Origin of the sequence: Streptomyces sp. NPDC053076 (assembly GCF_044546845.1) — a bacterium.
GTDB lineage: Bacteria > Actinomycetota > Actinomycetes > Streptomycetales > Streptomycetaceae > Streptomyces.
In genome coordinates, this window is sequence record NZ_JBITZL010000004.1 from 570,191 (window position 1) to 611,972 (window position 41,782).

The following is a 41,782-nucleotide window of genomic DNA, read 5'->3' on the forward strand; positions in this document are numbered from 1 at the left end:
GGCTGAACTCCTCGGCGTTCTCCTGGGTGGACTGCTGCTCGGTCTTGCCGTCCGGGTAGAGCGTGTCGTGCGGAACGATCTTGCTGTCGTGCGCCAGCCAGCCGTAGACCGCCTCGACGAGGTTCATCCGGTAGTCGGCGCTGGTGACCCGGACGGTGGTCATGTTCAGATGGCCGTCCGCCGGATAGGTCTTGCGCCCGGCGATCTGCAGCACCGGCTCGCCGTCGTGCTGCCCGAGCGTGTTCACGGTCGGGCCGGGGGACATCTCCGCGTACGGCACGGGGATGAGCACTCCCGCGCACAGGAGCGCGATCAGCATCAGGGTCGAGGCGAGCATCGTCGCGGTGCGGCGTGGCATGGCACGACAGTACGGGACGCGTCTGTCAGCGCACCGTCAGGGCACCCCCGTCACGCGCCGCGCGCACTCGAGCGCGGCTTCTCCATGGCCTCGCGGAAACGGGCGTACCCGTCCAGCTCAGGACCGTCGCTGCGCACCTTGCGGGTCCGATTGGCCCAACTGCCCCACAGCCCGCCGCCGACCGCGGCCACGAGCGGGATCAGCAGCCAGACAAGCACCCCCATGCCGGCCTCCCATACGCCAAGAGTGTCCGCAACTGACTGATCAGCAGATTAACCATCTGCACGGACAACGCTCACGCGAGGGTGCCGGTTACGCAACCGGAGGGGAGTGTGCGCCGGACGTGGCGGCAAGCGGGGAATCAGCAGGCGCCGACCCACTCCTCGGTGCCGTCCGAGAACCTCTGGTGCTTCCAGATGGGCACCTCGTGCTTGAGGTCGTCGATCAGCTTGCGGCAGGCGTCGAACGCCTCCGCGCGATGCGGACAGGCCACGGCGACGACGACGGCGAGGTCCCCGATCCGGAGGTCGCCCACCCGGTGGACGGCGGCCAGCGCCCGCACGGGGTGGTCCGCGACGACCTTCTCGGCGATCCGCCGCATCTCGGCCTCGGCGCTGGGGTGGCACGAATATCCCAGCTCGTCCACGTCGGCGCCCCCGTCGTGGTTGCGCACGGTCCCCACGAACAGCGCGATGCCCCCGGCCGCGTCGTCCCCGACGGCCCGGAACACCTCGTCGACGGAGAGCGGGGTCTCCCGGACGCCGATCAGCTTGATGGGATCCTCAGCAGCCCGCTCACCGGGGTGCTCGTTCGTGTGCGCCATACGCCCATCGTGCCGCACGCCCGGGACAGCGGGGAATACGAGTTTCACCAGTCACGCTCGCGCCGCGCCTTGGAGGCTCCTACAGCGGCCTTCGAGCCGACCGGGCGGAGCCCCTTGCCTCAGACGCGCCGCCGCGCCTTCCGGGCCCGGCGCACGACAGCCGCCGCGCCCAGCAGGGCCACCGTCGCCCCCGCCGCCCCGGCCGCCGTCGCATCCTTGCGCCCGAGCCGCCGTCCGGCCACCGTGTGCCGCCCGGACACCTCCTCCAGCAGCTTCGCGAGCACCTCCTCGTTGGTCCACCTCGGGCGCCACCCGGCGTCGTGCAGCCGGCTCCCGCTGACCACCCAGGGGTACATCGTGTACGCCAGATCCCCCGCCGGGGACGGAGTGAGCCCGATCCGGTGCAACCGGGCCGCCGCGCCGAGCGCGACCGCCGACGGCAGCTCCATCCGCCGGATCCCGCTCAGCTCCTCGACCTCCTCCTGCTCCAGCCACCCGTCGCAGCCGACGACCAGCTCCCCGTCGACCCGTTCCAGGACGGCGTACTCCAGGGCGCTGCACAGGTCCTCGACGTGGCAGAACTGCCACGCGGGCCGCGAGCCGGCCACGACGAGCAGCCGCGGTGACTCGAAATACCTGGTCAACGCGGTGTCCGTGCCTCCGACCAGGACCGCCGGCCGCACCACGGTGACGTTCAGCCCCGGATGCGCGCGCGGGGCCCGGCGCGCGAGCCGCTCGATCTCCAGCAGATCCCCCACGCCCGTGGCCTCGGCGGTGGCACGCAGCTCGGCGTCCTCCGACAGGGGCAGCTCATTGTCCGGCAGCGCGCCGTAGACCATCGCCGAGGTGCACAGCACGACCCGGTGCACCCCGGCCGCCGCCGCGGCCGTCAGGACGGTCTGGGTCCCCCGGACGTTGTAAGCGGTGCGCGCCGCGGGATCGGTCTCCAGATCGAGGTCGAGCGCGAGGTGGACCACCACGTCGGCGCCCCGCAGTTTGTCCGCGATCGCCGGGTCCCGCACGTCGAGGATGTGCCACTGCGCGTCGGCGCACTCGCCCCGCCGCTCGTCGATGGCGACGACCTGTTTGATCTCCGCGGACGCGGCGAGCCGCTCGGTGAGCAGGGCACCGACCCCGCCGGCGGCGCCGGTCACCGCGACGACGGGCCCGCGCCCGGCGGTCGTCTCGCCGACGCGCAACGCCGTCGTCGAGGGGCCGCGGTCGGGCGACGAGCGGGTTGAGGGGTTTCGCGCTGCGCGAACCTGCGGATCTGGGGAACTCACCGGGCGTCTCCAGCGGTTGTCTTCAGTACGCGCGCGAGTGACGCGTACGTACCAGGTGCATCCATCCTGCCGCAGGGCTTCCGCAGGCGAAGCACCGAGGCCCGATCGGGCCCGGGTGTCTACGCTGGTGGTGTTGTCGGGCAGCCGCGCCGCCGGAGTGAGACCGGTGGCCTTACCAGCCGAGGATTCCCGTGAGTGACACCCCATTCGGTTTCGGCCTTCCGCCGGAGGAGCCGGAAGACGGCGACGAGGGCAAGAAGAAGGACCAGCAGAGCGGTGGTGGGCAGGGACCGGCCAATCCGTTCGGTTTCGGCGACCTGCCCGGAGCCGGCGGCTTTGGCGGCCCCGGCGCCGACAACCCGCTCGCAGCCATGTTCGGTTCGCTGAACCCCACCGACCTGGGTGCCGCGTTCCAGCAGCTGGGACAGATGCTCTCGTACGAGGGCGGCCCGGTGAACTGGGACATGGCCAAGCAGATCGCCCGCCAGACGGTCGCCCAGGGCACCCCGGACGGCACGAAGGACGCCAGCGTCGGCCCGGCCGAGCGCAAGGCGGTGGAGGAGGCCGTCCGCCTGGCCGACCTGTGGCTGGACGACGCGACGTCCCTGCCGTCGGGCTCCGCCTCGACGGTGGCCTGGTCGCGCGCGGAGTGGGTCGAGGCGACCCTGCCCGCCTGGCAGGAGCTGGTCGACCCGGTCGCCGAGCGGGTCGGCGCGGCCATGGGTGACGTCCTGCCGGAGGAGATGCAGGCCATGGCGGGCCCGCTGATCGGCATGATGCGCTCGATGGGCGGGGCCATGTTCGGCACGCAGATCGGCCAGGCCGTGGGCGTGCTGGCGGGCGAGGTCGTCGGCTCGACCGACATCGGCCTGCCGCTGGGCCCGGCCCGCAAGGCCGCGCTGCTCCCGGCCAACGTGGAGGCGTTCGGCAAGGACCTGAGCGTGCCGCAGGAGGAGGTGCGGCTGTACCTGGCCCTGCGCGAGGCGGCCCACCAGCGTCTGTTCGCGCACGTGCCGTGGCTGCGCTCGCACCTGTTCGGCGCGGTCGACGGCTACGCGCGCGGGATCAAGGTCGACACGGCCAAGCTGGAGGACGTGGTCGGCCAGTTCGATCCGCAGAACCCCGAGCAGTTGCAGGACGCGCTCCAGCAGGGCATGTTCCAGCCGGAGGACACGCCGGAGCAGAAGGCCGCCCTGGCCCGTCTGGAGACCGCGCTGGCGCTCGTGGAGGGCTGGGTGGACGCGGTGGTCCACGCCGCCGCGAAGCCGCGTCTGTCGTCCGCCGACGCCCTGCGCGAGACGCTGCGCCGCCGCCGCGCGACCGGCGGCCCGGCGGAGCAGACGTTCGCCACGCTGATCGGCCTGCAACTGCGCCCGCGCCGGCTGCGCGACGCCTCCCGCCTGTGGGCCTCGCTCACGGACGCGCGCGGGGTCGACGGCCGGGACGGCCTGTGGGCCCATCCGGACATGCTGCCGACCGCGACCGACCTGGACGATCCGGACGGCTTCGTCCACCGCGAGCAGATGGACTTCTCCGAGCTGGACAAGATGCTCGGCGAGGCGGCGGACGGTCGGGACAGCAAGCCTGACCTGCGCAAGAAGGACGACGAAGCCGAGGGCGACGACACCGAGTGAGCCTGTACGACGACGCGGTCCTCGTCCTGAAGGGGTACGAGGGCCAGGAGGAGCTGCGCCAGTCCTACCTGGACCATCTGGCGGCCCATCCGGACGGGATGTGGAAGGCGTGCCAGGCGGGCCATCTCACGGCCAGCGCCCTGGTGATCGATCCCGGGCACGGCCGGGTGCTGCTGACGCTGCACAGGAAGCTGCGGATGTGGCTCCAGATGGGCGGCCACTGCGAGCCGGGCGACCCCACGCTTCGGGCGGCGGCCCTGCGCGAGGCGACCGAGGAGTCCGGCATCGCCGGGCTGACGCCGCTGCCCGGCGGCCCCGTGCGGCTGGACCGGCACCCCATCCCGGCGCCCTGCCACTGGCACTTCGACGTCCAGTACGCGGTCCTGGCCCCGCCCGGCGCGGTGCAGGAGATCAGTGACGAGTCGCTCGACCTGCGCTGGTACGCCTACGACGAGGTGGCGGGCGTGGCGGACGAGTCGGTCGTACGCCTTCTGGAGGCCACGCGCGCCAGGCTCTGACCGGGTGACCGGCTCCGACCGGGTCCGGGCAAGGGGTGGCCGCACGCGCGGTCACCCCTTGTGGGTCGCCCGTCGTGGCTCAGCTCCAGACGTTGCCCTGGTTCTGGCCGCGCGCTCCCTGCTGCCCCATGCCGAACTGGGCGGCGACGCCCTGTCCGATCACCGCGTTCTGCGGCGGCAGCAGCTCGCTGGGCTGCACGAGCGCGAACCCGGAGCCCATGAAGCTCAGCTCCCAGCCCTCACCGGTGCTGCCGCGCCGCCGCCACACGCCGGAGGAGTGCGTCTGGGCCTGCATCTGCACGCGCAGCCCGGTGGACCAGGCGACGATGGCGTCGGCGTCGCAGTTGACGTACCTGTCGGGCGTAACCTGCATCAGCAGCGGAGCGCCCGAGGTCATCAGGGCGACCTTGCCGCGCCCGGTGATGTTGAGCTGGTACTTCCCGGAGCCGGAGATGCCGTAGAGGCTGTCGACGGCGATGACCTCGTGGTGCAGCGAGGAGTCCATGGCGAGGACGTAGGAGCTGTCGACGGTCAGGCCGTCCTGCTCGACGTCCATGACGTGCACGTGCTGGGCGAGGTTGGCGAGGTAGACGGTGCCCTGGCCGTGACAGCGCATCAGGTCCAGGCCCTCGCCGGTACGGGCACGCGCGCGTGCCTGGCCGTTGCTGCGGTACTCGGCGTCGAACTCGACCAGGCCCTGGTAGGCGACCATGGTGCCCTTGCGGGCGAGGATGTCGTCGTGGCCCTCCAGGGTGATCCGGAGCATCTGCTTGTTCTGCAGGCTCCAGCGCTCCTGGGTCTGGAGGTCGTTGTGGGCGAAAAGCGGGCTCTGCATGATGTTCTGGCTCCCCCTCAGCCCCGGAACCGCAGGCGGTCGGTGCTGTCCTCGCTGGGCTGGACGACGACGATGCCCTGTCCGGAGAAGGCCATCTGGTAGGCCTCGCCGCTGCCCCGGCCGATCAGCGACTGCGCCTTGAAGCTGCGCTTGCCCTTCACCTTCAGGTTCGGCGACCAGGCGACGAGCGCGTCCGGGTCGACGTAGGTCTCGTCCTCACCGCCCCCGCAGTCCACGACGATCGGCTTGCCCCGGGAGGTCAGCGCGACCCAGCCCTGGCCGGAGATCTTGGTGTTCCACAGGCCCTGCCCGGCGAACTTCGCGAGCCCCTTCACACGCTCCACGCCCCAGCTGAGGTGGGCGTCGAAGGCGAGCAGATTGGTGGCGTTGACGGAGATGCCGTCGCCGTTGAGGTTGATCACGACGACGTCGGCGCCGTAGTCGGCGAGGTAGAGCAGGCCGTCGCCGGAGCACTTCATCAGCGGGGCGCCCTCGCCGGTGACCCAGTCCCGGGCGATCTGACGGACGGCCGGCGGGTTGGGTTCGTACTGGATGAAGCCTTCGTAGGCGACCATCGACCCCACGCGCGCGAGAAGGTCGTTCCCGGTCTGCAGGGCGACCTTCAGCATGTGGCTGCCGTGGTTCTCCATGCGGGCGGTGACGGGTGCGGGGGCATAGCCCGCGAGCGGCTGGTTCATGACGGGCTCCCTCAGACCTCGTACGGCTGGACGACGATGAAGTTGCCGGGCGCGCCCCGGAACTGGAGGTTGACGCTCTCACCGGTGTCGCCCGGGTAGGCGTTGCGGCGCATGCGGACCTGGCTGGAGACGATCACCTGGGAGGCGGCCGACCAGGCGACGACGGCGTTGCAGTCGGCGAAGGTGGTCGGTGTGACCGGCAGCACGACGGGCGTGCCGTGCGTCTTGACGACGATCGTGCCGGTGCCCTGGAACTGCATGGTGAACAGCGCGCCGCCGGGGATCCCGTGGCCCTCGATGCGGCGGACCTCGTACTGGAGGCTCTCGTCGAAGGCGAGGACGTTCTCCGCGGACACGCAGAGCGCGTCGCCCTGGAGCTCGACGGGGTGCAGGTGGGTGGAGTTCTCGGCGAGGAACACCTGGCCCTGGCCGGTGCAGCGCATCAGCTGCATCTCCTGGCCGGTGGCGTTGCCGACGATCCGGCCCGCGAACCCGGCGCCCTTGTAGCCGAAGTCGACCTTGCCCTGGTAGAGCACCATGCTGCCCTGCCGGGCCAGCACCGGCTGGCCGCCGACGCCGAGGTCGACGCGGATCAGCTTCTTGTTCTGCTGCGTCCAGCGCTGGCCGGTCGGCGTCTCCTTGAACGCGTGGAGCGCGGCCGTCACCCCGGCACCGCCCTGGGCAGCGCCCTGCGGCACCCCGTAGGCGGCGGGGGCCTGGCCGTAGCCCGGGGGCATGGGCGGGGTCGGCCGGCCGCCGTAGGACGGCGGCTGCTGGCCGTACCCGGGAGGCATCGACGCGCCGGGCTGGCCGCCGTGCGACGGCTGCTGGGGCGGCTGGCCGTAGGGCGCGGGTGCCGGGGCCGGCGGCGCGGCCGGCGGCGGGACGGTGCCGCCGGCGGGCGGGGCCATGGGCGCGATGACCGTCGGCGCGCCGTGCACGTTGGGCGCGGGTGCCGGGGCCGGGGGCGGAGTGTGGCCGGGCGGCGGGGCGAAGCCCTGCGGTGCGGGAGCGGGCTGAGGTGCCGGGGCGGGCGCGGGGGCGGGCGGGGCACCGAACGCGGGCTGCGGCGCGGCCTGGGCGGGCGGGGCGAAGCCGGGGGCGGCGCCGGGCTGCGGCTGCTGCGGGGCGGCAGGCGCCTCCTCGTCCAGCACCTCACCGCCGAAGTTCTTCAGCAGCGCCTCCAGACCGCCGTCGAAGCCCTGTCCGACCGCGGCGAACCGCCACCCGTCCTTGAAGTAGAAGTCGCCGAGCATCACGGCCCGCTCGGTGGAGAACTCCGAGCCGTCGAAGGAGTACCGCGCGACCTCCTCGCCGCCCGCCACGATGCGCAGGTAGCCCGGGGCGACCTGCGACATCTGCCCGGCGCCGTCGATGGTCGCCGTGAAGGCCAGCTTCCGGATCTGCGACGGGATCCGGTCGAGCGTGACCCGGAAGGACTCCGTGTCGCCCGCCTGGGTCCCCAGCAGCTGGATGGACTCCTCCGGACTCTTCGGCTGGTTGAAGAAGATGAAGTACCGGTCGTCCGACAGGCGCTCGTCGGCGTCCAGACCGAAGCAGCTGATGTCGAAGGTCAGTCCCGGGGCGGAGATCTGCACGCCTACGTACAGATCGGTGCCCGTCGTCAGGTCACTGATCCTGGCCTTGTGGCCGCGTTGGAATTCCCTGGCCATGCGTTACGACCGTCCCCCATCCCGAATGCGAGTGCGTCGCGCCAGGCTAACGGCAAAGACCGGCAACGAACCCCGAGGGTCGTGGTCGGTACAGAGCCGGTACACAACCGCGCCCGGCCGCTCACACAGGAGGTGCGGGGACGCTCAGGCGTCACGCTCGCCGCGCGCGCCCGATATGTGCGGCAGCCGTTCGGCGGCGACCACGCCTTCGAGGTAGCCGCGGGCCCGCTCGGTGCGCGGATACGCGTCCAGCAGTCGCCAGAAGTCGGGGCCGTGGCCGGGGACCAGCAGGTGCGCCAGCTCGTGACAGAGCACGTAGTCGATGACGTACTCCGGCATCCCTTGCAGGCGGTGCGAGAGCCGGATGCTGCCCTCGGCCGGGGTGCACGAACCCCATCGGGTGTTCTGATTGGTGACCCAGCGCACGGAGGCGGGCCGGGCCCGGCCGTCGAAGTACTGGGCCGACAGCCGCTCGGCACGCCCGGTCAGCTCGGCGTCGCCCAGCACTCGCCTGCTCTCCTGGGCGGCGAGTTTGTCGAGCATGACGGTCACCCAGCGCTGCTCCTCCGCCTTCGACATCCGGGCGGGGATCAGCACGACGGTGCGATCGCCCTCGCGGTACGCGGAGACCGTGCGGCGGCGCCGGGCACTCCTGCGGACCTCGATCGCGCTCGCCCCCGAGCCGCCGGGCGGCTGGCTCGTCGTGCTGCGCTGTGGTTTACCGGCGCTGTGCAGTGGGTCGGCGGGCACGCCCCGACGTTACCCGGTGAGCAGGGACAAAGTCCCGGCTCCGGGACGGTTCACCGGTGATCCCCCACCATGTGTCTGATTCGTACGACCGATCCGTTGGTCCGACTTGTACCGTTTCTCAATCCGGTTCGGGTGGGGCATGTTCCCGATTTGTACGACGAATCCCTCAGCCTGTGGACAACTTTCGACGCCCGGCGCCCGGGCCGGGCATGCTGGCAGTCACCGGCGGAACGCGACCGGGTTCCATCGACGGACACCTGGGATGTACCGGGCTTACCGGACGTCTCGATCCGGTGTGCCGGACGTCTCAACGGATACGGGGGTGGGTCATGCATCCGATGGTGAAGCCCGCACTGCGGCGCGGCTGGCGCGATCCCGGCACGGTGCAGTTCGGGATGACCCCGGCGCACGCGCTGACGCTGGGCCCGGTCGACGCGGCCACGGACAGCCTCCTGAGCCTGCTCGACGGCACCCGCGGGCTGCCGCTGCTGCGCGAGGAGGGGCGCCGCGCGAAGGTGCCGGACGGTCGTGTCGACGCGCTGGTGGAGCGGCTGGCCGGTGCCGGCCTCGTCGACGACGCCCGCGGCGGCGGACCGGCCGCGGACGCGCTGCGGGAGAGGACGCAGGTCCTGGAGCGGCTGCGCCCCGACCTCGCCTCGCTGTCCCTGATCACACCCGAGCCGGGCGGTGCGCCGGCCCGGCTGGCGGCCCGGCGCGCGCTGCGGGTGCGGGTGCGGGGAGCGGGCCGGGTCGGCGCCCTGCTGGCGTCGGTGCTGTCGGGCGCCGGCGTCGGCGAGGTCGACGTGCACGACGTGGGCCGTGTGGAGCCGTGGGACGTGGCGCCGGGCGGGCTGACCACCGAGTCGCTCGGTGACCGCCGGGATGCGGCGGCGCGGGCCGCCGTCCGCCGCGCGGCCCCCGACCGTCCGCCCCGCCACGCCCATTCCCCGGGGTCCGGCACCGCGGATCCCGGCCTCTCCCTGGTGATCTTCGCGCCCCGGGACGACGTAGCGGTGCACGCACCTGATCCGCTCATCGCCGAACCGCTCCTGGCCGCCGGCACGCCTCACCTGTACGCCGGTGTCGTGGAGGGCACGGGCGTCGTCGGTCCGCTCGTGCTGCCCGGCGAGACGGGCTGCGCCGGCTGCCTGGACCGGGACCGCACCGACCGGGATCCGGTCTGGCCCCGGCTGGTCACCCAGTGGCGCTCCGGCCGGACGCGCCGGGTCGGGGCCTGTGATCTGACACTGGCCACGGCGGTCGCCGGTCTCGCGGCGGCACATGCCCTGGCCTTCCTCGACGGGGAGTCACCGTCCGGCGCGGGAGCTCGCTGGGAGGTGTCCCTACCCGGTCTGAACTGGCACGCCCGCCCGATCCGGCCGCATCCCGGCTGCGGCTGCGGGGCGGCGGAGAGAGATAAAGGGGAGCACTCCCCTACGAGCGGGGAACCGCGCGAGACAATGGCGGTGCAACGGCCGCCGACGGAGCGACGACGCGAAGCAGGCGCGGCACGGCCGGCTGGGACTTGGAGGGCGCATGTCTGATCTTCCCCGGAAGGCGGTCACCCGTACCGCGAAGCTCGCAGCGCTCCCGCTCGGCATCGCCGGCCGGGCGACCTGGGGGCTGGGCAAGCGGATCGTGGGCGAGTCCGCGGAGATCGTCGGCCGCGAGCTGCAACAGCGTACGGCGGAGCAGCTGTTCAAGGTGCTCGGCGAGCTGAAGGGCGGCGCGATGAAGTTCGGGCAGGCCCTGTCCGTCTTCGAGTCGGCGCTGCCGGAGGAGATCGCCGGCCCCTACCGCGCGGCCCTGACCAAGCTCCAGGAGGCGGCCCCGCCGATGCCGACCCGCACCGTGCACGGGGTGCTCCAGGAGCGGCTGGGACCGGACTGGCGCGATCTTTTCGAGGAGTTCGAGGACAAGCCGGCCGCCGCGGCCTCGATCGGCCAGGTGCACCGGGCGGTGTGGCACGACGGCCGTGAGGTCGCGGTCAAGGTGCAGTATCCGGGCGCCGGCGAGGCCCTGCTCTCCGACCTCGGCCAGCTGAGCCGATTCGCCCGGCTGTTGGGGCCGCTCATCCCGGGCATGGACATCAAGCCGCTGATCACGGAGCTGAGGGACCGCGTCTCCGAGGAGCTGGACTACGGTCTGGAGGCCCAGGCCCAGACCGCGCACGCGGAGGAGTTCGCGGACGATCCGGACGTGGTCGTGCCGGCGGTGGTGCACCAGTGCGATCAGGTCCTGGTGACCGAGTGGATAGACGGCATCCCGCTGTCCGAGATCATCGCGGGCGGCACCCAGGAACAGCGTGACCGGGCCGGTCAGCTCCTGACCCGCTTCCTCTTCTCGGGCCCGGCCCGCACGGGCCTGCTGCACGCCGACCCGCACCCGGGCAACTTCCGTCTGCTGCCCGGTGGCCCCGACGGTGAGGACGACTGGCGCCTCGGCGTCCTGGACTTCGGCACGGTCGACCGGCTCCCCGGCGGGCTGCCGACCCCGATCGGCGACTCCCTGCGGATGACCCTGGACGGCGAAGCGGAGTTGGTCTACGAGCTGCTCTGCGCCGAGGGGTTCGTGAAGGAGACCATCGAGCTGGACCCGGACGCGGTCCTCGACTACCTGCTGCCGATCATCGAGCCGGCCCGGGTGGAGGCGTTCACCTTCACCCGCTCCTGGATGCGCAGCCAGGCAGCCCGCGTCGCCGACCCCCGCTCCCCCGCCTACCAGCTGGGCAAGCGGCTCAACCTGCCGCCGGCCTATCTGCTGATACACCGGGTGACCCTGAGCACGATCGGGGTCCTGTGCCAGCTGGGCGCGACGGTACGGATGCGGGAGGAACTGGAGGAATGGCTGCCGGGCTTCGTCACCGACGTGGCCGAGGAGGACACCGGCGAGGAGCAACCGGCGGCGGGTGCCTGACCCGGCGCTCACCGCCAGGGGCCGGACGGCCCCCCGGCCTCCCGCCCCGCCCCGGTCAGGCGGTTCCGGAACCGCGGCTCCCCGGCCTCCCGCCCCCGCCCCCGCCCCCGGGTCAGGCGGTTCCGGAACCGGTCGGCCGACGGTGTCCGCAGTCGATCTCGTTTCCGTGGACATCGGTGACATATCCGATGCTGCTGTTGATGTGGACCGTCACCGAACCCGGCCGGTGGTCGACCTCGAAGGGCTCGTGGCCCAGAGCCGTCCCGGACCACAGATGCTCTTCCCCCGGCGAGCCGACCGTCCAGACGATGAAGGTCTCGCCGGGCAGCAGCCAGTGATCGCTACCGTACGGCTCAAGAGTCAGCTCCAGCAGGTCCTCGCCCTCGTTGCTGACCCGAAGACGCCCCACCGGCGGATCCTGTGCTGCCCCCACCACTGCCCCTCTCCCCCCGAGCCCGGCCCGGCCCTGTCACCACCAGGCCGAGTCGAGCCGCCCCTCGATCGCCCGGAGGTTCTCCCGGGAGCAGGCGTCACAGAAGTACTCCCGGACGCCATTCTCCACGGAGCACGTCCAGGTGGCAGGCGGGGGACCGTCGGCGGGGATGCCGCAGCGGGCGCACACGACGCGGCGGCGCTCCGCGGTGGAGCCGCCCTGATCAGTTCCTCCGGGAAGACTCGTCACTCGGCGACGATAACCCCGCCGGCGGCGGATCGCCGTGCGCAACGCACCGCGGGGGCCGGTCCGTTCGGCCGGACCGGCCCCCGCGGAGAGGCTTCGCCTCCCTGGTCCGGGGGGCCACAGCCGCTCAGGTGTGTTCGTTACTGCATGACGGCCATGGCGAGCGCGCGACGGGCACGCAGCGAGGCACGCTCGGCCCGGCGCTGCATCCGCTGGGCTACCGCCAGGCGCATGGCCCGGCGTTCGTGCACGGCCTCATGGAGCCGCTCGTGCATATGCGCACGAGCCAGGGCTTCTTGCATGAGTTGCATCTCTCGGTTCCTGTTCTGACGCGCTTCGGTCGCGCCGGTGGTGGTGAAGTCTGGGATCGCGGAGCCGGCGGGCTCGCTGGTGGACGGCTTCATCGGGGCCTGCTTCTTGGGGTCGTGCGTGAGGGGGCGATCGATCGTTCCTGCGGTGTTCATGCCATGACCGGGTTCTTGCGCGGGCGACCACGGGGCCGCTTCCGGGCGACGACGACACCCTGGACGAACAGCTCGCCACCCCAGACACCCCAGGGCTCACGCCGCTCCTTGGCGCCGGCGAGGCATGCCTCCATCAACGGGCAGGTGCGGCAGAGGGACTTGGCGTACTCCACGTCCGCGGGCGACTCGGCGAAGAAGACCTCCGGGTCGTAGGAACGGCAGGGGACGGGTACGCCGAGGTTCTCGATGGCTGCGTCGAGAGCGGTGAGCGCGGTGAGGGGGGTCAAGGCGGAGTCCTCCGTGAGGCCGGGCGGCGGGATCGTTTGTGAAGGCGGTACGGACGGGGCGTGCGCTTCGAGTTGCACGATTGGTCTTCCTCGTCTGGTCGTTCCGGCCGGTTGACCGGGTGGCGGCTTGGTACCGGGTTCTATTCCTGTCCCGAGGCCCCTTCGCTCCGTCGGCCCCGTTCGGGGCAAACAGAAGGGCCGCGGATCCCGGGTGGGGTTCCGCGGCCCTGAAGGCGCCGGCCTGATCGGCGATCAGGCTGGATCACTCCAGGGTTCTGGCCCACGGAAGGCCCACATCAGGTGGTGCTGCGTCGTCTGCTTCCGGAATCCGGCACCGGCCGCCGCAAAGGCATAGGCATGTGCCTGTGCCGCTACCGCTTCCCGTGCCGTGGTCGGTCGCTCATTGCGCTCACGGATGGGAAGACCCGCGAGGGCAACGGAGGACGCCGGACGCACGGCACGGATGCCGGACAGACCGGTGCCCTGGTTCGAGGCGCCGAGCATGCACAGGGAGACGGTCGAGCGATCGGTCAGTTTGGCCGTGCTGGTGGTGTTGATGTTGATGCTGATCACTGAACTCGCCTCCTCTCGGCGTCTTGAGGACTGGGGTGAACCAGTCCGTTCGGATACGCAAGTACAACACGGAACCGGGGCCTTGGAGAAGGCCGCTGCTTCCGTGCCTAGAACCTATGGGGATTGCCGGGGCATGCGCAAACTATTTTTTCGACGAGTTCGCATCAGTCGTTCCCGTCAACCCCTCCAGGCTCCTGGCCTGCACAGATGGCCAGAACGTCGGCTCCGTAGCTGCGCAGCTTGCGGCTGAGGACGCCGGGGACGCGGGCCAGCTCGGCGGAGCTGTCCGGGCACGTCTCGGCGATGGCCATCAGGGTCCGGTCGGTGAAGACGCAGAAGTCCGGCTGACCACTGCGCTCGGCCTGGGCCGCCCGCCACTCCCGGAGCCGCTCGTAGAGCCCCTCGTCCATGTCCGAGGGGCAGTCCGCACAGCGCATCAGCTTCATCTCGCCCGCGTCGGTGAGCGTGCGACCGCAGACCCGGCAGCGGGCCGGAGTGCGCTGGGCGCGCCGGGGAACCGCGGTGGGGCTCGCGGTGAACCCGCGCTCGACGCCTCCGCCCGCGGCGGACCCGGTGCGACCGACGGTGGGGGTGGTGCCGGGGCGCAGGCCGTCCAGGAAGCGGCTCGGCCTGCGGCTGGGGCGCCCGCCGGGTGAGCGGGACAGGGCCCAGGAGACATGGAGGCGTTCGCGGCCCCGGGTCACGCCGACGTAGAGCAGGCGGCGCTCCTCCTCGATCTGCTCGTCGGTCCGGGCGTAGGTGATGGGCAGCATGCCCTCGGCCACGCCGACCAGGAAGACGACGTCCCACTCCAGGCCCTTGGCTGCGTGCAGGGAAGCGAGGGTGACGCCCTGGACGGTCGGGGCGTGCTGGGCGTTCGCCCGCTCGTCCAGTTCCGCGACGAAGTCGGCGAGGGTGACTCCTGGTCTGGCGGCGGCGAGGTCGTGGGCGAGGCCGACCAGTGCGGCCAGGGACTCCCAGCGTTCCCGGACGGCGCCGGAGCCGGCCGGGGGCGCGCTGGTCCAGCCCTCGCCGGAGAGGACGGCACGCACCTGCGAGGGCAGGTCCACCACGTCGTCCAGGAGGGAGTCGTTGCCGCCGAACCGGGCCGCGCCGCGCAGGGCGATGCCGGCCTTGCGGATCTCGGGCCGGTCGAAGAAGCGCTCGGCTCCGCGCAGCTGGTAGGGCACCCCGACGTCGGCGAGTGCCTGCTCGTACGTCTCGGACTGGGAGTTCGTGCGGAACAGCACGGCGATCTCGGCGGCCGGGACGCCCGCGTCGATCAGCTCACGGATACGCCGGGCGGCACCCTCGGCCTCGGCGGGCTCGTCGGTGTACTCGATGTACACGGGCTCGGGCCCCGGGGGGCGCTGGGAGACGAGTTCCAGCCGGTGGTCGGCGGCGCGGCCCCGGGCCTGGGCGAGCAGTCCATTGGCGAGGCGGACCACCTGAGGGGTCGAGCGGTAGTCCCGGATGAGCTTGACGACCGTGGCGCCGGGGTGCCGGGCACGGAAGTCGAGCAGATGGTCGGGCGTTGCGCCCGTGAATGAATAGATGGTCTGGCTGGCGTCACCGACGACACACAGGTTGTCCCGGTCGCCGAGCCACAGGTCCAGCAGCCGCTGCTGCAGGGGGCTGACGTCCTGGTACTCGTCCACGACGAAGTGCTGGTACTGCGCGCGGACCTGTTCGGCGATGTCGTGCCGGTCCTGGAGGACGGCGACCGTCAGCAGCAGGACGTCCTCGAAGTCGATGACCGCGCGGTCGCGCTTGAGGTCCTCGTAAGCCGCGTAGAGGTGGGCGATCTCCGCCGGGTCACGGGGGGTTTCACGACCGGCCTTCGCAGCCGCGTACGGATAGTCGGCGGGGACGGTCTGGGTGACCTTGGACCATTCGATCTCGGCGGTCACATCCCGCAACTCGTTCCGGTCGAGGCGGGTGCCGAGGGCGGCGGCCGCGTCGGCGACGAGCTGGATCTTGCGATCGACGAGCCTGGGAATGGAGCCACCGATCGCTTTCGGCCAGAAGTACTGGAGCTGGCGCAGGGCGGCGGAGTGGAAGGTGCGGGCCTGGACGCCCTGGGCGCCGAGCTGGCGCAGCCGGCCGCGCATCTCTCCCGCGGCGCGGTTGGTGAAGGTGACGGCGAGCACGCTGGACGGCTGCAGGATGCCGGCTCGGACGCCGTAGGCGATGCGGTGGGTGATCGCACGGGTCTTGCCCGTGCCCGCTCCGGCCAGCACGCACACCGGGCCGTGCAGGGCGGTGGCCACCTCACGCTGCTCGGGGTCAAGCCCTTCGAGCACCGCGTCGGCCGTCTCCGGTACCTGCGGGAAAAGGGTGGAGTGCGTTGCTGCTGTCACACAGCCATGCTGCCAGGTCGCCCGGGACGGCTGTGCCGGTTGTCCACAGGCAGGGGCTCGCAGTCGTATGAATGCGGCAGGCGTCACAGCGTGGGGAGGCCAGGAGGGTGACACCCGGACCGGGAACGGCGGGCCGGCAGCAGGCAAGGTGGGTGACGTCCGGACCAGGAATGGCGGCCCGGCAGCAGGCAAGGTGGGTGATGTCCGGACCGGGAATGGCGGGTCGACCGCTTACGTTCTCCCCCCGGACGAACTTTTCCGAGCAGCATGAGGAGAGCGAGAGACATGTCGGGCACTGTGACGATGTACAGCACCACGTGGTGCGGCTACTGCCGGCGGCTGAAGAGCCAGCTCGACCGGGAGGGCATCGCGTACAGCGAGATCAACATCGAGCAGGACCCCGAGTCCGCCGCCTTCGTGGAGAAGGCGAACGGCGGGAACCAGACGGTCCCGACGGTTCGGGTCGTTCCCACCGACGGTGGTACGGAGATCGTCATGACGAACCCGAGCCTCGCCCAGGTGAAGCAGGCTCTCGCGGTCTGAGACTCCCCGGCGCCGCCCCCTCCGGTCGAGGTCACCGGAGGGGGCGGCGCCGCGTGTACGGGAGCCGACGGCCAGGCTGCCCCGGTCCGGGCGGCGCTGCATGTACGGGAGCCGACGGCCGGGCTGCCCCGGTCCGGGCTGCTCGTACGCGGCGGCCTCGGACACGGGGAGGGCGAAACCGGCCGGATTCGAACCGGCGTCCTCGCGATTGTGGAGACCGCGCGCGACGACCTCTGCGCTACGGCTCCGCCCGGCCGACATCGTAGCCAGGTGGATGAGGAGTTCCCCCGGCAAAGCCCGCTTTCCCCGGTGCCTGCCCGGTCCGCAGGGCGGCCCCTCGCTCTCGCGGGGAACCGCCCGGTCGTGTCTCAGACGAAGCTGCGGGTCGGCAGGGGCTCGCCGTACCACATCTCGATCAGGCGGGCCGCGATGGAGATGCCGTAGGGCGGCAGCACCTCGCCGGACTCGAAGGCCGCGTGCAGCTCCTCGCGGGAGAACCAGCGGGCCTCGTGGATCTCGTCCCCGTCGACGTCGATCTCGGTGGACGTGGCACGGGCCATGAACCCGAGCATCAGGCTGGACGGGAAGGGCCAGGGCTGGCTGGCGACGTACTCGACCGGGCCGACGGAGACGCCGACCTCCTCGCACACCTCGCGGCGCACCGCCTGCTCGATGGACTCGCCGGGCTCGACGAAGCCGGCGAGCGTGGAGAAGCGGCCTTCGGGCCAGTGGACCTGGCGGCCGAGCAGGATGCGGTCCCGCTCGTCCGTGACCGCCATGATCACGGCCGGGTCCGTGCGCGGGTAGTGCTCGGCGCCGCAGGCCGGGCAGCGGCGGATGTGACCGGCCGCGGCGATGACCGTGCGCTCGCCGCAGCGGGAGCAGAAACGGTGGGTGCGCTGCCAGTTCTCCAGGCCGACGGCGTGCACCATGAGCCCGGCGTCGCGCGGCGACAGCAGCAGGCCGGCCTCCCGCAGCCCCGCCGGGCGGGCGGACTGGTCGATACGGCCGGGCAGCGAGTCCTTCTGGAGGGCGAAGTAGCTGACGCCGTCCTCGTCGATGCCGAGGAAATAGCGGTGCGCCTCGGTGAGGGGAGCCTCGAAGGACGGCGTCATGACGAGTTCGGTCCGGCCGTCCGGGGTCTCGTCGATGAGCACCTGACCGCCGGAGACCACGAAGCAGCGGGTCGTGGGGTGGCTCCACGCCGCCGCGAGCCATGCCTCGTCCAGCCGGTGGTGGGCGGCGCGGTCGATGTCGCTCGGAGCGGTCAGCGAGATGGGTCGGTCGGCTGTGTGGTCGGTCCAGGTGGTCACGGGTGCTTCCAACTCCCCCAGTACAGCGGTTCTTTCGGCGGGCGGTTCAGCGGGACGTAGGGCGGGAGGGCACCGGGTCGGGCGTGGGCGGGGCGGGCGGTCCTTCCAGTGTGCCCCGCGCGCGGTGCCCTTCCGTCCGGCGCCGGCCGGTCAGGATGCGGGTCGCCAGTTCCGGGCCAGGTCACCCCACAGGTAGGCGCTGGTCTCGACGCCCTTGAGGAGGAGGTCCAGCTCGACCTTCTCGTCGGGGGCGTGCCAGCCGTCCGACGGCACGGAGATGCCCAGGAAGAGCACGGGGGCGCCGAGGACCTCCTGCAGGTCGGCGGCGGGGCCGGAGCCGCCCTCGCGGGTGAACCGGACCGGCTCCTGGAAGGCGCGGCCCATGGCGCGGACCACGGACCGCAGCGCGGGGTGGTCGAGCGGCGTCAGGCACGGGCGCGTGGCCGGCCCGAAATCGATCTCGTACCGGATCCCGGCGGGCACCTGCTCGGCGGCCCAGGCGTGCACGGCCTTCTCGATGTGGTCGGGTTCCTGGCCGGCCACCAGCCGGAAGGAGAGCTTCACCATGGCCGCGGACGGGATGATCGTCTTGCTGCCGGGGCCCTGGTAGCCACCGCCGATGCCGTTGACCTCGGCGGTCGGGCGGGCCCAGACGCGCTCCAGGGTCGAGTACCCGGCTTCGCCGTGAAGGGCTTGGGACTTGGCGGTGCGCAGCCAGCGCTCCTCGTCGAAGGGCAGCTCGGCGAAGAGCTCGCGTTCACGGTCGGTCAGCTCGACGATGCCGTCGTAGAAGCCGGGGATCGCCACGCGCGCGTGCTCGTCGTGCAGGGCCGCGACGAGGCGGGCGGCGGCGGTGGCCGGATTGGGTACGGCGCCGCCGAAGGAGCCGGAGTGGATGTCCTGGTCGGGGCCGTACAGCCGGATCTCGCATTCGGCCAGGCCCCGCATGCCGGTGCACACGGTCGGGGTGTCCTCGGACCACATGCCGGTGTCGGAGACGATCACGGCGTCGGCGGCGAGCCGCCCGGCCCGTTCCTCGACCAGGGCCCGGAAGTGCGGGGAGCCGGACTCCTCCTCGCCCTCGATCAGCAGCTTGAGGTTGACGGCCGGCGCGGTGCGGCCGGTGGCGGCGAGGTGGGCACGGACGCCGAGTGTGTGGAAGAACACCTGGCCCTTGTCGTCGGCCGCCCCGCGCGCGTAGAGGCGGTTCTCGCGGACGACCGGCTCGAAGGGGTCGCTGTTCCAGCCGTCCTCGCGGGCGGCGGGCTGCACGTCGTGGTGGCCGTAGACCAGGACCGTGGGCGCCTCCGGGTCGCCCGAGGGCCACTCGGCGAAGACTGCGGGAGCTCCGGGGGTCTGCCAGACCTCGGCCGTCGGGAAGCCGGTCTCCTGGAGCTTGGCGGCGAGCCAGTCGGCGCTGCGTCGTACGTCGGGCGCGTGATCGGGCTGGGCCGACACGGAGGGGATGCGCAGCCATGCGGCGAGGTCGTCGAGGAAAGCGGCGCGGTGCTGCTCGATGTACGTGCGGACGGCGCTGTCCGGGGTCTGGCTCATGCATCCGAGCCTATCCGCCCGCACCGGCATCCTCGGAGGGCGGTTCGTCACACTCAGGTCGTCTCCGGTGACCGCCCCGGCTCCCCCGTGAGCAGTCGCTCCAGCGCGGCCCGGTCCGGCAGGCCGGTGGGCCGTACGACCTCACCGCTGCGCACGTACACGAAGGCGGCCGTGACCGACTCGGGCGGCACGCCCTGCTGCTCGGCCCAGGCCAGCCGGTAGACGGCGAGCTGAAGTGGGTCGGCGGTGCGGGTGCGGTTGGTCTTCCAGTCGACGATCTCGTACGTCGCCCCGTCGCCGTCGCCGTGCCGGTAGACGGCGTCGATGCGGCCCCGGACGACGCGGCCGGCGAGGGTGAGCTGGAAGGGCGCCTCGACCCGGTACGGGGTGCGCCGGGCGTACTCGGTGCGTTCGAACGCCTCCTTCAGGGCTTCCAGGTCGCGTTCGTCGGCGATCTCGGCGTCGCTGCCGGGCAGCTCGTCCGGTTCCAGCAGGGGCAGTGTCAGCTCCTCGAAGCGGGCTTCGACCCAGGCGTGGAAGCGGGTGCCCCGGCGCGCGGCAGGTTGCGGGGGGCGCGGCATAGGGCGCGCGAGTTCCTGTGCGAGCCCGTCCGGGTCCTCGGCCAGGCGCAGCAGCTGGGTCGCGGTGAGGGTGGCGGGCAGGGGCACGTCGGTGACGGTCCGCCGGGCGCGCAGCAGCTCTCCGGTGAGCGCGTCCAGGTCGCGGTCCCAGGAGGCGATGGCCCGGGCCTCCTCCGGAGTGAGCGAGGCGGGCGCCGACGGCTCGACGGGCCGGGGACGGGGCTGCGGGGCGGGCGCCTGGTGCGGGACGGTGGGCCGCTCCTGGTGCGGGACGGTGGGCCGCTCGCCGCTCCAGGCGTCCCAGCCGTCGGGGTCGTCGGGGCCGTCGGGGCCGGGGGCAAGTTCGGGATCGGGGGCGGCTGGGGCATCCGGGGAAGCCTCGGTCTGCGGGGATGCGTCCCTGTCCAGCGGCACCCCGGCGACCGGGAGCGCGTCGCCGTTCGGGACCGCCTCGCCAGCCGCGGGCACCTCTCCGAAGGCGTCCTCGCCGTACGGGACGTGGTCCGCGTAGGGGAAATCCTCCTCATAGGGGAAGCCCTCGTGGGGCTCCTCGTCGTACGACTCCTCGACGTACGACTCCTCGTACGACTCCTCGTACGGCTCCTCGCCGAACGGGTCCTCCTCCGGCGGCGCGGGCCAGTCCGGGTGCTCGTCGCCGGCCGGGTCGTGCAGGGCCGGGCCGGGGCCGCCGGGCCGGGTGGCGAGGGCGTCCAGGTGGGCGAGGACGGTCTCGGCGGCGGCACGGCGGCGGCCCAGGGCGGCGGCGTCCAGCGGCAGCGGCCACACCCGGTCGGCGGTGGCCGCGTGCAGGGCCGGGTTCTCGGCCTCCTCGGCGGGCTCGTCCGCCCATGCCTCGATCTCGCCGTTCCCGGCGGCACAGTGGTCGTACAGGGCCTGGAGGAAGTCGGAGGGGCCGCGCGGTTTCTTCTGGCTGGGCCCCCACCAGTGGCCGGAGCCGAGCAGCAGCGAGCGGGGGCGAGTGAAGGTGACGTAACCGAGCCGGAGTTCCTCGGTGTGCTGATGGGCCTTCATCGCCTCGTGGAAGACCTTCATGCCACGCGCATCCCAGTCGTCGACATCGGGCAGGGTGTCGGTGTCGCCGCGCAGGGCGTGCGGCACCACCTTGGCCTGCGCGGTCCACTTCTCGCGGCCCTGGGCGCTGGGAAAGGTGCCGGTCACGAGTCCGGGAACGGCCACGACGTCCCACTCCAGGCCCTTGGACTTGTGCGCGGTGAGCACCTTGACGGTGTTCTCGCCGCCGGGCAGGGCGTTGTCGAGCCCCTTCTCGTACTGGGCGGCGGTGCGCAGGAAGCCGAGGAAGGCCAGCAGGGTCGCCTCGCCGTCGCTCGCGGCGAAGGACGCGGCGATGTCCAGGAAGTTCGAGAGGGTCTCCCGGCGGCGGGCGGCGAGCGCGTTCGGGGACGCCGACAGCTCCACCTCCAGACCGGTGACGGCGAGGACGCGGTGCAGGACGTCCATGAGCGGGTCGGACAGCGAGCGGCGCAGATCGCGCAGCTCGGCGGCGAGCCGGGCGAAGCGCACCCGCGCGTCCGGGGAGAACGGCAGCCGGTCGTCGGCGCCTTCCTCGAAGCCACCGTCCATCGGCGTTTCCAGGAACGTGTCCAGGGCGTCGGCCAGGGAGATCACCTCGGCCGGGTCGACCCCTTCGACGGCCGCGGCGAGCCGTCGGTCGGGGTCGTCGGTGCCGTCCGCGCGCGCGTGGGCGACCAGCAGGCGGGCGCGGCGGCCCAGCAGCGCGAGGTCGCGGGGGCCGATGCGCCAGCGCGGTCCGGTCAGCAGGCGCACCAGGGCGGCGTTGGCGCCGGGGTCCTGGAGGACCTCGCAGACGGCGACGAGGTCGGCCACCTCGGGCAGGTGCAGCAGTCCGGAGAGGCCGACCACCTCGACGGGGACGTCACGGGCGACCAGAGCGCCCTGGATCTCGGCGAAGTCCGTCGCGGTCCGGCACAGGACGGCGATCTCGCCGGGCGGCGTGCCGGTGCGCACGAGGTGGGCGAGGGAGTCGGCGAGCCAGTCGATCTCCTCGGCGTGGGTGGGCAGCAGCGCGCAGCGGACCGTGCCGTCGTACTCGGCGCCCGGGGCCGGGCGGAGGGCCTCCACGCCCGCGTGCATGGCGCGCAGGGGCGCGGCGAGGCCGTTGGCGAGGTCGAGCAGGCGCCCGCCGCTGCGGCGGTTCTCGCTGAGCGCCTGCCGGGTGGCGGGCCGGCCGTCGGAGCGGGCGAAGTGCTCGGGGAAGTCGTCCAGGTTGGCGACGGAGGCGCCGCGCCAGCCGTAGATGGCCTGACAGGGGTCGCCGACGGCGGTCACCGGATGGCCTGTGCCGCCGCCGAACAGGCCCGCCAGCAGGACACGCTGGGCCACCGAGGTGTCCTGGTACTCGTCCAGGAGCACCACGCGGAACTCCTCGCGCAGCAGGCGGCCCACCTCGGGGAGGTGGGCGAGGCGGGCCGACAGGGCGATCTGGTCGCCGAAGTCGAGCAGGTCACGCTCGCGCTTGGCGGCCCGGTAGCGCCGTACGAGGTCGGCGAGCTCCCGGCGGGCCGCGGCCGTCTCGGGGACCTTGCGCAGGTCGGCGTTGGTGAGCTTGGCGCTCTCCAGGGTGCGCAGCAGGCCGGCGTCCCAGGCACGCAGTTCCTCGGGGTCGACGAGGTGTTCGGCGAGCTCGGAGTCGAGGGCGAGCAGATCGCTGACGAGGTCGGCGAAGGAGCGGGTCAGCGCGGGGTAGGGGCCTGGTGCCTCGCGCAGTACGCGCGCGGCGAGCTGGTAGCGGGTGGCGTCGGCCAGCAGGCGTGAGCTGGGTTCCAGGCCGAGGCGCAGGCCGTGGTCGGTGAGGAGTCGGCCGGCGAAGGCGTGGTACGTCGAGATGACGGGCTCGCCCGGCGGGTTGTCCGGGTCGATGGCATCCGGGTCGGTGACGCCGGCCCTGATCAGCGCCTTGCGGACGCGTTCGGCCAGCTCACCGGCGGCCTTGTTGGTGAAGGTCAGGCCGAGGACCTGTTCGGGGGCAACCTGTCCGGTGCCGACCAGCCAGACCACGCGGGCCGCCATCACGGTGGTCTTGCCCGACCCGGCGCCGGCCACGATCACCTGCGGGGCGGGCGGCGCGATGATGCAGGCCGTCTGCTCCGGGGTGAACGGGATGCCGAGGAGCTCCTTGAGCTGCTCGGGATCGGTGATACGGGCGGGCATGTCGAAAGAGGCTAGCGGCGGGCACTGACAGTCGGGGGCGCGGTGCCCTCCCGGAAGCGAAGAGGCGCAGGTCAGCACGGGTGGTGCCGTACGTCACTCCACCCCGGGCAGTCCCTCCGGCCGGGTGCGGGGCCGTAGGGCAGCACGGGTGGTGCCGTAGGTCACTCCACCTCGGACAGTCCCTCCGGCCGCGTGGCGGGGCCGTACGTCACTCCACCACCTGCCGGCCCTCCGGCCGAGCGCTGCAGGAGGCGCGGAACGCGCAGTGCGCGCAGTGCTGCCCCGTGCTGGGCGTGAACCGCTCGTCGAGGACCTTTCCGGCGGCGGTGGCCAGCAGCTCGCCGACCCACTCCCCGGCCGGCGGCTCCTGGGGCTGCACCTTGGGCAGGCTGTCGCCCCCGTCGCGCTTGGCGGCGCCCTGTCTGAGGTGGACCAGTTCGGCGCCGCCCGGTTCGGGGCGTACCCCGTCGAAGGCCGTGTCGACGGCACCCTCGCGGACGGCGAGCTGGTAGACGGCGAGCTGCGGGTGCCGTTCCACCTCGCGCGCGGTGGGCGCCTGTTTGCCGGTCTTGAAGTCGACCACGTAGGCCCGGCCCTCGGCGTCCGTCTCGACGCGGTCCATCTGGCCACGGATGCGGACCTGGTAGTCGCCCGCTTCGACGGTGACATCGAAGTCCTGCTCGCTGGCCACCGGGGTGCGGCCTGCGCGGGCCAGCACGTGCCAGTTCAGGAAGCGTTCGAGCGCCACGCGCGCGTTGTCCTTCTCCTGCTGCGACTTCCAGGGCGCGTCGAAGGCGAGCGCGTTCCACACGGAGTCCAGGCGCTCCATGAGGACGTCCAGGTCGGCGGGGGTGCGGCCGGAGGCGACCTCGTCGGCGAGGACGTGCACGACGTTGCCGAAGCCCTGCGCGGCGGTGGCGGGGGCGTCGGCCTTCACCTCACGGCCGAGGAACCACTGCAGCGCGCAGGTGTTGGCGAGCTGGTCGAGGGCGCTGCCGGAGAGCACCACGGGCTGGTCGCGGTGGCGCAGCGGCACCTTGCTCTCGGTCGGCTCGAACATGCCCCACCAGCGGTAGGGGTGCGCGGACGGCACCAGCGGGCGGCCGTCCTCGTCGGCGAGCGCGGCGAGCCGGGCGAGCCGGCGGGCGGCGGCCTCACGCAGGGCGGCCGAGGCGCGCGGGTCGACCGTGGTGGCGCGCAGCTCGGCCACGAGCGCGGCGACGGACAGCGGGCGGCGGGGGCGCCCGGTGACGTCCTGGGGCTCGACACCCAGCTCGGTCAGGAATCGGGACGGCTGGTCCCCGTCGTCGGCGGGTGCCTTCACGGCGGTGACGACGAGGCGGTCACGCGCGCGCGTGGCCGCGACGTAGAACAGGCGGCGCTCCTCGGCGAGCAGCGCACCCGGGGTCAGCGGTTCGGCGAGTCCGTCACGGCCGATGCGGTCGGCCTCCAGCAGCGAGCCGCGGCGCCGCAGATCGGGCCACAGGCCCTCCTGCACGCCGGCGACGACGACCAGCCGCCACTCCAGGCCCTTGGAGCGGTGCGCGGTCATCACGCGGACGGCGTCGGGGCGTACCGCGCGGCGCGTGAGCGTGTCGGCGGCTATGTCCTCGGCGTCGATCTCCTCCAGGAAGTTCAGGGCGCCCCGGCCCCCGGTGCGCTCCTCCGCGCGCGCGGCGGTGGCGAAGAGCGCGCACACGGCGTCCAGGTCCCGGTCGGCGTTGCGGCCGGCAGCGCCGCCGCGCCGGGCTGCCCGCTCCAGGCGCGCCGGCCAGGGTGTGCCCTCCCACAGGTCCCACAGCGCCTCCTCGGCCGTACCGCCGCCCGCGAGGCGCTCGCGGGCCTTGCGCAGCAGCGCGCCGAGACGCTGCGCCCCGCGCGCGTAGGCCGGGTCGTGCACGGCCAGGCGTTCGGGTTCGGCGAGGGCGCGCGTGAGCAGCTCGTCGGACGGGGGCGGCAGGGGGTTTCCGGCGGCCCGCTCCTCCTCGCGCAGGGCGCGCCCGAGGCGGCGCAGGTCGGCGGCGTCCATACCGGCGAGCGGGGAGGCGAGCAGGGTGAGGGCGGTTTCGGTGTCGAGCCAGGAGCCGTCCAGGGCTCCGTCCGCGGCCGACGCCCCGCCCTCCTCCACAGCCGCCGCCACCGACGTGACCGCGGCGTCCAGGGCTCCGTCCGCGGCAGCCGGACCGCCCTCCTCCACAGGAATGTCCGCGGTGTCCAGGGCTCCGTCCGCAGCCGACGGCCCGCCCTCCTCCACGGCCTCCGCCACCGACGTGACCGCGGTGTCCAGGGCTCCGTCCGCAGCCGACGGCCCGCCCTCCTCCACCGACATGGCCGGGCCGTCCGCGGCTTCCCCCGTAGCTGACGGTCCGCCCTGTCCCGCGGATCCGGCCGGCTCCTCCTCGTGGCGCCCCGCCTCGGCCGTGGCCACCGCGCGCAGGGCCGTCAGCAGCGGTGCCACCGCGGGCTCGTGCCGCAGCGGCAGGTCGTCACCGTCGATGTCCACGGGGACGCCGGCCGCGGTGAGGGCCCGGCGGAGGGTGGGCAGGGTGCGGGAGCCGGCGCGTACCAGGACGGCCATGTCGCTCCAGCGGACGCCGTCCTCCAGGTGGGCGCGGCGCAGGATGTCCGCGATGTTGTCCAGTTCCGCGCCGGACGTCGGGTACGTGTGGACCTCGACCCGGCCGCCGTCCCGTACGGGGGCCGGCTCCCGGTGGGCGCGGACCTTGTCGGCAGGCAGCCGGGTCAGCGGCATGCGCCGGGTGATCAGGCGGGTCGCGGCCAGCAGGGCGGCGCCGGAGCGGCGGGAGGTGCGCAGCACCTCGACCGGTGCGGGGCGGCCGTCCGCGCGCGCGAAGGCGGCCGGGAAGTCGAGGATGCCGTTCACGTCGGCGCCCCGGAAGGTGTAGATCGACTGGTCGGGGTCGCCGAAGGCGACGAGGGTGCGTCCCTGGCCGGCCAGGGCCCGCAGGAGCCGGACCTGGGCGGGGTCGGTGTCCTGGTACTCGTCGACGTACACGGCGTCGTACTGGGCCGCGAGCCGTGCGGCGGTCTCCGGGCGGCGGGCGAGCAGGACCGCGCGGTGGACCAGTTCCGCGTAGTCGATCACGCCCTGGAGGTCGAGGGTGTCCAGGTACTCGGCGAGGAACGCGGCCGCGGCCTGCCAGTCCGGGCGGCCGATGCGCCGCGCGAAGGCGTCCAGGGCTTCCGCGCCGAGGCCCAGCTCGCGGGTGCGGGCGAGGACGGCCCGGACCTCGTCGGCGAAGCCGCGCGTGGTCAGACAGGCACGCAGTTCGTCCGGCCAGCGCACACGGGTCAGCCCGAGCCGCTCCAGCTCGGGCTGACCGGCGAGCAGTTCGCGGACGGTGACGTCCTGCTCGGGGCCCGAGAGCAGGCGCAACGGCTCGGTGAACCGGGCGCCGTCCTGGTGGGCACGGACCAGGGCGTAGCAGTATGAGTGGAACGTGGTCGCCCTGGGCGCGTGGGCCGCGCCCATGCGCCGGGCCATGCGGTCGCGCAGGTCGACGGCGGCCTTGCGGCTGAACGTCAGCACCAGGATCCGCGCGGGGTCGCCGCCCCGGGCGATCCGCGCGGCCACCGACTCGACCAGGGTGGTGGTCTTGCCGGTGCCGGGGCCGGCGAGGACGAGCAGCGGGCCGGTGCGGTGGTCAACCACCGCACGCTGCGCCGCGTCCAGACGAGGGGGATCCATGACGGCCGGACGGGTACGGACCAGTCGGTAAGCGCCACGGCTCCCCTGCCGCACCGAGGGGTGCGGCAGGCGCCTGGTGGAGGAAGAGGAGCTCACGTGATCGGCCGGTCCTGGTGGTTGTGCTGATGGGCAGGCGGTCAGGCGTGCGAGGCGGTGGCCGCGGGGTGAGGGGGACACGTGCTGCCGACGCTACGCCGCCGCTCCGGACGGAAGCAGAGCTTCCGGTTCTTCCCTCGCGGCGCTCGGGCCTCGCGCGTCCCTCCCCTCACGAACGTACGGCATGCCACGGACGTCCCCCATGTCCCCCGATCGGACTACAGGCACGCCCTGGCGGCATCCGATGGCGGAAGCTGTCAGGTGTGACCCTCCGCGCCCGCGCCGCCGTCCCATCGGGCCCGTCGCATGTCGAGCCGCGGCAGATGCCCCTCCGTGCTCCTGCCCGCCTGCTTCAGCGGTGTGCCCTCCGCGCGGTAGTGGGCGAGCGCGCGCAACTCGTGCCCGGGCAGCAGCACGCCGTCGGCGCGTACGACGCGCCACCACGGGACGGCGCCCCCGTAGAGGGCCATCACCCGGCCCACCTGGCGCGGCCCTCCCTCCTCCAGCCACTCGGCGACATCGCCGTAGGTCATGACCCGGCCCGCCGGGATCCGCTCGGCGACCTCGAGGACCCGCTCGGCGTACTCCGGCAGCGCGTCCGCATATACCTCGCGGGCGTCTTCGGGAGGGCTCTGCTCACTCATTCGCCCCATCCTGCCGCACCTCGCCGGCGACCCGGCGGGTGCGGCAGGAACGGTCCTCTCGCCCCCGGGCGGTCCTTCGGGCAGACTGTGCGCCCGCGCATCCACACCCTGATGACCGCGTGTGCCGGTGGGGCATGCCACCATCGTGCGGGCGGTGACTGGTGATACGAGACCAAGAAGAGACCATGGACGAGCAGGGCGTGCACCCCGAAGGATCGGCGGGCACCCCTGCCGCCTCCGCGCGCCCGGCCACCGCTCACGGGGGCGAGGGCGGCGCCGGAGCGCACCGGGAAGACGCCGGTCCCCGCAAGGACGACAGCCCCCGCACGCGGGGCGACGACACCGACGCTGACGGAACCGCCGTCACGCGCGCGCGTGACGACGGCGCGGATGCCACCGAAGGGGCGCCCGACTCGGGGAACGCGCCCTCGGGGCCCCTGCCGGGCTCCGACGACAGCCCCTCCGCCCAGCGGGACGACGACCCCCACGCCGAGCAGGTGGAGGGCGACGAACCGCTGCTGCCCGCGCGCGTGCACCGGCCCTCCGACCTCATGCGGCTCCTGGTGGGCGTGCTCGCCATCGTGGTGCTGCTCGCGATCGCCGCGTTCGCGCACGGCACCACGTCGGGCCTCGAACAGGACATCAACAAGGGCACCGGCCAGGCCCCGGACCTACTGATCAAGATCGCGGGGCTGGCGTCCAGCATCGCGATCCTGCTGGTGCCGGTGGCCTTCGCGATCGAACGGCTGATCAAACGCGACGGCCTGCGCATCGCCGACGGCGTCCTCGCGGCCGTCCTGGCCCATGGAGTGACGCTCGCCACCGACCTGTGGGTCGCCCGGGCCGCCCCGGACTCGATCCAGGAGGCGCTCACCCAGCCCTCACCGGGCGACATCCACGCCCTGACCGACCCCGTGCACGGCTATCTGGCGCCCGTGATCGCCTACATGTCCGCCGTCGGCATGTCCCGCCGGCCCAGATGGCGCGCGGTGCTGTGGATCGTGCTGCTGCTCGACGCGTTCTCGATGCTGGTCACCGGCTACACGACCCCCTTCTCGATCATCCTGACGGTCCTGATCGGCTGGACCATCGCCTACGGCACCCTGTACGCGGTCGGCTCCCCGAACGTGCGCCCGACCGGCCAGAACCTGATGGCGGGCCTCCGGCACGTCGGCTTCCGCCCGGTCAGCGCGGCCCGGGAGGAGGTCACGGAGTCGGAGACCGGCGACCGGGGCCGACGCTACTTCGTCACCCTGGAGGACGGCCCGCCGCTGGACGTCACGGTCGTCGACCGGGAACAGCAGGCGCAGGGCTTCTTCTACCGCGCGTGGCGCAATCTGACCCTGCGCGGCTTCGCCACCCGCTCCAGCCTCCAGTCGCTGCGCCAGGCACTGGAGCAGGAGGCGCTGCTGGCGTACGCGGCGATCGCAGCGGGCGCCAACGCGCCCAAGCTGATCGCCACCGCCGAACTCGGCCCCGACGCGGTCATGCTCGTCTACGAGCACACCGGCGGACGCACTCTTGACTCGCTGGCCGACGACGAGATCACCGACGAGCTGCTGCGCCACACCTGGCAGCAGGTGCAGGCGCTGCAGTCCCGGCGCATCGCGCACCGCAGGCTGGCGGGTGACGCGATTCTGGTGGATCGTTCCGGCAGGGTGATCCTCACCGAGCTGCGCGGCGGCGAGATCGCGGCCGGTGAACTGCTGCTGCGCATGGACGTCGCCCAGCTGGTCACCACGCTCGGCCTGCGGGTCGGCGCCGAGCGTGCCGTCGCCTCGGCGGTCGGGGTGCTCGGCCCGGACGCGGTCGCCGACTGTCTGCCGATGCTCCAGCCGATCGCACTGACACGCTCCACGCGCGCGACGCTGCGCCGGCTGGCCCGGGAGCGGGCCGAGCGCGAACGCGACGCGGTGCTCGAAGCCTCCACGCAGGCGAAGCTGGCCCGCGAGGAGGCGTCCGAGACGGCCGCGCCCGTCCTGGAGAAGCCCGACAAGAAGGCGGCCCGCGCCGAGCAGCGCGCGGAGAAGCGGGCCATCGACGAGGCCCTGGACGAGGCCCGCGAGGAGGACCTGCTCACCCAGATCCGGCACCAGGTGCTCCGGATCAGGCCCCAGGCGCCCGTGGAACCGGCCCGGCTGGAGCGGATCCGGCCGCGCACGCTGATCAGCTTCATCGCCGGCGCGATCGGCGCGTACTTCCTGCTGACACAGCTGACCCACATCGAGTTCGGCACGCTGTTCGCGCAGGCCCAGTGGGGCTGGGTGATCGCAGCGGTGCTGTTCTCCGCGCTCAGTTACGTCGCCGCGGCGATGGCCCTGCTGGGGTTCGTGCCGGAGCGGGTGCCGTTCCTGCGGACGGTGGCGGCGCAGGTCGCCGGGTCGTTCGTGAAGATCGTGGCACCGGCCGCGGTCGGTGGTGTGGCCCTCAACACGCGCTTCCTGCAACGCGCCGGGGTGCGCCCGGGGCTCGCGGTGGCGAGTGTCGGCGCGTCGCAGCTGTTCGGGCTCGGCTGTCACATCCTGATGCTGCTCTCCTTCGGCTATCTGACCGGCACCGAGAAGACGCCGTCGCTGTCGCCGTCCCGCACGGTCATCGCCGGCCTGCTGACCGTGGCCGTCCTGGTTCTCGTGGTCACCTCGGTGCCGTTCCTGCGGAAATTCGTCGTCACGCGCGTGAGGTCGCTGTTCGCCGGTGTCGTGCCCCGCATGCTCGACGTGCTCCAGCGGCCCCAGAAGCTCATCACCGGTATCGGCGGCATGCTCCTGCTGACCGCCTGCTTCGTGATGTGCCTGGACGCCTCCATCCGGGCCTTCGGCGACGGCTCCGTCTCGCTGAGCATCGCCAGCGTCGCCGTGGTCTTCCTCGCCGGCAACGCGCTCGGTTCCGCGGCGCCCACCCCGGGCGGCGTGGGCGCGGTCGAGGCGACCCTCACCGTCGGTCTGATCGCCATCGGCCTGCCGAAGGAGGTCGCCGCCCCGGCCGTACTGCTCTTCCGGCTGCTGACGCTGTGGTTGCCCGTGCTGCCGGGCTGGCTGGCCTTCAACCACCTCAACCGCAAGGGAGCCCTGTGAGCGCCCTCGCGGGGTGAGGTACCTCGGACGGCCCGCGCCCCGCGCGGGCCGTCGTGCGCGCCCCCACCATGGGAATATGGCGAATCCCCGCAGGCTGCGTGCTGCCGCGCTGACCACCACCGCTGTGCTGCTCTCCGCCGCACTGGCCGGATGCGGCGGAAGCGCCGAGGACGGGGATCTCACGGCGCAGAAGCTGGACTGGCAGGACTGCCCGGCCCCGTCCGAGGCGGAGGGCGGCGGCAGCGCCCCGTCCCCGTTGCCGAACGGCACCGAGTGGCAGTGCGCCACCATGAAGGCGCCGCTGGACTGGAGCAGACCGAAGGGCGACACGATCGGCATCGCCCTGATCCGCGCCCGGGCCAGCGGCCCCGCGAGCAAACGGATCGGCTCGCTCGTGTTCAACTTCGGCGGCCCGGGCGGCAGCGGCGTCATCACGCTGCCCGCGTTCAGCGGGGACTACTCCGCCCTGCGCACCCGCTACGACCTGGTCAGCTTCGACCCTCGCGGGGTCGGCCGCAGCGCACCGGTCGAGTGCGAGAGCAACTCCCAGCTGGACGTGTACTTCCAGCAGGACGCCACCCCGGACGACAAGGCGGAGCGCGCCCAGTTCGTCAAGCGCACCAAGCAGTTCAACGCGGCCTGCGAGAAGAACTCCAGGAAGGTCCTTCCGCATGTGCGCACCACGGACGCGGCCCGTGACATGGACCTGATGCGGCAGGTCCTCGGAGACGACAAGCTGCACTACTTCGGCATCTCCTACGGCACCGAACTCGGCGGCGTCTACGCCCACCTGTTCCCCAAGCACGTCGGCCGGGCCGTCCTCGACGCCGTCGTCGACCCTACGCAGACACCCGAACAGGGCGCGCTCGGCCAGGCCAAGGGCTTCCAGCTCGCTCTCGACAACTTCGCGAAGGACTGCACCTCCAAGACCACGGAGTGTCCGATCGGCGACACCGCGGAGGAGGTGAAGGCGCGCATCGCGAAACTGCTCACCGACCTGGAGAAGAAGCCGATCCCCGGGATCTTCCCGCGCCGGCTGACCGAGACCGTGGCCACCAACGGCATCGCGCAGTCCCTGTACTCGAAGGACTTCTGGGAGTACCTCACGGCGGGGCTGGAGCAGGCGTACGACGGTGACGGCAAGGTCCTCATGCTGTTGTCCGACTCGTTGAACGGCCGAAGCGAGAACGGCGAGTACAACAACCTCCTGGCGGCGAACACCGCCATCAGTTGCTCCGACGCGAAACCGCGGTACACCACGGCCTACGTCCAGCGGAAACTGCCCGCTTTCCGTGCCGCCTCCCCGCTGTTCGGGCCGTACATGGCCTGGGGCATGCTCAGTTGCACCGACTGGGCGGTGCCGGGTGCCGCCGACCATCCCGACGTCAGCGCGCCGGGCTCGGCGCCCATCCTCGTCGTCGGCAACACCGGCGACCCGGCCACCCCGTACGAGGGCGCGAAGAAGATGGTGGAGGCGCTCGGCAAGGGCGTCGCCGTCGAGCTGACGTACAAGGGCCAGGGGCACGGCTCCTACGACAGCAAGAACAAGTGCGTGCAGAGCGCGGTGAACGGCTACCTGCTGGACGGGAAGGTGCCGAAGGCCGACGCCGTCTGCTCCTGACAGACCTTTGGGGGCGAGTTTCTCGTCGTGCCCGTCATGTGGGCGAAGTAGCAGGTCAGAGCGTTATCCACAGGCCGTCACGGGCCGGGCCGGACGCGCCTACCATGGCGTGAACGCCCGGCGCGGCAGGACGCGACGGGCCTGTCAGGGGGGTGCGCATGGTGCGATTTCTGCGGTGGACGGCCGCGGTGGCGGCAGGGCTGCTGCTGGCCGGCTGCGGCGGCTCGTCCGGCGGAGGAGGGGACGAGGGCAAGGACAAGGGGAAGGGCTCCCCTTCCCCCTCGACGGCACGTTCCACGGCCGCGCCGTCCTCGGCGGCCCTTCCGTCCTCCCTCACCCGCCAGCGCCTCGGCTGGCAGCGCTGCAAGGCCACCGACGACTCCGCCGCACCTGGCGACACATGGCGGTGCGCGACGCTCAAGGTGCCCCTGGACTGGTCCGAGCCGGGCGGCAGGACGATCGGCGTCGCCCTCATCCGCGCCCGGGCGACCGGCGGCGACCGTATCGGGTCGCTGCTGTTCAACTTCGGCGGTCCCGGCGGCTCGGGCGTATCGACGATGCCGTACTTCGAGGCAACCGTCTCCGCGCTCCACGAGCGCTACGACCTGGTGAGCTGGGACCCGCGCGGCGTCGGCGCCAGTGAGGGCGTGCGCTGCCGCGGCGACCGGGAGACGGAGGCCGCAGAGGCGGTGGACGCCACACCGGACACCCCGGCCGAGGAGAGGGCCTACTTCCAGGACGCCGCCGACTTCGGCAAGGGCTGCGCGAAGGCCGCCGGACCGCTGCTGGCCCATGCGTCCACCACCGACACGGCACGCGACATGGACCTGATGCGCCAGGTCCTCGGCGACCAGAAGCTGCACTACTTCGGCATGTCCTACGGCACCGAACTCGGCGGAGTGTACGCCCACTTGTTCCCTCAGCGGACGGGCCGGCTGGTGCTCGACGCGGTGGTCGACCCGACCGCGGACACGGTGGGCCACGCCGAGAACCAGACCCGCGGCTTCCAGCGGGCCTTGAACGACTACCTCGACTCCACGGGCCAGGACCCCGATCAGGGATCGCGGAAGATAGCCGACCTGCTGAAGCGGCTCGACGCGAAGCCGCTGCCGACCTCGTCGGGGCGGAAGCTGACCCAGACGCTCGCGGTCACCGGGATCACCCTGCCGCTGTACAGCGAGCCGACCTGGCCGAGGCTGACCAGCGCGCTCAAGTCGGCGGAGCAGGGCGACGGTTCGGAGCTGCTGGCACTCGCCGACGAGTACGACGACCGCGACACCTCGGGGCACTACGGCACGATGTCGCACTCCCAGCGGGTCATATCGTGCCTGGACGAGCGGCAGCGGCCGGCGCCGGCCGAGACGAAGCGGCGGCTGGCGGAGTTCGAGCGGATATCGCCGGTGTTCGGGGACTTCCTGGGCTGGGACACGGCGGGCTGGTGCCATGACTGGCCGGTGCCGGGCCAGTACGACACCCCTGAGGTCAGCGCACCTGGTGCCGCCCCGATCCTGCTGGTCGGCAACACGGGCGACCCGGCCACCCCGTACGAGGGCGCGCGCAGAATGGCCGACGAGCTGGGCCGGGGCGTCGGCGTCGAACTCACGTGGAAGGGCGAGGGACATGGGGCGTACGCCAGCGGCAGCGACTGCGTCCACTCGACGGTGAACGCCTACCTGCTGAACGGAACGGTGCCGAAGGACGGCAAGATGTGCGGCAGTTGAGAAGTCGACCGCAGCGGGGGCGGGGAAAGCCGCCGGCTCAGCCTGGTCTCTGAACCATACCCGCCCGCCTGGAGTGGACGCCTGACAGCGGTACCGCACGGTGACGTTGCCGCCGCCACGACGGTTTTCAAGATCGCTCGCGGGCTTGACTCGCCCGCAGAGGCTCCAGCGACCGTCTCCGAAGCGCCTCTTCGCGCTCCCTTGCGCCCCCCTTCTCAAGGAACGGACAGGGCTTCAACGGGCAGCACCAAGGTATGAGCGCATCGGACGGTACATGTGCTGGCACCGGATGGAGCGCAGTTGAATCGGCACCGGCAAATTCTCAACTCGCAGGTGTGTTGGCTGGCTTCGTTTTCGCCGGAATCGTTATGATTATCACCGAAAGAAGGGTTAGTGTAACGCGAATAACCGCCTTGCGGGTCCTCATCTCTGCCTTCATTGCGCTCGCACTGGACAGCTATGCATTCTCTCTCCTTAACGGCGATGTAGCCGAAAATGCATGCGTGCGAATCTGGACAGAATCCCTCATAGCCAGCGGAATACTTGCCGTGGGGGCCGTTGCCGTAATGGCAGGTATATCTTGGCTGTTGAACGCGTACATCGAAAATCAGAGTGACGAGGCAGCGGTCGAGCCGGCTTCAGACCAGTTGATCGCAGGACTGGCGACACTGGAGCGCGTGCTCCGTAGGATCGTGTACGGCGTAACTCTTATGACCGTCCTCCTCTTATCCACTGTGGCCAATGACTACGTCAACGTAGTCTTCGCTGGACGCAGCAAGCCCTGGTGGGGTCCCAGTATTTCGCCGCTCTATGTCCTTCTTGCAAGCCTTGGGATGATGGGTATCACGTGGTGGAGGCAGCGAAAGGCAGAGGAGCAAAACCCCACGGATGGCCCATCTCAGAATGCGCTGTCGACAGCATTCGCTGCCGTAACTTCTTACGCACTAGGCGGCACCGCCGCCATCGGGTCTCTCACTAGCACCCCGATCAGTTTCTGGAACCCCGCCCCGAATCTGCTAGTGATCACGACAATTTCTTTTGTGCTGATCGTGCCCGTTCCGGCCATGCTTGCATTGATTTACGCTATGCCGAGCCCGAGGGTTCCAGCTGTAACCAATGACCCGGCCAACCAACACGGTGATGACCCTCCTGACACCGACGGCTCCAGCGATCCCGCATGAGGTGATCCCCCCAACCGGTCACGACAGAAGCCCACGGCATCCGACCTGGTCGGAGCCGTGGGCTTCTTCTGGCTCGCTGGTCAGCGAGACCGCTGATCAGTAGACGGGCTTGTGCGGTTCGATCTGGTTGACCCAGCCGATCACGCCGCCGCCGACATGGACCGCGTCGGCGAAGCCCGCGGACTTCAGGACCGCGAGGACTTCCGCACTGCGGACACCCGTCTTGCAATGCAGGACGATCTTCTTGTCCTGCGGGAGGCCCTCCAGAGCGGTGCCCATGAGGAACTCGTTCTTCGGGATCAGCTTGGCGCCCGGGATGGAGACGATCTCGTACTCGTTGATCTCGCGGACGTCGATGATCTCGATGTTCTCGCCGTCGTCGATCCACTCCTTGAGCTGCTTGGGAGTGATCGTCGAGCCGGCGGCGGCCTCTTGGGCCTCCTCGGAGACGACGCCGCAGAAGGCTTCGTAGTCGATGAGCTCCGTGACGGTCGGGTTCTCGCCGCAGACGGCGCAGTTGGGGTCCTTGCGGACCTTGACCTGGCGGTACTGCATCTCCAGGGCGTCGTAGATCATCAGACGGCCGACCAGCGGCTCACCGATGCCGGCGAGGAGCTTGATGGCCTCGTTGACCTGGATGGAGCCGATGGACGCGCACAGCACGCCCAGCACGCCGCCCTCGGCGCAGGAGGGCACCATGCCGGGGGGCGGGGGCTCCGGGTAGAGGCAGCGGTAGCAGGGGCCGTGCTCGGACCAGAACACGGACGCCTGGCCGTCGAAGCGGTAGATCGAGCCCCACACGTACGGCTTGTTCAGCAGCACGCACGCGTCGTTGACCAGGTAACGGGTCGCGAAGTTGTCGGTGCCGTCGACGATCAGGTCGTACTGGCTGAAGATGTCCATCACGTTGTCGGCTTCCAGCCGCTCCTCGTGAAGGATCACGTCCACGTACGGGTTGATGCCCTTGACGCTGTCGCGTGCGGACTCGGCCTTGGAGCGGCCGATGTCGGACTGGCTGTGGATGATCTGGCGCTGCAGGTTCGACTCGTCGACCTCGTCGAACTCCACGATGCCGAGGGTGCCCACGCCCGCGGCGGCCAGGTACATCAGCGCCGGCGAGCCCAGGCCGCCGGCGCCGACACAGAGCACCTTGGCGTTCTTCAGCCGCTTCTGCCCGTCCATGCCCACATCGGGGATGATCAGGTGGCGGGAGTACCTGCGGACCTCGTCTACGGTGAGCTCGGAAGCCGGCTCGACCAGGGGTGGCAGCGACACGGGGACTCCGTTGGTCGGTCAATCACTACAGTTGTTCTCCCCGTAACACTGCCATGGCCTTCTTCATTCCGAGACTCCCGTTCCGACACGCGAGACGATTTCGTCCCAGTAGCCGGGCATCGTCTCCCACGGGTCGGTGCGTCCGCCGCCGTCGGTGCGGTCCGTGAAGTAGATCGTGGACGCTCCCTGCCAGCGGGCTATCCGCAGCGCTTCGGCCAGATGGCCTCGGGGCAGGCCGTGCACGAAGTGGCAGAACCGGTCCGGGGGGTAGTCGGCGGTCCACTCGGCCGCCTGCGACCAGCGGTAGTCCGACCAGGGGCCCGCGAAGGTCACCAACTGATCGGCGCTCTCGGCATAGCCGGGGTGCGGGTGCCGGCCGTGGCCGAGGACGATGTGGGCGGCGTCACTGATCGCCCGGAGTGTGGTGACCGCGCGGCGGACCTCGGGCAGCGCTGTGCGGTCGACGGGGCAGCGGTCCAGCAGGAAGCCGTCGACGCGGTACCAGTCGAGGTGGCGGTGGGCATCGCAGAGCAGGTCACCGAAGGCGCGGGCGCCGTAGGTGAGGTCCAGGTGGCCGAGGACGCGGACGCCCGCCGCGCGCAGCCGGCCCGCGGCCTCCAGGCAGTGCGGGTCCGGACGGCTGCCGGGGCCGGCGGCGACGTCGAGGACGACCCAGTCCAGCGGAGTGCCGGGGCGGGCCAGTTCGTCCCACTGACCCGGGGCGACGAGCGGGTGGGCGTAGCCCGGGACGCCGAGCGAGGTACGGACGCCGGTGCCGGTGGCACCGGCGGTGGTGCTGGTGGCACCGGCGGTGGTGCTGGTGGCACCGGCGGTGGTCCTGATCAGATGCGGCATGCCGCCTCCATCCAGATGTCGGCCAAGGACTCCTCGAGGTTGATGCGGGGCCGCCAGCCGAGACGGTCACGCGCGGTGCGTACGTCGGCCTGCTGCCAGCTGCCGCAGCCGTCCGGGTAGGGGTACGCCACCGGGGCCGCGTGCTCGGAGTCGGCGCGGGGGTGCCCGATGGCAGCACGCAGCGGGCCGGGCGGGGCGTCGAGTTCGTGCAGGGAACCGCCGTACCCGGCGACGCGCGCGAGCACGGCGGCGGCGTCTCTGAGACGGACGGCACGGCCGGAGCCGATGTTGATCACGCCCTGCGCGGCGGAGAGCGAGGCGGCGTGCACGGCCCGCGCGACGTCGCGTACGTCGATGAAGTCGCGCTGGACGCCGAGACCGCCGAGCTTGAGTTCGCCGTCGCCGGACTGCATGGCGCGGCGCATGGCCTCGGCGAGCCGGCCGAGCGGGGAGCCGGCCGGGGTTCCGGGGCCGGCCGGCGAGAAGACGCGCAGGACGACCGCGTCCAGGCCGGAGCCGAGGACAAGTTCGGTCGCGGCGAGCTTGCTGACGCCGTACGGGCCGCCGGGGCGCGGTACGGCGTCCTCGGCCGTGGAGGAGCCGGGCTGGCTGGGTCCGTACTCGGAACCGCAGCCGATCTGCACCAGGCGGGCACCGCACCCGCTGCGTCGCAGCGCCTCGCAGACGGTGGCCACGGCGACGGTGTTGTGCCGGGTGAGTTCGCGGGCCCCGCCGCGGGTGGCACCGGCGCAGTTGACGACGACCCCGGGGTGGACCGCGTCGAGGAAGCGGGTGAGCGCGCCCGGGCTGCCGGTGGCGAGGTCGAACCGGACGTCGGCGTCGTCGCCGCGGCCGAGTGCGGTGAGCTGTACGGCCGGGTCGGCGAGCAGGCGGTCGGCGACGAAGCGGCCGATGAATCCGTTGGCTCCGATCAGCAGGACCCTCATCGGGCGGCTCCCGGGGTGTGCGCGCCGGTGGTACCGGCCGTTTCGACGGCTCCTGCGGCCGCTCCGGACGCTGCGGCGGTCCCGGTGACTCCGGACGCTCCGGCGGTCCCGGTGACTCCGGACGCTCCGGATCGGGAGGTGGTCATCTGATGTCTCCTTCAAAGGGGTGGTGCGGGTGCCTCCGGCGGTGGGTCGAGCCGGTGGGCGGAAGGTTCACTCGGGTGCTCCCGTGGGGGCGTGGGCCGAGGCCCGGGTGAGGGTGCGGCCGGCGTGCCACAGCAGGGCCAGGGCCGCGGTGCCGCAGGCGAGGGCCGGTACGGCGGCTTCGCCCAAGGTGTCGACGAGGGTCTCGACGGGGACCGCCAGGAAGGCGCAGCCGGGCAGCCGGGCAGCCGCCGGCAGCGCGAGGGCCGCCGCCTCCGTGGCCACCGCGGCACCCAGCGCGACGGCGGGGGCGTGCCGGTGCCGGTGCACGGTGAGCAGGCGGGCGAGTACGAGGAGGGCGCCCAGGGTGAGGGCCTGCGGATAGGCCGCCGGCTCGTGCAGGGCGGTGGCGCACAGCGCGAGCAGTGCGCCGAGGGCGCCCAGGAACAGGGCGAAGGCGCCGAGCAGCAACGGCTTGGCGGCGGCCGTGAACTCCTCCAGACCCCGGCTGCCGACGAGCCTGCGGCGGGCGCCGGCGGCGAGGAGGTGGGCGGACCAGGCCGCGGGGGCGCAGGCCAGCAGTAGGGCGAGGGCGGGCGCGGTGGCCGTGGGCCAGTGGCCGTCCGGGGCGCCGGTGGGCGGGCCGTCGGGCCCGCCCGTCAGGACGGCGTGGAGGAGGCCGTCACCGGCCAGGGCGTACCCGAGCAGCCAGAGAGTCCACGCGCGCGTGCCGGCCGCGCTGCGCCACGCGCGCGTGCCGGCTGGACTGGCGAGCGGGCCGTGGCGCAGGGCCGCGCGGGCGGCGAGGGCGACGGCGAGGAGACCGCCGAGGGCCACCAGCGGACGGGGGTGTCCGTGGGTGAGGCGCAGTCCGGTCACCGTGGCGGCGCCGAACGCGCCGGGCAGGAGGGTGAGCAGCACCCAGCCGACGCGGACAGGGAGCACCGGCAGGGGCGGGGACTCCGGGCACGGCTCGGTGATGCGCGGCACGCGTGCGTACAGTTCCTCGGCGAGCGAGAAGACGTCACGATGCCGGAAGCGGGCGGCGGTCCGGTCGGAGACGCCGTGCGCCTCCAGCCCCGCGGCGATCTCCAGCGGGTCCACGGCCCGTTCACACAGCTCACGGTGCCGGTGCAGCAGGGCTTTCACCGGGTCGACGGACCTCCGACGGGTGCCGAGGGCACGTGTCCGGTCGGACGTCACGCCCGCGACCCCGGCACCGAGGTTTCGCGCCACCCCGGCACCCGGCACGCTCGCCACCCCCGACACGCCGGCGACCCCGGCACCGAGGTTTCGCGCCACCCCAGCACCCGGCACGCTCGCCACCCCGGCACCGAAATCACTCGTCACCCCGGCACCGCAGTCGCTCGCCACCCCGCCACCGCAGTCGCCCGCCACCCAGGCGCCCGGCACGCCCATCACTCCCGCACCCGGCACGCCCGGCACGCCCATCACTCCCGCACCCGGCACGCCCGTCGCTCCCGCGCCCGGTTCGTGCCGCTCACTCCGTTCCCCTGGCTCACCCGCCGGGCCGGAATCCGTCCCGCTGCCGGCGGTCCGGCTGTCCAGGCCGCTCATCGCGCCCCCTCCGCGGCCGCGAGCGGGGTCGCGCGGACCGGTGCCGTGGTGGCCCAGGCGGGGACGCCGCGGGGCAGGGCGCGGGCCGTGGGGCCGGTCCAGCGGCCGGGGACGCGGGACTCGGCCGGGGCGGCGAAGGGCAGGGGCTCGCCGGACTCGTCCAGGACGACCCGGCGGACCGGGCAGTGCGAGACGATCTCCAGGTAAATGCCGTGAAATGCCGCGACGTTCTGCTCGACGGTGAACAGTTCGAGCGCCCGGGCGCGCGCGGCGGCGCCGAGGCGCTCACGGCGCTCGGGGTCGCGCAGCAGTGTCACGCACGCCTCGGCGAGCGCCCTGGGATTGCGTGGGGGGACGACCAGGCCCGTGCCGCCGATGACCTCCACGACCGCGCCCACGTCCGTGGAGACGGTGGCCCGGCCGCAGAACATGGCCTCGACCAGGCTGATCGGAAAGCCCTCCACCACGCTGGAGAGGACGACGACCGCGCCGGCGGCGTACGCGTCGGGCAGTGTGGGGGCCTCCGGGGCACCGATCTCCTCGAAGGAGACGGGGTTGTCACCGACGGCGTGCGCGCCGTCCGCCTCGTCCGGGAAGAGCTGGGCGGCGAGTGCCCGGCAGTGGCCGAGGTAGGCCGCGCCCTCGGCGCCGGAGGGTGCGCCCACGATCCGCAGGCGGGCCTCGGGCTCCTCCCTGCGGACCTCGGCGAAGGCGTGCAGCAGCGACACGAGGTCCTTGGTGGGGTCGACGCGCCCGACCCAGACCAGTGTGCCCGGGTCCGCCCGGCCCGGGGACTCGCCGACCTCCGTGAAGCGGTCGGCCTCCATACCGGGGTGCACCGTGCGGATCCGGGCGCGGTCGGCCCCGCACCGTTCCTGCCAGCGGCGGGCGTGTGCGTTGCCCGGGGTGAGGATCTCGGCCGAGCGGTAGACCTCGGCGGCGAGCCGGCCGTGGAAGGCGCCGAGCAGGGCGCGCACGGCGGGAGTGGCGGCGTCGGGGCCGAGGGTCAGGTAGTGCGAGCGGAGCTGCACGCCGTACTCGGTGACGAGCAGCGGTACGCCGGAGAAGTGCCGGGCGAGCAGCCCGCAGAGGGCGGCGGGGCCGCCTGATGCGGCGTGGCAGAGGTCGGCCGCGCCGAGGGCGTCGTCGCCGTACCAGTCGACAGAGAGGGGGCGCAGGGCGCGTTCGAGGTGTGCGGCGACGGTGAGCAGGTCGGGTACGCGGGCGTCGCGCGCCGTGCGCAGCGCGCGGGGAGCGCGGCAGGCGCCCTCCAGGGCGCGTACGGCGGCGTCGGAGCGCAGGGCGCCGACGAGTCCGCGCTCCTCGCGGGCGAGTTCGGCGAGCCCGTACAGCGCGTTGCCGAAACGGTCCGCCAGATGGCCGGAAGGTCCTTCCGGCCCGGCGCACACCGCCGCCACCAGGTCGCCGTAGCACTCGGTGAAGCGCCGGCGCGCGCGCCGTCCGTGGGCGACCCCGTCGTCCTCGGCCGTCCACAGTGGCGCCGTACGCACCCGGCGGACCTGCGGTGGGAGCGGAACGCAGCCCTCGGCCTCCTGGCGCCGGCTGCGGCTGAGCGCGTAGACGTCGAACTCGTGCTGTTCGAGCCCGCGCACGAGCCGGTCGCACCAGAGCCCCGCGTCACCGCTCACATACGGATAGCCACCCTCCGTCAGCAGTCCTATACGCACGTGTGCACCCCCGTTCTCCCTTCTGGGGAGCCGCCGTTGTCCCGGCGGCTCGCGGCGGGATGAACGTAAGGGGACAAGGCGGTGGTGGGGGGGGGGGGGGGGGGGGGGCCCCCCACCCCCAACGGGGCATCGTGGGCTAAGAAGGCGGGGGGGGGGTGGGGGGGCGCGGGGGTGTGTCGAGGAGAGACCGCCCCCGC

At 72.5% G+C, this 41,782-nt stretch carries 33 protein-coding genes and 1 tRNA gene (1 of these 34 only partly in view); 9 read left to right on the forward strand and 25 right to left on the reverse strand.

Going from position 1 to position 41,782, the window contains the following annotated elements; all coding sequences use genetic code 11:
* The 4 genes from ACIGYR_RS19970 to ACIGYR_RS19985 form a co-directional block, all read right to left on the reverse strand.
* Positions 1-358, reverse strand: partial view of a PDZ domain-containing protein gene (locus tag ACIGYR_RS19970; RefSeq protein ID WP_399597740.1) — the beginning only. 740 nt of this gene lie to the left of the window's left edge; the window shows 358 of its 1,098 coding nt (coding positions 1-358); the start codon lies at positions 356-358; its stop codon lies beyond the left edge, outside the window.
* Between the two features lie 50 nt (positions 359-408).
* Positions 409-582, reverse strand: a complete 174-nt coding sequence (locus tag ACIGYR_RS19975; RefSeq protein WP_399597737.1) for a hypothetical protein — start codon at positions 580-582, stop codon at positions 409-411.
* A gap of 137 nt (positions 583-719) precedes the next feature.
* Complete coding sequence (locus tag ACIGYR_RS19980) at positions 720-1,181, reverse strand: molybdenum cofactor biosynthesis protein MoaE (RefSeq protein ID WP_391840586.1); 462 nt, start codon at positions 1,179-1,181, stop codon at positions 720-722.
* A gap of 119 nt (positions 1,182-1,300) precedes the next feature.
* Positions 1,301-2,464, reverse strand: coding sequence for an SDR family oxidoreductase (locus tag ACIGYR_RS19985; RefSeq protein ID WP_399597734.1), 1,164 nt, complete (start codon positions 2,462-2,464; stop codon positions 1,301-1,303).
* 191 nt (positions 2,465-2,655) lie between these two features.
* Here ACIGYR_RS19985 and ACIGYR_RS19990 point away from each other — a divergent pair, with 191 nt between their 5' ends.
* Both ACIGYR_RS19990 and ACIGYR_RS19995 read left to right on the forward strand, forming a co-directional pair.
* The gene (locus ACIGYR_RS19990) at positions 2,656-4,098 is read left to right on the forward strand and encodes a zinc-dependent metalloprotease (protein ID WP_399597731.1); all 1,443 of its coding nucleotides are present in this window, start codon (positions 2,656-2,658) and stop codon (positions 4,096-4,098) included.
* Positions 4,095-4,616 (forward strand): NUDIX hydrolase, encoded by a 522-nt coding sequence (locus tag ACIGYR_RS19995; RefSeq protein WP_399597728.1) that lies wholly within the window; start codon positions 4,095-4,097, stop codon positions 4,614-4,616. Before ACIGYR_RS19990 ends, ACIGYR_RS19995 begins: the two co-directional genes overlap by 4 nt.
* A 79-nt stretch (positions 4,617-4,695) precedes the next feature.
* On the opposite strand, the gene ACIGYR_RS20000 is transcribed toward ACIGYR_RS19995, so the two are convergent.
* From ACIGYR_RS20000 to ACIGYR_RS20015, 4 genes are all read right to left on the reverse strand, one after another.
* Positions 4,696-5,451, reverse strand: coding sequence for an AIM24 family protein (locus tag ACIGYR_RS20000; RefSeq protein ID WP_391840581.1), 756 nt, complete (start codon positions 5,449-5,451; stop codon positions 4,696-4,698).
* 17 nt (positions 5,452-5,468) lie between these two features.
* Positions 5,469-6,149, reverse strand: coding sequence for an AIM24 family protein (locus ACIGYR_RS20005; protein ID WP_391840580.1), 681 nt, complete (start codon positions 6,147-6,149; stop codon positions 5,469-5,471).
* A gap of 11 nt (positions 6,150-6,160) precedes the next feature.
* On the reverse strand, positions 6,161-7,822 hold the full coding sequence (locus ACIGYR_RS20010; protein ID WP_399597725.1) for a TerD family protein: 1,662 nt from the start codon (positions 7,820-7,822) through the stop codon (positions 6,161-6,163).
* Positions 7,823-7,966: 144 nt separating this feature from the next.
* Positions 7,967-8,572 (reverse strand): M48 family metallopeptidase, encoded by a 606-nt coding sequence (locus tag ACIGYR_RS20015; RefSeq protein ID WP_399597722.1) that lies wholly within the window; start codon positions 8,570-8,572, stop codon positions 7,967-7,969.
* A 329-nt stretch (positions 8,573-8,901) separates the two neighbouring features.
* Between ACIGYR_RS20015 and ACIGYR_RS20020 the strand changes: the two genes are divergently transcribed.
* Together ACIGYR_RS20020 and ACIGYR_RS20025 are read left to right on the forward strand one after the other, a co-directional pair.
* Positions 8,902-10,116 carry a TOMM precursor leader peptide-binding protein gene (locus ACIGYR_RS20020; protein ID WP_399597720.1) on the forward strand — a complete coding sequence of 405 codons (1,215 nt, stop codon included), beginning with the start codon at positions 8,902-8,904 and terminating at the stop codon, positions 10,114-10,116.
* Entirely contained in the window at positions 10,109-11,488 is a 1,380-nt protein-coding gene (locus ACIGYR_RS20025; RefSeq protein WP_399597717.1) for an ABC1 kinase family protein, read from the forward strand. Before ACIGYR_RS20020 ends, ACIGYR_RS20025 begins: the two co-directional genes overlap by 8 nt.
* A gap of 112 nt (positions 11,489-11,600) precedes the next feature.
* On the opposite strand, the gene ACIGYR_RS20030 is transcribed toward ACIGYR_RS20025, so the two are convergent.
* The 6 genes from ACIGYR_RS20030 to ACIGYR_RS20055 all read right to left on the reverse strand — a co-directional run bounded on the left by ACIGYR_RS20030 (position 11,601) and on the right by ACIGYR_RS20055 (position 15,851).
* Positions 11,601-11,897 carry a hypothetical protein gene (locus ACIGYR_RS20030; protein WP_399597714.1) on the reverse strand — a complete coding sequence of 99 codons (297 nt, stop codon included), beginning with the start codon at positions 11,895-11,897 and terminating at the stop codon, positions 11,601-11,603.
* Between the two features lie 60 nt (positions 11,898-11,957).
* Positions 11,958-12,170: a hypothetical protein gene (locus tag ACIGYR_RS20035; RefSeq protein WP_391840572.1), complete on the reverse strand. Its 213-nt coding sequence runs from the start codon at positions 12,168-12,170 to the stop codon at positions 11,958-11,960.
* Between the two features lie 137 nt (positions 12,171-12,307).
* Positions 12,308-12,631, reverse strand: a complete 324-nt coding sequence (locus tag ACIGYR_RS20040; protein WP_399597710.1) for a hypothetical protein — start codon at positions 12,629-12,631, stop codon at positions 12,308-12,310.
* Positions 12,628-12,996, reverse strand: a complete 369-nt coding sequence (locus ACIGYR_RS20045; RefSeq protein WP_391840569.1) for a WhiB family transcriptional regulator — start codon at positions 12,994-12,996, stop codon at positions 12,628-12,630. Before ACIGYR_RS20045 ends, ACIGYR_RS20040 begins: the two co-directional genes overlap by 4 nt.
* Before the next feature lie 174 nt (positions 12,997-13,170).
* Positions 13,171-13,491, reverse strand: a complete 321-nt coding sequence (locus ACIGYR_RS20050) for a hypothetical protein (protein ID WP_391840567.1) — start codon at positions 13,489-13,491, stop codon at positions 13,171-13,173.
* Between the two features lie 164 nt (positions 13,492-13,655).
* Complete coding sequence (locus ACIGYR_RS20055) at positions 13,656-15,851, reverse strand: ATP-dependent DNA helicase UvrD2 (protein ID WP_391840565.1); 2,196 nt, start codon at positions 15,849-15,851, stop codon at positions 13,656-13,658.
* A gap of 285 nt (positions 15,852-16,136) precedes the next feature.
* On the opposite strand from ACIGYR_RS20055, the gene ACIGYR_RS20060 reads away from it, so the two are divergent.
* Positions 16,137-16,394: a mycoredoxin gene (locus ACIGYR_RS20060; RefSeq protein WP_391840563.1), complete on the forward strand. Its 258-nt coding sequence runs from the start codon at positions 16,137-16,139 to the stop codon at positions 16,392-16,394.
* A 173-nt stretch (positions 16,395-16,567) separates the two neighbouring features.
* Here the strand turns inward: ACIGYR_RS20060 and ACIGYR_RS20065 are convergent.
* From ACIGYR_RS20065 to ACIGYR_RS20090, 6 genes are all read right to left on the reverse strand, one after another.
* Positions 16,568-16,642, reverse strand: a tRNA-Trp gene (locus tag ACIGYR_RS20065).
* Positions 16,643-16,762: 120 nt separating this feature from the next.
* Complete coding sequence (gene nudC / locus ACIGYR_RS20070; RefSeq protein WP_391840562.1) at positions 16,763-17,707, reverse strand: NAD(+) diphosphatase; 945 nt, start codon at positions 17,705-17,707, stop codon at positions 16,763-16,765.
* A gap of 150 nt (positions 17,708-17,857) precedes the next feature.
* On the reverse strand, positions 17,858-19,261 hold the full coding sequence (locus tag ACIGYR_RS20075; RefSeq protein ID WP_391840560.1) for a dipeptidase: 1,404 nt from the start codon (positions 19,259-19,261) through the stop codon (positions 17,858-17,860).
* Positions 19,262-19,314: 53 nt separating this feature from the next.
* The gene (locus tag ACIGYR_RS20080; protein WP_399597705.1) at positions 19,315-23,052 is read right to left on the reverse strand and encodes a UvrD-helicase domain-containing protein; all 3,738 of its coding nucleotides are present in this window, start codon (positions 23,050-23,052) and stop codon (positions 19,315-19,317) included.
* Between the two features lie 208 nt (positions 23,053-23,260).
* Positions 23,261-26,857, reverse strand: a complete 3,597-nt coding sequence (locus ACIGYR_RS20085) for an ATP-dependent helicase (protein WP_399597702.1) — start codon at positions 26,855-26,857, stop codon at positions 23,261-23,263.
* A 257-nt stretch (positions 26,858-27,114) separates the two neighbouring features.
* Positions 27,115-27,501 carry an MGMT family protein gene (locus ACIGYR_RS20090; protein WP_391840555.1) on the reverse strand — a complete coding sequence of 129 codons (387 nt, stop codon included), beginning with the start codon at positions 27,499-27,501 and terminating at the stop codon, positions 27,115-27,117.
* A 185-nt stretch (positions 27,502-27,686) separates the two neighbouring features.
* On the opposite strand from ACIGYR_RS20090, the gene ACIGYR_RS20095 reads away from it, so the two are divergent.
* The 4 genes from ACIGYR_RS20095 to ACIGYR_RS20110 all read left to right on the forward strand — a co-directional run bounded on the left by ACIGYR_RS20095 (position 27,687) and on the right by ACIGYR_RS20110 (position 35,098).
* Complete coding sequence (locus tag ACIGYR_RS20095; RefSeq protein WP_399597700.1) at positions 27,687-30,575, forward strand: lysylphosphatidylglycerol synthase domain-containing protein; 2,889 nt, start codon at positions 27,687-27,689, stop codon at positions 30,573-30,575.
* 76 nt (positions 30,576-30,651) lie between these two features.
* Complete coding sequence (locus tag ACIGYR_RS20100; RefSeq protein WP_391840551.1) at positions 30,652-32,196, forward strand: alpha/beta hydrolase; 1,545 nt, start codon at positions 30,652-30,654, stop codon at positions 32,194-32,196.
* 158 nt (positions 32,197-32,354) lie between these two features.
* Positions 32,355-33,917 carry an alpha/beta hydrolase gene (locus ACIGYR_RS20105; protein ID WP_399597697.1) on the forward strand — a complete coding sequence of 521 codons (1,563 nt, stop codon included), beginning with the start codon at positions 32,355-32,357 and terminating at the stop codon, positions 33,915-33,917.
* Positions 33,918-34,171: 254 nt separating this feature from the next.
* Positions 34,172-35,098, forward strand: coding sequence for a hypothetical protein (locus ACIGYR_RS20110; RefSeq protein WP_399597695.1), 927 nt, complete (start codon positions 34,172-34,174; stop codon positions 35,096-35,098).
* A 96-nt stretch (positions 35,099-35,194) separates the two neighbouring features.
* Here the strand turns inward: ACIGYR_RS20110 and moeZ are convergent, their stop codons facing one another.
* From moeZ to ACIGYR_RS20135, 5 genes are all read right to left on the reverse strand, one after another.
* A complete protein-coding gene (gene moeZ / locus ACIGYR_RS20115) occupies positions 35,195-36,373 on the reverse strand; it encodes an adenylyltransferase/sulfurtransferase MoeZ (protein WP_391840545.1) in 1,179 nt (392 codons plus the stop codon).
* Between the two features lie 63 nt (positions 36,374-36,436).
* Positions 36,437-37,228, reverse strand: a complete 792-nt coding sequence (locus ACIGYR_RS20120; RefSeq protein WP_399597693.1) for a spherulation-specific family 4 protein — start codon at positions 37,226-37,228, stop codon at positions 36,437-36,439.
* Positions 37,216-38,175 carry an NAD-dependent epimerase/dehydratase family protein gene (locus tag ACIGYR_RS20125; protein WP_391840542.1) on the reverse strand — a complete coding sequence of 320 codons (960 nt, stop codon included), beginning with the start codon at positions 38,173-38,175 and terminating at the stop codon, positions 37,216-37,218. The genes ACIGYR_RS20120 and ACIGYR_RS20125 overlap by 13 nt, the downstream gene beginning before the upstream one ends.
* Positions 38,176-38,388: 213 nt before the next feature.
* On the reverse strand, positions 38,389-39,897 hold the full coding sequence (locus ACIGYR_RS20130) for a hypothetical protein (protein WP_399597692.1): 1,509 nt from the start codon (positions 39,895-39,897) through the stop codon (positions 38,389-38,391).
* On the reverse strand, positions 39,894-41,585 hold the full coding sequence (locus ACIGYR_RS20135) for a DUF3492 domain-containing protein (protein ID WP_399597689.1): 1,692 nt from the start codon (positions 41,583-41,585) through the stop codon (positions 39,894-39,896). The genes ACIGYR_RS20130 and ACIGYR_RS20135 overlap by 4 nt, the downstream gene beginning before the upstream one ends.
* Positions 41,586-41,782: the final 197 nt, after the last annotated feature.

Coding starts and splice junctions, on each gene's coding strand:
- ACIGYR_RS19975 (WP_399597737.1), bottom strand. CDS start 582: ATGGGGGTGCTTGTCTGGCTGCTGATCCCGCTCGTGGCCGCGGTCGGC.
- ACIGYR_RS19980 (WP_391840586.1), bottom strand. CDS start 1,181: ATGGCGCACACGAACGAGCACCCCGGTGAGCGGGCTGCTGAGGATCCC.
- ACIGYR_RS20000 (WP_391840581.1), bottom strand. CDS start 5,451: ATGCAGAGCCCGCTTTTCGCCCACAACGACCTCCAGACCCAGGAGCGC.
- ACIGYR_RS20005 (WP_391840580.1), bottom strand. CDS start 6,149: ATGAACCAGCCGCTCGCGGGCTATGCCCCCGCACCCGTCACCGCCCGC.
- ACIGYR_RS20010 (WP_399597725.1), bottom strand. CDS start 7,822: ATGGCCAGGGAATTCCAACGCGGCCACAAGGCCAGGATCAGTGACCTG.
- ACIGYR_RS20020 (WP_399597720.1), top strand. CDS start 8,902: ATGCATCCGATGGTGAAGCCCGCACTGCGGCGCGGCTGGCGCGATCCC.
- ACIGYR_RS20025 (WP_399597717.1), top strand. CDS start 10,109: ATGTCTGATCTTCCCCGGAAGGCGGTCACCCGTACCGCGAAGCTCGCA.
- ACIGYR_RS20040 (WP_399597710.1), bottom strand. CDS start 12,631: ATGAACACCGCAGGAACGATCGATCGCCCCCTCACGCACGACCCCAAG.
- ACIGYR_RS20060 (WP_391840563.1), top strand. CDS start 16,137: ATGTCGGGCACTGTGACGATGTACAGCACCACGTGGTGCGGCTACTGC.
- ACIGYR_RS20075 (WP_391840560.1), bottom strand. CDS start 19,261: ATGAGCCAGACCCCGGACAGCGCCGTCCGCACGTACATCGAGCAGCAC.
- ACIGYR_RS20080 (WP_399597705.1), bottom strand. CDS start 23,052: ATGCCCGCCCGTATCACCGATCCCGAGCAGCTCAAGGAGCTCCTCGGC.
- ACIGYR_RS20090 (WP_391840555.1), bottom strand. CDS start 27,501: ATGAGTGAGCAGAGCCCTCCCGAAGACGCCCGCGAGGTATATGCGGAC.
- ACIGYR_RS20095 (WP_399597700.1), top strand. CDS start 27,687: ATGGACGAGCAGGGCGTGCACCCCGAAGGATCGGCGGGCACCCCTGCC.
- ACIGYR_RS20100 (WP_391840551.1), top strand. CDS start 30,652: ATGGCGAATCCCCGCAGGCTGCGTGCTGCCGCGCTGACCACCACCGCT.
- ACIGYR_RS20105 (WP_399597697.1), top strand. CDS start 32,355: ATGGTGCGATTTCTGCGGTGGACGGCCGCGGTGGCGGCAGGGCTGCTG.
- ACIGYR_RS20110 (WP_399597695.1), top strand. CDS start 34,172: ATGAGCGCATCGGACGGTACATGTGCTGGCACCGGATGGAGCGCAGTT.
- ACIGYR_RS20120 (WP_399597693.1), bottom strand. CDS start 37,228: ATGCCGCATCTGATCAGGACCACCGCCGGTGCCACCAGCACCACCGCC.
- ACIGYR_RS20125 (WP_391840542.1), bottom strand. CDS start 38,175: ATGAGGGTCCTGCTGATCGGAGCCAACGGATTCATCGGCCGCTTCGTC.
- ACIGYR_RS20130 (WP_399597692.1), bottom strand. CDS start 39,897: ATGAGCGGCCTGGACAGCCGGACCGCCGGCAGCGGGACGGATTCCGGC.